This window comes from Arthrobacter sp. GAS37 (assembly GCF_044908325.1).
GTDB classification, from domain to species: Bacteria; Actinomycetota; Actinomycetes; order Actinomycetales; family Micrococcaceae; genus Arthrobacter; species Arthrobacter ramosus.
In genome coordinates, this window is sequence record NZ_JBIYDB010000008.1 from 57,672 (window position 1) to 113,270 (window position 55,599).

Here is a 55,599-nt window from a genome sequence, read left to right on the forward strand (position 1 = left end):
TCTAAGCCCTCTAGAAAATCTTATGGCAACGGATGCGCCAAAGACACTGCGGCGAAGCCGAGCTGGCGAACGAAGGCTGCTGCGACCGGTCGGACCGGGCTAAGGAGATGACTCAGTGGTTCGCGCTCTTAAGTCCCGGCGTGCAGTCAAAGAACCTCGGCTGCTCGATTGGCGCGAACGGAACTATTAGCCACTGATGGCCGTACAGCTCCACATATGAATCGTCGGGGCACCTGGCGTAAGCCTCCTCACGCGTCATCTCCCGGCCCCCCGTTTCCGCGCCGGGGCGGTGCTGCACCCGGCTCGCTCCTGGGTCGAGATCATTGCTGAAAGACCTCCGCCCTTCCGGACGCGGGAAGGGGCTTCTGTCTCACCCCTGTCGACGTTGACAGGCCGTTCCATAGCTACTCCCTTGTATATATTGCCTCGCGCTGACACTGGTGGTGTCTTGTATTCAGTCTGGCTCCGCGGCCGGAGTGGCCCGCAACTACCTCCCCGGGTGAACTTTTCGGGGCACGCTTGACCACCCGGGTAGGGAGGAGTTGGGGCTCTCAGGGCGTGGAGCCCCGATGGCGTCACGACGGAAGCTCATGCCAATCAGCAGTCTGGCGATGACGGCTTGACGGTTCCTATGTTTTGGCCTGACGCTTTTCAAACCCTTGTGATTGACTGAGGCCATGGCCGCACCCATCGAGGACTATGCGCTCCTGTCGAATCTCTCTACAGGGTGTCTAATCTCCCGCCGGGGTAGCGTCGACTGGCTCTGTTTGCCACGCTTCGACTCCGCGTCAATCTTTGCCGCGCTGCTAGGGCGCGAAGAACATGGACTGTGGTCGCTTGCCCCCAGCCATCCGGAGGCTGTCGTCGTAGACCGTCACTACATGGCCTCGACTTTTGTCCTTGAGACAACGTGGCAGACTCTTGGCGGACTGGCCCGTATTACCGACTTCATGCCTATCGGGGAAAGCCGTTCATCTCTTGTGCGTCGAGTCACTGGCCTGAGCGGGACCGTCGCCCTTCTTCAGGAGCTGAGGATTCGCCCACGCTACGGTGCCGTATTGCCATGGGTGAGCCGATATCGCGAGAACACCACGCTCGGTGCTGAAATATTGCTGGCCAGAGCCGGACCGGACGCCTGGGCATTGCGGGGGCGTCATCTGCCCAAAGCCCACGATCGCCGGCACGTGGGTGAATTCGTGGTTGCAGCTGGTGAGACCGCGGATTTCGAGCTGACGTGGTTTCCGTCGCATCGCGAGGTGCCGCCCGCCGTCGATATCGATGCTGCCCTTGACGAAGCGGTGCATTATTGGACCCTGTGGGGAGGCCATTGCCGCCAGGACGGGGCATACGGGGGCGCAGTCAAGCGATCGCTTTTGGTGCTGCGCGCTTTGACGCACTATGAAACGGGAGGCATCGTCGCCGCTCCCACAACCTCTTTACCGGAGGATTTTGGCGGTTCACGCAACTGGGACTACCGCTATTGCTGGCTTCGCGACGCCTCATTGACGCTGGAATCCATGTTGACGCATGGCTATGAATCGGAGGCTTTGAAGTGGCGCAACTGGTTGTTGCGGGCACTCGCGGGTGATCCGGAGGACATCCAGATTATGTACGGAATCGCCGGAGAGAGGGACCTTCCTGAGAAAGAACTAGACCACCTGCCTGGCTATCAGAACGCGAGACCGGTCCGGATCGGCAACGCTGCGGTCTCCCAGTACCAGGCCGATGTAGTGGGAGAAGTCTTGGTTGCTCTGGAAAGACTCCGTCTAGCCGGGGGCAAGGAAGATCACTTCTCCTGGGCATTACAGTGTGCCCTCCTGGGCTTTGTGGAGAATCACCTAAATGACAAAGACTTCGGCCTTTGGGAGATGCGCGGCAAGGCCCGGTACTTTACGCATTCCAGAGTCATGATGTGGGCGGCATTCGACTGCGGGGTCCGTGCGGTTCGGGATCACGGATTGGCGGGCCCGCTGGAGCACTGGCGGGAACTCCGGGGACTCCTGCGGAGGGAGATATTGAATAAGGGCTTCAACCGCGACCTAAGGTCCTTCACACAAACCTATGGGGGGCGACAGGCAGACGCCGCATTGTTAGCTCTACCGCAGGTTGGATTCCTCGCCTACTCTGACCAGCGCATGCTCGGAACGGTTTCCCTGCTAGAGAAGGAGCTCTTGACCGACGAGGGACTGCTTCTTCGGTACCGGACTGAAACCGGGGTTGACGGACTTGAACCGGGTGAGCATCCATTTCTCGCTTGTTCCTTCTGGCTGGTGGAGCAGTACGCTCGCACCGATCGCTGGACTGAAGCCAAGGCCCTGATGGACAAGCTCGTCGGGTTTTCCAATGAACTCGGTCTGCTCAGCGAAGAATACGCAGTGAAGGAAAAACGAATGGCGGGTAACTTTCCACAAGCATTTTCCCATTTAGCCCTTGTACGGGCAGCGGATGCAATGCACGGAGTCGACCGCCTCAGTCTGGCGGTTACGGATACCGCATGACAACTGAGGGTGGGGCCTTGTGAACACAGTTGACGGGTCCTGTCCGCATCCGCTCGGGTAAACAGCGAACCACGAAATAAAGTTAGCCTCGGAACTGCAACCCGCGATGACCCACGGGAGCTTTCGCTTCATGTTCGTCGCTTGGACTGCGGGAACCAGGGGACTCCGGACGTCACGGGCAGAAAGCTGCTCAGGACGCGGACACGTCGATCAGGACCTTTCCGATGGAGCCTTGCTCCACGGCATCGTGCGCTGCCGCGGTTTCATCGAGTTGAAACCGGATTAGAGGGAGCCCGTGTTCATTGCCGACACGCAATACCCCTGCTTTTAGTGCATCGGTGACGGCGGCAACGGCCGCCGTCTTCTGCTGATCAGTAACGGTGTACGTGAGGACGAACTGGTATTGAACGTTTTTGGCCATACTCTCGCGAATGGGAATGGCCAAGGATTCACCGGGTGCAGCAGCATAAATGGAAATGGTTCCCCCAGACTTCAGCACCTTGAGGTCAGTGTCGATGTTCGCCGGAGCGTTGACATCGACGATCGTATCAACGCCTCCGGGGGCTGCTTGATATACGGCCTGTGGGACGTCGGCAGTGCGATAGTTGATCACATAGTGCGCGCCCGCCTGGCGAGCAAGTTCACCCTTCCGCTCCCCGCTCACGGTCGTGATGACGGTTGCCCCCGCCCAGCGGGCGAGCTGAATGGCAGCATGCCCGACCGCCCCCGCGCCTCCGGTGACAAGCACCACCTTCCCTTCCAAAGATCCGGGGGAGAGCCTGTCCGGCCCGTTTTGGTTCGAGGTCAGCGCACGATGCGCGGTCAACACCGGGATCCCCAGGGATGCGCCCGTGTCGAAGGATTCCGTGTCCGGAAGTGGAACGGCCTGCGCGGCCGGCACCACCACATACTCCTGGGCTGTGCCCTCGGTGCTACCCCAGGCAACGTCCCAAAGCCAGACGCGATCTCCGATGGACAGTCCCGTCACGCCGGGTCCGAGCTCGTCGATAACGCCGGCGCCATCTTGGTTGGGCACCTTTGGTGCCTCCAGCTTGCTTCCGGTCCCGCTGCCGGCCCGGGACTTCCAGTCGGTGGGATTGACTCCCGACACCACCACCCGGACTCTGACCTCGCCCGGTCCGGGTGATGTTAGTGGCCTGTCTTGCAGAACCAGCACCGACGACGGACCTGTCCTTTCGTACACGATGGCTTTCACTGTGACTCCTATTCTTTGGACCTTATAGGGGGAGGGCGTGCGTCTAGGGGAAGGGAGTGCATCGCGAGAACCAGAGGCTCTCCTTCCGCCATTATGGCCGAGACGTTCTCCATGATGACAAGTACATCCCCGTGGTGCACTTCTGGCCGTGGATGGAGAGGTGTTGTCGGGAACGGTCGAACACCCGACGGATAGGCAGGACGATCCTTTGCGGACGGTAAGGACGAAAAGTGACAACCAATCCTAGGCCGCTGCCGGTCGGCTGCTTCCGGACGCACGCTCCATGGCGGCGCCGCAGGAAGGCGTCGTCATCGACATCTCCTGCCGATCGGATGACTGGCGCAGCGCCTACGAGGTGATCGATGCGAGGTTCGGGCGACTCGACATTCTCGTCAACAACGCAGGCATCGTCCGTGTGACGAAGCTGGCTGAAGAATCGCTCGAGACGGTGTGAGCATCCCGATCACCGCCTCCCGAACCATCTGCCGGAGAAGGAGGACCTCACCAAATAGTGCAAACGTGGCCTAGCCGGCAAGAGACTTTCCGCTGGTCGTTAGCGATTTTTGTGCCGCTCGAGCGAGGCAGCGTTGCTCGTCTTGGCGCCTGCCGACTTCGGCAAAACTGTCTGCCGCCTCCCGAAACAGGGCGATGGCTTGATTCTCGTGACCCTCCGCGCGGCGCAGGACGGCTCGTGCTTCCCAAAGAGCGGCATGCCATGGTCCGCCCGGCCACATGCCGGCGAGCTGTTCGGCTTTGGCAAGCCGGCGGCGGGCGGCGTCCAGGCTCCCTGCCAGCGCGTAATTCCTCGCTGCGGCGACGTGATAACCCATCGAGCACGGCGGACAGACGCTCCTACCGGCCAGGGCAGCGTCCGCTCGCTCAATAATGTGGACCGCTTGCGCCGGAGAGCTGGCCGCCTCGGCGAGCACCCCGTACAGGCGTACAACCAGGTGTGGCTCAAGCCACGTGGACGCGGCGGCAGGCAAAGCGCGGCTGGCTGCCCGAGTGGCATCCTCGGTCCGATCCTGCGCGAGGTCAACCTCAGCCAGTCGTTGCAGTGTCACGATCTCGCCGGCCCGGGCCCCGGCCCGCCGGTGCAGCTCGAGCGCGGACTGGAGCAGGCTGCGCGCGTCGCCGAGTTCACCGGAGAACAGTGCCGCTTCGCCCAGCAACAGGTCGGCGATGGCCTGGCCGCGCACCGAGCCTGCTCGCTCGGCGATCGTGCGCAGGCGCTTTACTCGCCGCGCAATGTTCCGATGCCCGTCCGGCCCGCACAGGCAGAACTCAGCGAGGCACAACTGAGCGTCGAGAATGTAGCCGGAGCGCTCGGAATCGTGTCGTGTGAATTCCACGAACTCGGCCTCGAACACTTCGAGCCAACGGTTCTGCATGTTCGCCGCGATCGCCAGCACTGCGCTGGCCTCGCCGATCTCCCGGCCCAGGTTCGCTTCCATGGCCAGCTCGCGTGCACGCCGGGCGTATGACGTGGCTTCGATGAGGTCGCCGCTGTTCAGGGCGATGAGTGCTCGCGCCAACGTCGCCCGCGTACGATTCTCCGCACGCCGGCTGTCCTCGGCGATGGCCTTCTCGTAGACCGCGACCGTCGCCGCCCCTGGGCCGACTCCCAAGTCCGCCCGCAACTGCCGGCAGAGTCGCTCGAACTGGCGGATCGCGCCCTGACGATCGCCCGCGTCGAGTGCGCGAACCATGATAGCGCGGTGGGCGTCCTCGTCCGTTGGCTCGGCCTGCACCACGTCGTCCCATCGAGCAGCGGCCTTGAGCAGACTCAGGTACAGCGTGCGCAGCCGATCGCGGGGTTCCTCGGCCCACACGGCGAATCGATCATCAGGAAGCAGGTCGCCTCGATACAGGGCGAGAGCTTCGGTCGTCCCGGCCGATGAGGCGAGCGCGGCGCGCCCGTCCGCTTCGAACCGCTCTGCGTCGATGGAGACCTCGGCGTAGGGCAGTAAAACCAGCAAATCGCCGCGCGCCTGTACGGCGTCCGACGAGCCGAGGGCAGCGCGAGCGAAATGCATTGCCTTGCGTAGGTTCGAAGCAGCAGCTCGAGCGTTGAGATCGGGCCAGAGCAGATCGGCGACGACATCCCTGTGCAGCCGATGCCCTTCCGCGAGGGCGAGGATCTTGACGAGCCCGGCGGCCTTGGTTCGTTTCCACGCGTCGCCTGGAACAGTCCGGCCGTCAACTACGACACGGAACGCGCCTAGCACGACGACGGCGCACGTCTCCATGCCCTCATGGTAGTCGGGGGAACAGTGGGGGAACAGGGTTGCCTTACCGTGAGAAATGACGGCGAGCCAATTGGCTCCGTCATCACATCACAACGCCCAGGAGGACATGATGGGACTGCAACTCGGTGAGATCGCACCCGATTTCTCCGCCAAGACGACCGCTGGCGACATCCGCTTCCATGACTGGCTCGGAGATGCGTGGGGAGTGCTGTTCTCGCACCCGAAAGACTTCACCCCGGTCTGCACGACCGAGCTCGGCTACATGGCCAAGATCAAGCCCGAGTTCGACCGACGCGGAGTCAAGATCATCGGCTTGTCCGTGGACTCGACAGCTGATCACGAGCGGTGGGGCGCCGATATCGAAGAAACGCAGGGAACTCGCCCCAATTACCCCGTGATCGGCGACGAGGACTACACCGTGGCGAGGCTTTACGGCATGCTCCCGGCAGCCACGTCCGGGGATGCCAAGAGCCGCACGCCCGCGGACAACCAGACCGTCCGCAACGTGTTCGTCATCGGGCCGGACAAGAAGATCAAGCTGATCCTCGTCTACCCCATGACGACCGGACGCAACTTCGACGAGGTGCTTCGCGTCGTCGACTCGCTTCAGCTCACGGCGAAGCACCGGGTGGCGACGCCGGTCAACTGGAAGCAAGGCGAGGACGTCATCATCGCCGGCTCCGTCCCGAACAGCGAGGCCCGGGAGATCTTTGGCGATTGGAAGGAGCCCAAGCCGTACATTCGGATCGTTCCGCAGCCCGTGTGATTCGCTTCGCCGGGTGCCCGCTGGTTGAGCGGGCACCCGGCTCTGTCGGGCATGGTGGGCGCGGCTCAGTTGTTGAAGACGTTCCGGACGGCGGTCAGACGGCCCGGCGTGGGGTGTTGCCCTAATTCACCGGCACTACACTGGGATCACCCGGGCCGAGGCAAGGTGACCGGCTGTCGAGGGAGGTCCGTGATGGCAGGTCCATTGCTCGAGACCAAACTGCACGTCCCCGGGCCACGACGCGGTCTCGTGACGCGCCCCAGGCTCAGCGACCGGCTAAGGCAGGCCGACGAGCAAACGCTGATCCTCGTCTCAGCCCCCGCCGGCTTCGGGAAAACGACCGTGCTGACCGAGTGGTTGGCGGAAGCACCTGCCAATGGCCGATCGGTCGCCTGGCTCTCGCTCGACCAGCGGGACAACGATCCCACGCTGTTCTGGACCTACCTTGTAGCTGCGCTGGACAGGGTATCGAACGGTCTCGGCGCCAAAGCACTCGCAACACTCCGATCCCCGCAATCGAGCACTGAAGCGTTCCTGACCACCCTGATCAACGAGTTGCAGGCCGTCCCGAACAGACTTATCTTGGTGCTCGACGATTACCACGTCATCGAGAATCAGGACGTGCAGGAGGGGCTGGCCTTTCTCGTCGAGAACCTGCCCGAGCAGCTACAACTGGTCATCGCGAGCCGTGCCGATCCAGCTTTGCCACTCCCGCGACTCAGATCACGCGGCAGGCTCCTCGAGATCCGTGCCGCCGATCTCCGCTTCACCCCGGAGGAGGCTGGCGCCTACTTCAACGGCGTGATGGGACTGTGTCTCACCGCGCAGGATATCGCCGCCCTCGAAGCCCGGGCCGAGGGCTGGATCGCCGCGTTCCAATTGGCGGCGCTCTCGATGCAGGGAAGGGACGACGTCGCCGGCTTCATCGCTGGCTTCGCAGGTGATGACCGCTACATCGTCGATTACCTCGCGGAAGAGGTACTCCAGCGCCAGCCCGACGACGTCCGGAACTTCCTGCTGCAAACCTCCATCCTGAACCGGCTCAACGGTCCGCTCTGCGACGCCGTGACCGGCCAAAACACCGGAAAAGCAATGCTCGAGTCGATCGATCGAGGGAACCTGTTCGTGGTTCCGCTCGACGACCGCCGCTGGTGGTACCGCTATCACCACCTCTTCGCCGACGTGCTACGGGCGCGACTCATGGACGAGCAGCCGGGCCGCATTAGCGAACTGCATGAGCGCGCAAGCCTCTGGCACGAACATAACGGCGACATCCCGGAAGCTATCCGCCACACCATGGCCGGCAAGGACTTCGCGCGGGCCGCGGACCTGATCGAGCTCGCGATCCCTGCCATGCGTAAGGACCGCCAGGAAGCCACGCTGAGCCGCTGGCTCCAAGCGCTTCCCGGCGAACTGATACAAGCGCGGCCCGGGCTGGGCGTTGCCCACGCCGGGGCGCTCCTCGCAAGCGGCGAACTCACCGGCGTCGACGCCCGCCTCAAGGAGGCAGAGCGGTGGTTAGGTACGACGGCGGAAGGCGGCGACGGCGGGAACCTCACCAGCTCGATCGAGATCTACCGTGCAGCGCAGGCGCTCGCAGTCGGGGACACCGCCGGGGCAATGACGCACGCGACCACCGCACTCGGCCTCGTCGGGAAGAACGATCATCTTGAGCGCGGAGCGGCATCCGGGCTGTTGGCGCTCGGCCATTGGACGAACGGCGAACTGGGGGTAGCGCACGGCCTGTGGTCCGATTCTTTTTCCAACCTCGAACGGGCCGGGCACCACTCGGACATGCTCGGTTGCTCCATCGCCTTGGCCGACATCCGGATTACCCAAGGCCGGCTCCGCGACGCAATGGCGATCTACGAGCGGGGTCTCGAGGTCGCGGGCAGGCACCCGGCGCAAACGCTCCGGGGAACCGCCGACATGCACGTAGGAATGAGCATGCTCCTTCTTGAACGCGGCGAACTTGAAGTCGCAAGGCAGCACCTGCTGACCAGCCAGAAGCTCGGCGAGGATGCCGCGCTGCCCCAAAACCCGTACCGCTCGCGGGTCGCGATGGCCCGGGTCCTCCAAGCAGAAGGGGACGTGGGCGGCGCGCTTGAGCAACTCGACGAGGCGGAGCGCCTCTACGTCGGCGACTTCTTTCCCGAGGTGCATCCAGTCGCGGCCGTGCGGGCGCGGATGTGGATCTCGCACGGAAGGACGTCCGACGCTCTCCGCTGGGCGCGTGAGCGAGGCATTTCCGACGAAGATGAACTCTCCTACCTGAACGAGTTCGAGCACATCACCTTGGCCAGGGCACTCCTCGCCCAGCACGGGGCGGAGCCGTCGGAGGACTCTGTCGGACGGGCGATCGCGCTGCTTGACCGTCTCCTTCGGGCCGCGGAAGAAGGTGGCAGGACGGGGACCGTCGTCGAACTTCTGGTTCTTATGGCACTTGCCCACCAAAAAGAAGCGGACGACGGCGGCGCGCTGGCAGCGCTGCAACGCGCGGTAGCGCTCGCCGAACCAGAGGGCTACGTTCCGGTGTTCGTCGATGAGGGTGAGGCTATGGCCAACTTGCTGGAAGCGCTCGCGAAGCAGGGGAGCGCTTCGGACTACGTGGACCGGCTTTTGGAGTCGTTCGGGACCGAAACGCACGAGACCGAGGCCCGCAGTACCCGAGACCGAAGTACCCGAGACCACATCACCCCAGCACAGCAACGTTTACTCGAGCCCCTGAGCCAACGTGAGCTCCAGGTGCTTCGGCTTCTTTCCTCGGAGCTGGACGGCCCCGACATCGCGCGCGAGTTGCTCGTCTCCCTCAACACCCTCCGGACACACACCAAGAACATCTACGCCAAGCTCGGCGCGAACAACCGCCGCTCGGCCGTCCGCCGGGCCGAAGAGCTGGATCTCTTGTCGCGAAGCCGCGACGAGCGCTAATCCAGGCCGGCGGTCCGCCCGGCACTTCTTCCGAAAAGATCACCACATCAATCACCAGATGTGGTGATCCCTGCTCACCACATCTCCTTCTACCTTCAAAGCTAAAGGAAGTCATCCGCAAAGGCGGCTGACATCCACTAAGGCAGATGGAGGTGCGATGAACGCGAGATCGATAGGCCGGAACGACACGCCGGTCGAGTATGAAGTCCGTGTCAAAGGCCATCTTGATTCCCGCTGGGCCGCTTGGTTCGAAGGACTGAGCCTCACCAACGAACACGACGGAACCACCGTCATCCGCACCCGGAACGTCGACCAGGCCGCGCTCCACGGTCTGCTGCAAAAGCTCGACGACTTGGCAATACCGCTCTTGGCAGTCAACCAAGCCGGAGCCACGCAACCCAGCCAGCCGGCGTCGAACACTCGCATCCTCATCCCTAAGAAGGACCACACCTTGAAAACCACAACCCAAACCCCAACAACTGAGCGTGTCCGGATGGACCCGTTGCGGAAGACCGCGATGGTGGCAGGCATCCTGTACCTGGTCACCTTCGTCAGCTCGATCCCGGCGCTGTTCCTGATTTCCCCCGTCCTGAACGATCCGCACTACATCACGGGGCCTGGTGCCGACTCGACCGTCATCTTCGGCTGCTTCCTTGATCTCGTCAACGCGGTTTCCGCCGTGGGCACCGCCGTCGCACTGTTTCCTGTCGTCAAACGGCAGAACGAGGGCATCGCGCTCGGCTTCGTCACCGCCCGGATGTTTGAAGCCGCGGTCATCGTGATCGGCGTCGTCAGTCTCCTGGCTGTGGTCACTTTGCGCCAGAACGGCGGAGCGGACCCGGCCTTGGTTCCCGTGGGTCAGGCGCTCGTGGCGGTCCGTGACTGGACGTTCATTCTCGGGCCGAGCCTTGTTCCGGGGGTGAGCGGGCTGCTGCTGGGGTACCTGATGTACCGTTCGGGGCTCGTGCCGCGAGTCATCCCTTTGCTTGGACTGATCGGCGGCCCGCTGCTGCTTTCGTCGACGATCTCAACGATGTTCGGTATCAACCAAGGCATCTCGGTGTGGTCGGGACTCGCAACCTTGCCGATCTTCGTTTGGGAGTTGTCGCTGGGCGTGTGGATGGCGGTCAAGGGTTTCAGGCCGTCGCCCATCACCACCGGGCAAGCGCGCACCGCCTGAGGAGCCACCCACAAACCCCCGGCGTATGTCCCGCGGCCAGCCCGACCGCGGGACGCATCGCGTCGAACAGCGCCGGTCGGTCATCCCGGTCGGCCGGGCCGTGACCTCCTGCTCCACCAGCGGGTCCTCCGGTGTTCAGTCGCTGCTGTTGAGGATGTAGTCCACAGCGGCCGGTCCTGTCATGCGCAGGCCTTGGAAGACTCCCTTCTTGCCCTTCCCGTTCTTTTCCGTACGAAGGCCCGCGAGGCGCAGGGCGGTCCGGAAGGCACGGTCGGGGAGGGGGACTTTGCGGTTCAGGGAGCACCAGCTCACGTAGAGCCCGTAGAACACGTCGGCGTCAAGTGCTGAAGCGTTCGTGTCATCCCTGATGATGCTGTCCTGGAGGAACTGGCTGATCTGGGGAGGGGTCATGGCGTAGTCCGGGTGATTGGCCTTGCAGTCCGGGTATTGTCTAGCACGGTATTCAGGGCTGGGTTCCGTAGATGAACTCTTTGGCGTGAGCGACGGCTTTTCGGAATGCGTCGTTGCGCAGAGTGGCTTGCTCGGCATTCCTGATGTCGGTTTCGAGGTAGTTCGTGTAGCCGGGCCGCAGGACCCAGATGTCGCCGGCCGGGGGCAGGTAGAAGACCCCGAACGAGCGGTGCTGGGGGTCCCCGGTCCAGATGGGCACGACCGCTACGGCGGCGCCGGTGTCCGGGTTGATCCATTGGGCCCGGGGCATGGGTTGTTCGTGGGTTTCGGGGTCCAGGAACGGCGCTGTTCCTTTGCCCCATCGTTTTTCGAAGCGTTCGTAGAACGCCGGCATCACTTGGTTGTCGTACGGGCGCCAGGCACTCATGGAGGCTCCTTGCGATTGCGTGGTTTTCGGCTCTCAGCGCCGGATCCAGCGGATCAGCGTGTAGCCGGTTGGAGGATTTGAACCTTGCCGGTCCGGCATTCCAGAGGACTGTCCGCCGGGCGACTCCCAGACGACCGGTCCGATCAGCAGCGAGGCGGCGGGAAACAGCTGCCCCGGTGTCCTCGCGGGGGAGCCGTCCGGTCGCCGGGGCTTGGGGCGTGCGGTCGGACGCGGGTGCTCCCGGTCGTAGGCCGCCCGCTATTCCGGGTTGCCGAGGATGGCGTAGGCGGCCATGATGTCGCGGAGCTCCTGGAGCTCTTCCTGCAGATCCGGTGCCGCCGGGCCGGGGCCGGGGTGGTGTTCGCGGGCAGGCCGGGTGTCCGGGTGCCGGCCGCGGATGAGCGTGCGGTAGGCGTGGGCCACCTCACGCGCGGTGGCGGTGGTGGCGATATGCAGGATGTCGTAAGGATCGGGGCCGTTGCTCTTCATCGTGGCCGTGCCGTGTTCTCGTGGGTGGGGGACGGGGATGGTCCCCGGTCCGTTCAACCGGGGACCATCGTTGCGGGAGTCATCCTCGGGCCCTCGTCATCCCTGCGCTGGCTGCGCTGTGGCGTGGTCTGTGAACTCGACCGCCCTCTCCGCATGACGGGCCGCCGAGGTGCTCCCGGTCCGGGAGGCTGCGCCGATGGTCAGGCGCTGATTTCCTGGCGCTGTTTTCCGGCGGTTTCAATTTCGATGCGGCGCGGCTTTGCTTTTTCCGCCACCGGGATCCGCAGGGTCAGGACTCCGGCGTCGTAGCTTGCCTTGACCCCGTTCGTGTCCAGCGCGTCCCCGAGGATGAGCTGGCGGCTGAAGACACCGCGGGGGCGTTCGGAGGCAATCATTTCCGTGCCCTCGCCGACGGGATCCGGGCGCTCGGCCTTGACGGTCAGCACGTTGCGTTCGACGTCGATGTCCACCGAGTCGACGGTGACTCCGGGGAGGTCGAAGGCGACCACGAAGTCCTCGCCTTCCCGCCAGGCGTCCATCGGCATGGCCGCAGGCCGGGCTGTGGTGCCGAGCACTTGTTCGGCCAGCCGGTCGAATTCACGGAACGGATCGGTTCGCATCAGCATGGTGTGTCACTCCTTGCAGATCGCAGCTTTCTTGTTGTCAACCCAGCCGATCTATGGCAGCTGGTATATATTTCTTATAGCACTGCGAGTAGATCGTGGCAAGCCCTATTTTGGAAAGATTTGGAGGGACTCGATGGGCCAGGCCGAGGACCGGGGGAGGGGTGTATACGCGATTTCCGTTGCGGCCGAGCTGGTGGGGACGGGACAGCAGAACCTGCGCCTGTATGAACGCAAGGGCTTGCTGGAACCGGGCAGGACCCTGGGCGGGACCCGCCAGTACAGCGAGGACGATCTGGTGACATTGCGCCGGATCGGAGAGCTTTTGGACTTGGGATTGAACCTCGCGGGCATCCGGATGGTCCTGCTCCTCGAGGCCGACAACCGGCGTCTCGAAGGCGAGCTCAGGTCCGCGAACGCTCCGCGGGACACCGCGCGGCCCCCGTGAGATGGGGATCTCGAGCCCGAGCCGGGTCCTCTGGCCGGACCAGGGGCCGGGCTGACCGCCTTTATCAAGACGTCCGGCAACAGGGGGCTGCACGTCTACGCCCCGATCAAGCCGAGCCATGAGTTCCTGGACTTCAACCAGGCCAACCGTGACCGCACGATCGCCGGTGCCTACAGTCCGCGCGGGATGCCGGGTGAACCGCCTCGCGTTCAGCCGAGCCGGGCGCGCAAGGACAACGGATCGGTGTAGCGGCGCGGACGATAAATGAAGCTGAGGCGTTTCCGACCCCTTCTTGGCGGTGGCCAAGCCTGGCCCCGACTTCAGCAGAAATCCCGAGCCATAATCGGTGACACGCCAAACAGCCCAGCGGCCGGGTCACGACGACGACGGCGCCGCTCGTCTCGGTGGGGCGCGGCGCCGTCGTTCGTCAGCGGGCCGTGGTGCTAAGGCATCACGTGCTCGTGCGCGGCGATGTCGAGGTTTGCTTCTTCAGCTTCTGCAAGCTCGGTCTCGGCCGCGACATTTGTCTTACGCGCGAGCAGCCAGTAGAGGACGGCCGCGACGGGCAGCCCGATGAACAGGGAGATGTCTGCACCGCTCATCGCCTGGGCCACGGGACCGACGAAGAGCTTTCCTGCGGAGAAGAAGGGAACCATCACCGCGAAGCCGACGAGGTAGGAGATGATGCCGGGCCATCCCCAGCGGCCGTAGATGCCGTTGGGTTTGAAGATCTCGGCGATCGCGTAGTGGCCCTTCCTGACGACGAAGTAATCCATGAGGTTCACTGCGGTCCAGGGGATGAAGAAGTACAGCACCAGCAGCAGGAAGTCGTTGAAGTTGGCCAGGAAGTCGTCGGAGGCGACGTTGGCGAGGACCACGGAGATGGCGGCGGTGATCGCGATGGTGACGATCCGCAGCTTGAGGGTCGGCTTGATCTTCCGGAGGCTGTCGATGGAGGAGATGAGTGTCAGCGAGCCGCCGTACATGTTCAGCGCAGTGACGGAGACGAGGCCGAGGGCAGCGATGAAAAGCGCGATCGAGCCGAAGCCGCCGAAGAGCTTGTCCGCCGTCGCCTGGATAGACCCGATGGTGTCGAAGTCCTTGCCCGCGGAAGAAGCGATGAACGCTCCGAGGAACATCACCCAGATTCCGCCGAGCGCGCTGCCCCAGAAGGTGTAGCTAAAGGTTCGGCGCGCGGCGCTCGGGGGCAGGTACCGCGAGTAGTCTGAAACGTAGATCGCCCAGGAAATCTGGTATCCCGCGGCAACACCCAACTGGGCGAGGAAGGGTACCGGCTGGAAGTCGCCGAGGTTGAGCGCACCGGCAGGTAGGTCGAGCTTGGTGAGTGCCGCTATGGTCAGCAGCGCCAGCATCGCGATCGTGAGGTAGGTCAGGTAGCGCTCGAAGCGGTGGATCAGGTCGTACCCGAAAAGGGCGACGACGACGGCGACGACCGTCACGACCCAGAACCATAGGTTGTCCGAACCGACGTGAACGGAGCCTGCGATGGCCTGCCCGGCCAGCACCGTGTTGAAGATGTTGAAGCCGGCGTACTGGAGGTAGGCGAAAAGCCAGACCAGCAGGGCGCCGACGTATCCGAATTGCGGGCGGGACTGGATCATTTGAGGCAGGCCCAGTTGAGGCCCCTGCGAGGAGTGGGCCGCCATGAAGAGCGTCCCGACGAGCACGCCGACGGCGATCGCGATCAGGGACCAGACCAGGTTCCCGCCCGTGGTGACGCCGATGAGCCCCACTGCCAGCGTGGCGATCTGCGCGTTGCTCATGAACCACAGTGGCCCGATGCTGGAGACTTTCCCGTGGCGCTCGTCCAACGGGACGTAGTCGATAGAGCGGACTTCAAGTCCGCCGCTTTGGGCTGGGCCCGTTGTTGAGGTGGTCAAAATCCATCTTTCCTTGAACTGGAGTCGGCCCCTGTGGGAGCCGACCGCCGCCAGTGATGGCAGCCGCGCACATTGTGAACTGCACAACATTCGAATAGAGACTAGGGGACCATGACCGACCTGAATATGTGCGTTTGCACGGTCGAGCTACCTGCTGTCTAGGCAGGCGCACCGTTTGTAGCCGCAGTGTGCAACCGATGTTTAGCATTTGTAAACTAAGGGGGCGGCGCGATGAATGGCTCTGAGCACTGCCATTATCTCCGGCGGGGAGAATCAGCTCGGTGAAGGTTTCGGAGAGCGACTGCCTGGCGGACCGCGCCTCTGTCGCTATGCGGGCTTGGGGCGGGCGCGTACGTGCATCCGTTCGCCCTGCTGTCCAAACAAACTGATGAATTCGACGGGTTTCCCGTCGGCGCTGGCGAACCAGTGCGGTGTGCGGGTGTCGAATTCCGCGGCTTCGCCGGCACGGAGTTCAAAGTCATTGTCGCCCAGCACCAGTCGCAGCCGTCCGTTGAGGATGTAGAGCCATTCGTAGCCTTCGTGAACTCGCGGATCGGGCTCGGCACCGCGGGCATCACCGGCGAGCACCATCTTGAAGGCCTGCAAACCACCCGGCCGGCGCGTGAGGGGAACAGCCGTCATGCCGCCATGGGTGATCGGACGCAGGTGAATTCTCGGATCCCCGGTGGGCGGGGCGCCCACCAGATCATCGAGAGGAACACCGTACAACCTCGCTAGGGGCAGCAGAATTTCGAGGTTTGGCCTGCGTTGGCCGGATTCCAGGCGGGACAGGGTACTCACCGACACTCCGGATGCAGAGGACACCTCTCCGAGGGTGAGATCCCGCTCCGTCCGGAGTGCACGAAGCCGGGGCCCGACAGCCCCGAGAACATCATCAAGCTCATTTGCCATACCCGCAGTTTGCCATAACAGCAACCTGGTTTGCCATCTTCGCCGCATGGGATGAAAGCTGGTGGTACCACCCAAGGACACTGACGGCGGACTTTCAGGACACGACGAAGGGCAAGTCATTATGGACACCACACGGTATGACGTTGTGATTATCGGGGGCGGCGCTGCGGGGCTCAGCGCGGCCACGACGCTGAGCCGCGCGCTGCGCTCGGTGCTGGTCATCGATTCCGGAGCACCACGAAACGCACCCGCGACTGGGGTGCACGGTTATCTTTCGAGGGACGGTATGAGTCCGCGGGAACTCCTCTCCATCGGACGCAGCGAAGTCCTCTCCTACGGAGCAAAGATCATTGACGGCGAAGCCGTTTCGGCACGGCGGACCACCGATGGATTCGAGGTGATCCTGGGAGACGCCCGCCGATTCTCCGGCAGGCGCCTGCTGGTGACCACTGGTTTGACCGACGGGCTGCCTCCCATCGACGGACTGCAGGAGCAATGGGGAAAGGGTGTTGTGCACTGCCCTTACTGCCATGGCTGGGAGATCCGCGGGATACGGATTGGAGTGCTGGGCACCGGTCCGATGTCTGTCCATCAGGCACTGTTGTTCAGACAGTGGTCCCCGAATATCACCCTTTTCCGCAATGACACCGTGGAACCCACCGAGGAAGAGTGGGACAAGCTCAGTGCCCGGTCCGTAACAGTCGTCGACGGCGCAGTGGCCTCAGTGGACGCTGTCAACGGGGTCCTCACGGGTCTCACGCTCCGCCAGGGCTCCTCGTTCGACATACAGGCCCTGGCTGTCGGTACACGGATGGAGGCCAGGTCCGCGCTGCTGGAATCACTCGGGCTAAGTACCCAGGTGCACCCCATGGGCGTGGGGCGGTTTATCGAGACCGATGCTACGGGTGCGACTGCCGTCCAGGGCGTGTATGCAGCGGGCAATGTCTCAAATTTGATGGCCCAAGTAATCACCGCCGCGGCCGAGGGCGTGATGACCGGCGCACGGATCAACGCCGATTTGATAGAAGAAGAAACCCGGTGGGCCGTTGAGGGGCGGTTCGGCCCCTTCTCGGCGGCCTCTGAAGCAGCCGTTTCTACGATCGTGCAGGGTCATGCACATCACCGTCGTCGTGCCAGTGGTGTCAGTTCGTGGGCTCCATAGCTGTTGTCGTCAGGATTGACGGTCACGCCGGGTGCGATGAGTTGGTCGATGCGGTCCAGCACATCGGTGCTCAGTGTGATGTCAGCGGCAGGCAGGTAGGACTCGAGCTGTTCCATGGTGCGCGGTCCGACAATCGCGGCCGTGACGCCTGGGTGGTTGATCACGAACGCGATGGCCAGCTCGATGAGCGTCATACCGGATTGTTCAGCGAGCTGGGCGAGTTCTTCGACGATGTCGAGTTTTCGCTGGTTCGCCGGGCTGCTCATGTCGAAGCGGGCATTCGGACGCGCGGATGAGGTGGGGGTGGAAGCGGAGTTTTTGCGCCAGCGTCCTGAAAGCCAACCGCCGCTGAGCGGACTGTAGGTCAGGGTGCCCATGCCGTGGCGTTGCGCCGTTGGAAGTATGTCTTCTTCGATCCCGCGGACCAGGATCGAATACGGCGGTTGCTCAGTGACGAACCGCTCCAGGTTCCGTTCCCGGGATGCCCACTGGGCTTCGACGATCTGGGATCCGGAGTAGGAGGAGGAACCGATGTAGCGGACTTTGCCCTGGCGGACGAGGTCGGTGAGCGCGCCGAGGGTTTCCTCGACGTCGGTGTCCGGGCTGGGCCGATGGACCTGGTAGAGGTCGATGTAGTCGGTGTCCAGGCGGCGGAGGGAGTTTTCGACCTCGCGGATGATCCAGCGACGGGAGCCGCCGCGCTGGTTGGGATCCTCGCTCATGGGCATGAAGAACTTCGTAGCAAGGAACACGTCCTCGCGGCGGCCTTCCAGTGCCTGCCCGACGATCTCCTCGGATACCCCGCCGGAGTAGACGTCGGCGGTGTCGATGAAGTTGATGCCGGCGTCGATGGCGCGGTGGATGATGCGGGTGGCGTCCGTGCGGTCGTTGTTGCCCCAGGGGCCAAACATCATCGCGCCAAGGCACAAGGGACTGAGCTGCACGCCTGTGCGGCCAAGGGATCGGTATTCCATGCTGTTCCTTCTCTTTGTCTCAGGTCTTGGGGTCTCAGGCTTCGGGGATGACCATGGCAAAGCGCTCCGGCCGGGCTTGGTCCGGGTCCGGCCCGTTGCGATTGCCGCTGTCGAGCGCGTCGATCGCGGCGAGTTCGTCGGTGCTGAGCTCGAAGTCAAAGACGTCGAAGTTTTCGGCGATGCGGGCCGGGTTGGTCGATTTCGGGATGGCTGATCGGCCCTGCTGGAGGTGCCAGCGGAGCATGACCTGGGCCGGACTCTTGCCCTGGGTCGCTGCGATGGCGCCAATGACCGGGTCTTCCATGACGTTCCGCCTCTCTTCGCCCCAGCCGGGGTAGAAGGTGATCCCTCCGATCGGTGACCAGGCCTGGGTGAGGATCCCGTGTTCGGCGTCGGCAGCCTGGACGTCCGGCTGGGTGAAATAGGGGTGAAGTTCGATCTGGTTCACGGCCGGGACGACGTCGGTCGCGTCGAGCAGTTGCGTCAGGTGGTGCGGCATGAAGTTGCTGACGCCGATCGCCCGCACCCGCCTGTCGGCGAGCAGGGCCTCCAGCGCCTTGTATGCCGCCATGGTTTTTTCGAAGCGGTCCGGGGCTGGCTGGTGCAGGATGAGCAGGTCAAGGTAGTCGACGCCGAGCTTGCCTGTCGCTTTGTCCCAGGCGTGCAGCGTGTGGTCATAGCCGTAGTCGCTCACCCAGACCTTGGTCTCGATGAAGACCTCGGAGCGGTTCAGGCCGGAACGGCGGATGCCGTCGCCGACTTCCCGCTCGTTGCCGTACGCGGCGGCGGTGTCGATGTGCCGGTAGCCGGTGGCAAGCGCGGCCTCGACGGCCGCCGTCGTCTGCTCGGGAGCGCTTTGGAAGACGCCGAGCCCGATGGCGGGCATCGTGACGCCGTTATTGAGAGTAAGTTCCATGTCCATGCCTTTCACGGTATGCAGATGTGTGGAGATGTGGGAGTGCATGTCAGTACCCCTTTCAAGCGGGCGGTCGGGAGGTTCAGCGGGCGGCTTCGAGCTGCGGCGCAGCGGCGGGCTCTCGGGGTGTCCTGGTGCGGCGGGCGGCTAGGTCCGCGGGAAGGATGAGGGCCGCGGTGACGGTCAGGGCCAGGAGCAGGAAAATGCTGCCCGTCGTGAGGGCGGTACTGACCTGCGCGGCCAGGTGCGCGGCGGCGGGCCCCGTGGTCGGGACGGTCGCTGCGGCAGCGACCGCGATGCCGAGCCCGAGGCAGATGCCCACTTGGTGGAAGGTGTTCACCAGGCCTGATGCCGCGCCGGCGTCGGACGCGGGGGCTCCGATGATGCCGAAGGAGGTCAGAGGCGCAAACGCGAGACCCTGTCCCGCGCCGATGAGGACCATCGGCAGGGCCACCCCGGTCAGGTATGCGGAGTCGACGCCGACCCGGCTGAGCCAGAACATCCCGGCAAGAGTGATCAGGATGCCGGCCACGAGCGGAATGGAACCCGGGAACCGGCCGATGAGCCGCGGGATGCTCATCGCGACGGCGGAGTTCACTGCCGTCATCGGCAGGAACCCGAGACCGGCCTGCAGGGGGTCGAAGCCAAGCACTTCCTGCATGAACTGGGTGGTAAAGAAAAAGAACGCGATCATGGCCCCCAGGTAGAGGAAGCGGGCGACGTAGGCGCCGGTGCGGCGGCGGCTCCGGAACAGGCGCAGTGGCATGATGGGCTGGGCCGCCGTGCGTTCGATCAGCACGAACGCGGTGAGGAGTACGACGCCGGCGCTGACGGCGGTGAGCGTGACCGGCGAGTTCCAGCCGGCGTCGGTGGTGTTGATGATGCCGAACACGAGAGCGCCGACACTGAGGGTGGCGCTGAGCGCGCCGAATGCGTCGAAGCGGCCGCGGTCCCGGCCTGATTCCGGGATGAAGCGCGGCGCGAGTGCGATCATCTCGGCGCCGATGGGTACGTTGACGAAGAACCCTGCCCGCCAGGAGATCCAGTGGGCAAGCGCCCCGCCGATGACCAGCCCAAGGCTGGCGCCGATCCCTGCGGTGGCGCCGTACAAGGCCACGGCCCGGGTGCGCTCACGGCCTTCCGGGAAGCTCGCGGTGAGCAGCGAGAGTGAAGCGGGCGCGACGATCGCCGCCCCGATACCCTGCACGGCGCGACCGGCGATCGCCCACCAGCCCGCCGGCGCGACGCCGATCAGCAGCGACGCGATCGAGAACACCACCAGCCCGAACACGAAAACCCGCCGGCGGCCGAGCAGGTCTCCTGCCCGGGCTCCGAGCAGCAGCAGGCCGCCGAAGACCAGCGTGTACGCATCCTGAACCCAGGAGAGCTCACCGGTGCTCAGCCGCAGCTCTGCCTGCAGGCTCGGCAGGGCAGTGAAGATGACCGAGTTGTCCAGGAGGATCATGAAGAAGCTGAGGAGGATGATCGCCAGGATCGCTCCCGGATGGGAGGCTGTTGCGGGTGCAGGTTTCATGCTTTCCATGCAACCTTGATTCCGTACGGGCCGGGAGTCACGGCCGTTCCGGGTAATGCCAGTGCCTCCCTCGTCCAGTCGACCGCGCGTAGCGTGGATGGCATGACACACTGCGAGGACGTGCGGAAGTTCCTGACCTCCCGCCGCGCACGGATCACCCCCGATGAGGCCGGGCTGCCGGCCTACGGCGGCAACCGGCGGGTTGCCGGGCTGCGCCGCGAGGAAGTGGCAATGCTCGCCGGGATGAGCATCGACTATTACATACGCCTTGAGCGGGGGAACCTCTCCGGTGCCTCGGACAGTGTCCTTGAAGCCCTCGGGCGCGCGCTGAAGCTCGACGACGCCGAAACGGCCCACCTCTTTGACCTGGCTCGCGCAGCCACCGCCTCCCCCCGGGTGCGGCGCCGGCACAGCCCGCAGACAGTGCGGCCGAGCGTGCAACGCGTCATCGAGGCGATCACGGCTGCACCGGCCTGGGTCCGCAACGACCGCGGGGATGTCCTCGCCGCCAACGAACTGGGCCGTGCCCTCTATCTGGACATGATGGCAGAGGTGACCGGCCCGCCGAACAGCGCACGCTTCACCTTCCTGAACCCGAAAGCACGGGAATTCTTCGCCGACTGGGAACGCGCAGCGGATGACATCGTCGCGGTCCTGCGCTCCACAGCCGGGAAGAACCCGTACGACAAGGACCTCACGGACCTGATCGGTGAACTCTCCACCCGCAGCGAAGAGTTCCGCACCCGCTGGGCCCGTCACGATGTGAAGTACCACCGCGCCGGCCGCAAGCGCCTCCACCACCCGATCGTCGGCGACCTGGATCTTAGCTTTGAAGCGTTGGAACTCCCCGCAGACCCTGGACTGCGTATCAACGTCTACACGGCGGACCCCGGGACACCCTCCGAGGATGCCCTGAAAGTCCTCGCCAGCTGGGCCGCCACCCAGCGCGACACGACACAGGTAGCGGTCAAGGAGAAGAAATGAACCACCGTCCGTCCACCGTCCTGATCGTCGGTGCTACGGGCAGCATCGGCCGCCACGCCGTGGCCGAAGCACAGCGGCAGGGTTACGCGGTCAGGGCGCTCGTGCGTGACCGGGCACGCGCCGCCCGCCTTCTTCCCGAAGGGGTGGACCTGGTGATCGGGGATCTGACTCGTCCAGATACTCTCGGCCCGGCTGTCGAGGGAGTCGACGCGATCGTGTTCACCCACGGATCCACGACCAGCGAACGGGACGTGCGGGATAACGACTATGCAGGCGTCGCGAACGTCCTCCGCGCATTGGGCGGCCGCCGGGCACGCATCGCCCTCATGACTGCTATCGGCACCACCCGGCCCGGTGTTGCCTACGCCCAATGGAAGCTGCGCAGCGAGCGGCTTGTCCGCGCCAGCGCCAACCCCTACACGATCGTGCGGCCCGGCTGGTTCGACTACCACCAACCCGGCCAGCGGAAGATCGTCATGCTCCAGGGCGACAGGCGACAATCCGGCTCACCCGCCGACGGCGTCATCGCCAGGGACCAGATCGCCCGCGTCCTCATCGAGAGCCTGCACATCGACGCAGCCGACCGCAAAACCTTCGAACTCGTCGCCGACCACGGACCCGCACAAGACGACCTCACCACAGTCTTCGAGTCATTGACGCCGGACTCAGTCGGGTCTCTCGACGCGGCCGAAGACACTGTTGACCTGCCTGTCACCCATGAACCCGAAACGTTCCGTCATGACCTCGCCGCAATCTTGGTAGGAATCCCCAGGGCCGCGGAGTAAGTCCCGGCTGCTACTCCGCAAGGCGACGTGTTGGCGGTAAGGCGCTTGTGGGTGGGTGGCGTGACCGCGTGGGTGAAGGGGTGTGCCGTTTAACGGTCTCAGCCCCGACGCCAGAGGTTGAGCACCTCGCTCACTTTTTCACGGACCCCCTCGCGGGCCCTGTCCCGCGGCACGCCCGCCATGAGAAGTGCGTCGTAGTCGGTGTCTTGGTGGCGAATGGAGGCCACGACCGCCAAGTCCAGAGTCTGTTGGTCAAGGCGCTGTCCCTCGGCGGTGCGTCCGACCCGGCCGCTGCCCCGTGCCGCGGTGTGTGCGGCGATCGCGGCGGCACGCTGAGGGGGACATCCAGGTAGCAGTCGGCTGATCTCGGCAGCCATCCGGTCCGCGAGCTGGCTGTCAGCCTCGCGGCGCCGCTCCTCATCGCGAGCTCGACGGCGGATGCGCGCCTCCGCGTCCGCCAGGCACGATGCCTCGGCATCCACCAGCGCCTGCTCCTCGACGAGGGCGCCTTGTCGCTCGTAGCGCCGTCGGGACCGGCTGAAGCGCACTACTATGGCCGACAGGCCGCTGGCCTTGCGTGCCCGGCGCGTGAGAGTGGTATTACCGGCGGGCAGGTAAGTGAGGTGGTCGAGATCGGCGCACGTCATGCACAGCGGCGCTTCGTCTTCCATTAGCAGCAAGTCCCCGTGCCCGCCGCACCCCGTGCATGTCCAGTCCTTCAGCGGAGAGACGACGACGAGGTCCGGCGGCCGGCTGGCCTGCTCCTGGACGCGCGCGCGTTCGGCCGCTGACAGTGTCGGGGAGAGCCAGTGCGTACGGTATCCGCGTTCGATGGACGGGCTGCCGCTGGCGGAGAACTGCAGGGTCTTGCGGTCGCGGGTCCGGGCGACGTAGCTGGTCTCGCTGGGCTGCAATCGCTGTCCATCGGCCCAGCGATGCGATGCCCGCATCGCTGTTGAGACCTTGCCCAAGTCGACCGGCACCACCTGTTCGAGATAGGGTATGCGTCCCTGGCGCCAGTGGTCTCGGTGCACCGGCTGCAGCCAGCCCATTCCCACGAGCACGTCGACCGGCGCGACGTAACCGTGGACCTGCAATGCCTCCTGAGCCGCCCGGGCGACCCGCTGCTCGATTGATTGCGCCATGCTCCCTCCTGTCACCGCTTCGCGCGCACCCGTGCCACCTGCTTGCGGCGCGGTCAGCAGCCGGCGGGTGGCGACTTGTGCCTCGAGGTGGGATTGGACCACCGCGCCGTAGCAGGGCTAAATTTTACTCCTGGTTCCACTGGGCCGCCGATGCGGACGTGGAACCGTGATGGAAAATATCCGGGGGAGTTGCCACTTTCCTCCGCCGGGCTGACACACGGCTGGCCTGGGTGGCGGGGCGAATCACCGAATCAGGGTTTGTGGATGTAAGGATCGGTTATGCCTCAGCGCCTGATGCTCCTCGATACGGCCTCGCTCTACTTTCGCGCCTTCTTCGGCGTGCCCGATTCGATCCGCCGCGCCGACGGCACCCCGGTGAACGCCGTTCGCGGCCTGCTGGACATGATCGCGCGGCTCGCCACCGACTACGGGGCCACGCATCTGGTGGCGTGCTGGGACGAGGACTGGCGTCCGCAGTGGCGGGTGGACCTCATCCCGACTTACAAGTCGCATCGGGTCGCGGAGGCGGTAGAGGGTGCGCCCGACGTCGAAGTGGTGCCGGACGCGCTGCAGGTGCAGGTCCCCATGATCCGGCGGGTGCTCGGCCTCGCGGGTATCGCCGTCGTCGGGGCTGCCTCGCATGAAGCCGACGATGTCATCGGAACCTACGCCAGTCACGCGGAGCTTCCTGTCGACGTCGTGACGGGCGACCGCGATCTGTTCCAGGTGGTCAACGACGCCCGCCAGGTGCGGGTCATCTACACGGCGAGAGGCATGAAGAACCTCGAGATCGTGACCGATGCCGTCGTCGTCAGCAAGTATCGTGTGTTGCCCGTGCAGTACGCCGACTTCGCGACGCTGCGCGGCGACGCCTCCGACGGGCTGCCGGGCGTCGCAGGGATCGGCGAAAAGACGGCGGCGTCGTTGCTCGCGACGTTCGGCACGCTCGACGCGTTGCTCGCGGCCGCGATCGATCCAGACAGCGGGCTGTCCGCGCCCGTGAGGTCGAAACTGGCCGCCTCCGAGGATTATCTGACGGTTGCGCCCGTTGTTGTGAAAGTCGTGCGCGACCTCGCACTGCCCACTCTCGAAGAGGCCGGAGCGCGCTTGCATCCCGTCGTCGGAGACTCGCGCACTGAGCTCGAGCGTCTCGCTACCGAGTGGAACCTCGGCGGCTCGGTGAAGCGACTGCTTGACGCTCTCGAATTCCGTCAGTGAGGGGACATCAGCCCTGCAACATGGTTGGCGCTGCTGACAAGTCAGCGGGCTGGTGAAACTGGGCTGGTGCCTGTTGTGGCTCGCACCCTGACCGTGAGCGCGGCGAAGGCGAGCATTTCGAGTCCGGTCCATGCGAGCGTCCCGCCCCAAAGTTCAGGGGAGAAGCTAAGTGCGCCGTCGTGGAGCGCCACACCGGCGAAGTACGGGGCCCAGAACACGACGGGGGAGAGGCCTATCGCGGTCATGAGCCTTGCGTGACGGTCCGGCTTGGGTCGCACCACCGCCCACACCACTCCAACAAGGACAGCACCAACGAGGGCCACCGGCACGAGCCAGGCGTCCCGCAGCGCGACCATGATCTGCAGTGCTACGGAGGGGAGCAGTGCCATGGCCGCGGGTACCACGGCGTGCAGGCGCCAGCGCAGCGACAGCAAGAGGACGGGCACGAAGAGCACGGCCGTTGAGACGAAGAACGATGCCAAAGAGACCATGATGCTCGACGACGTCGGAATCGTCACCGCGGGCGGCGTCCCGGCAGTGCCCGTGTATGTCTGGATGAGCCCATGGCGTGCGAAGACCGCGAACTCCTGCAGGATGAACGCCGCAACCATCCCGGAGAGCATGGCGCTCACGACGGCGGGCATCAGCCGCGGCCATGACCGCTGGGGTGAGTGCCATGCTGAGGAGAACGGCGCGCTGAGAATGAGGAAGCCGCCGGTGGCGAGCCCCAGATGGGAGGGGCTGAATAGCGCCTTGAGGCCCTGCTCAATGCCGAACACCGAATGCCAGGCGAAGTCGGCCGCCCCGGAGATGAGGAAGAGGACGACCCCGGCTGCCGCGGCTCCATAGCCGGCGGGGATCGCTTCCCTCCACCGCGCGCCGGGCGCGCGCCGGCGCCAGGTCAGGGCGGCGATCCAGAGGGCGCACGCCGCGAAGCCAGAGTAGAGGATCGCGTGCCACGGAGTGAAGAACGTCTCGAGGTCACGGAGGTTGTTATGCGCCCAGCCGTCAACATAGGTTCCGGTGAGAAGCCAGACGCCGGTCACGAGAGTGACGACGTCTTCAACGGCAGTCGTGGGGCGGTGAACTGATACCGGCGGAATCGCAAAGGCGTGAGCTCCTGTGGCGTCCATAGCTCCACAGTAGGTCTCGCCTCCTTCCGCGGCGAGAGGCAAGCATCGTGGTCTTCCTGACGGCTCTGTGTCAGGTCATCGGAAGACTGGTGCCTGAGTGGCAACGTGACGCTTTCCTTGAGGATGATCCGGTCCGCGTGTGCGCCGGTTATCGCCGGAATTGGTCCGCGAGGGGACAGGTGAACGGGTTCGCTGCCGTGAGTCCGACCTTGTTGAGGTAGCGGATCACTATTGCGTACGAGTGCAGCAGCCCCGTTTCGGTGTAGGCGATCCCCTCGGCATCGCAGTGGGCCTTGACCAGTTGGCGGACCTCTCGCAGGTGCGGGCGGGGCATATCCGGGAACAAGTGGTGTTCTATCTGGTGGTTAAGGCCGCCCATGAGCAAGGTGACGAATCGTCCCCCGGCGATGTTGCGGGACGTGACCACCTGGCGCGTCAGGAAGTCCACCCGGCTGTTTTCGGGCAGGATCGGCATCCCCTTGTGATTCGGCGCGAAACTTCCGCCCATGTACAGTCCGAACACGGCGATCTGCACGACGATGAATGCAACGGCGATGGCGGGGGAGAGGACGAGGAAAAGCAGGCCGGCGTAGGCTCCGAAGCGCAGACCCAGCAGGGCCATTTCAAGCCACCGGTACTTCACCGGCCCCCGTCGGAGCAAGTACTTCAACGAGTCAATATGCAGCGTCCATCCGAGGAACAAGAGCAGAGGGAAGAGCACGTAGCCTTGGTGCTTGCCGAGGGCCCGGCCGAGTCTTCCGCGTCTGCTTGGCAGTTCGTTGTGGAAGATGACGGCACCCTGTGCAATGTCCGGGTCTTGATTGACCATGTTCGGCCGGGCGTGGTGCCGTGAGTGCTTGTCGGTCCAGTACGCGTAACTCATGCCTACAACCAGGGTGGCAATGAGCCGTGCAGTCCACTTGTTCGCGGGCCGGGACGCAAACACTTGCTGATGGGCAGCTTCATGGCCGAGGAAGGCGAATTGTGTGAAGACGACGCCGAGGGCGCCTGCTACGGCCAGCTGAAGCCAGGAGTTGCCCAGGAGGAAGAACGCCGCCCAGATCCCTGTCCCCACCACTACCAGGATCGCCAGCAGGAGGAGGTAGTAGCGTCGGCACCGCCGGAGCATCCCGGCGTCCCGGACGGTTTTCAGGAGGCCCGCATAGCTGCTGGTGACCTTGTTGATCCGGGTCCTGGGCGGGGCCGGTCGGGGCGGGATCGTGACCGCGGGCACGGACGGTGAAGGCTGGTTGGTCAAGGGCAAGTGGCTGCCTCCTCGGTGCGCTGATGACGCGCTGCCGGGGTCCGGGGCAACACCACCAGCCTAGGCGCGACTGGCCCTACCCGTCCAGAGGAATGGGATCCCGGGCGGGAACATCTCTTTCCGGACCAAGCAGTCCGACGGCGGCCGGCACCACTGCCGGTCCTCCCGGCACCGCAGCCACGGGAGGTCAGGCGGTGACAGTGAATGTTTCCACTGCGCGTTGGGTGGTCCTGCCGGAGCTGAGCCGGTATTCGGCACGGACTTCGACCTCAACCGCCGCGGGAACCACGTCCCCGAACTCACCGGACGCACTTCGTTCACGTGCATACGCCACGGCCTGGTCTCTGGTGCTGAATTCCGGAGATGAAACGAACGGCCCGGCATTGATGATGTAGAACACCCGCTGCACCCGGGCACCGGCAAGCTCGTGGGAGGGATCATGGGCCTGATCCAACGGCTGGTCTTCTGCCACCCTTATCCTCAATTCATCCGGAATCCACTTTACCTCTGCGTCCGACCCTGATGGTGGCGAGCACCACGGAATCGGGGGAGCGCGGGGGATCCGCGGATGAGGACGCGGCCAGCGGGCGGCCTGCAAGGACGATATATAGCGCCGGCCGCGAGGGCTGAAAGCCCTTTCCGTCTCCAGAAGCGGTGACCTGAGGACCCTCTCCGGCCTCCGGCTTTCCTGCATCTGATCGTGCGCCGGGACTCAGGCTGAATTCGACTTGTGCTGTGTTCTTCGTATTTTGCGGGCGTCGGACCGGAGCTGAATGATCCTTGCTGCACCAGCTGCGGCTACCAGAACGCCTCCGGCGACTGCCGCAATGAACAACGCCATGCCCAAGGAGACCGTGCCCGCTAGCCCGAGGAAAAAGACGTTGACTGGCTGCTGGTTCTGCAGGATGAAGATGATCAGCAATATCAGCGCGAGCAAGGCAACGACGACTGCGGCCCAAACAACTCCGGCACGGGTGGTTCTAGGTTTTGGGGCAGCGGAAGCGCCCTGCGGTGCGCCGGTTGGCGGGGAGGCGGTTGCAGGGGGCGGGGGGCCGTCGGGCTGCGGATCGGGTATTTCGGGTGTCGCGTGGTTCGAGGTCATGATGGTCATCCCTTTGTCGACTTGTTGCTCAGGTCCTGCTTATCAAGCATCGCCTGGCCGGATCCAGGAGACCTTGCTTGCGATTGAATTCGTGTCCGGTCCCAGGCCGGCGGGGCCCGGTCCGGGTGAGTTTCTCGACCGGCTTGGTTCGACGGCTCGTGCCTTGAAAAACTCTGCTGCGCTGACTCCCCGCAGGTGAGGCCGGGAGTTTCGGGCGCAGTAGAATATGGTAAGTATACTTACTGAAATGGGCGCGCGTCGTCGTTCCATCTGGCCCATCCAAGGAATTCCCGACCTTACCTGGCATGCAGTCAGGACTATCTGAACGGTACTGAAAGGAACAGGCTATGGATATAACCGATGTGATTCTCAACGATCATCACGAGCAGCGTCGTATGTTTGCGGTCCTGGAAGAGATGCATGACGCGTCGGCTTCGGACCTCGATGCGGTCTGGTCTCGGCTACGCATCCTCCTCGAGGTCCATGCGAGGGCTGAAGAGCTGTTGTTCTATCCGGAGTTGCTTTCGTTGGGCGAGGGAGCCGGCGGCAAGGACTCGCCGGAGGACGAGACGAGCGACGCGATTCATGACCACAACGAGATCCGGGACGCGATCACAACCGTAGGCGCCCACGAAACCGGCTCTGCGGAATGGTGGCACGCAGTGGCGCAGGTGAATGAAGTGAATGGTGACCACATGGCGGAGGAAGAGCGCGAGGGACTGAGCGATTTTCGTCTCCATGCCAGCTTGGACCTCCGGCACGCGATCGGATTGGCCTTCTGCGCCTTCGAAGCGGGCCACGCGGGAGGGATCACTGGCCACGACCTGGATCCGGAATCCTACATCCGACGGCATCAATAGCAAGCTTTACGGGCCCCCGGCCCTTCGGTCCGCGCCGCCCTCGCCACCCTGGGACAGAGACAGCGCCACCCGGGAAACCCATAGCCGCTCGAAGCGATAGGCGCCGGTCCCGTCGTCGTGGTCGGGCATTCGATGGGGACGCAATTCGCCACAGAACTGGCCGTCCGGCGCCCTGAGCTCGTCTCCCATGTTGTGCTCATCGGTCCGGTGGTGGATTCGGAGCGCCGGACCGTCTTCCGGCAGTCCCTCGCATTGGGACTTGATTCCCTGCTGGAAAGCTCCTCGGGCAATGCCATCGTGTTCACCGATTACGCGCACGTCGTCCAGCACGGTGCGCCCGTGCGGATGGCAGCTGGACTCGCACTCGCCGGCGTACGAGGGAGCCACTAAAGCGACAAAGTGGTCTTTGGGGTGCCGGCAGACGTTGTGGCTGGATTGCCGGAATCGGTGAAGCCCAGGCTTCGGTAAGGAGCAGCAGCATATACGCCGAGGACCCTGACCTCATCGGTGAAGAACTCCAGCTCCTCGAGCGCAAGGCGCACGGGCGTGTCGGATGGGTGCCCTTCAACGTCTGCCATGAACGTAGTCGCAGCAAACTCGTTGCCCACCATGTAGCTTTCCAGGCGCGTCATGTTCACGCCGTTCGTTGCAAAACCACCCAGAGCTTTGTACAGGGCCGAGGGTACGTTCCTCACCCGGAAGACGAAGCTGGTAATCACAGGCCCGGGCAACTCGTCGCGTGTTTGCTGCCGTCGCTCCCGGGACAGGGCGACAAACCGGGTCGTGTTGGTGGCGTCGTCCTCGACGTCTTCTGCCAAGACATCCAGCCCGTACATCTGGGCCGCGAGCGGAGGCGCCAGCGAGACCTTGGAAGCGTCATTCCAGTCGCGGACCTCCCGTGCGGACCCAGCCGTGTCGCCGGCAACAACTGGTTTCAGCCCCATTGACCGGATCAGCTTCCTGCATTGGCCGAGGGCATGAACGTGGCTGTGCACTTCTTGCGCCTGTTCGAGCGTGCTTCCGGGTATGCCCAGCAAGTGGAATCGGATCCTGAGAAAATGTTCGCCGACAATCTGCAATCCGGATTCAGGCAGGAGGACATGGATATCCGCAACCCGCCCGGCGATGGAGTTCTCAATCGGAATCATGGCGAGGTCCGCTTCGCCGGATTTCACTACTTCGAAAGCATCTTCGAAGCTGGGGCACGGTACTGGCTCCATGTCGGGGAACATCTGTAGGCAGGCGATGTTGGAGTTAGCGCCGGGCTCTCCTTGGTATGCAACTTTACGAACCATGGAGCAAATGGTGTCACATTTTGCCGGATGGGAAGTGCCGCACGAGGCAAAGGACGGGACAAGCCAATTCACCGCGGAGGCAGATTCCCCTCGACGACGTCCAGGAACTCCGGACCGGACGGGCGGACCCGTGGCCGAATGCGCTTCACAATTTCACCACCAGGGGCGATGAGGAACTTCTCGAAATTCCATTCGATGTCCCCGGCCTTGCCGTCGTCCTCGTGTTTGGCAGTCAACCGCCCGTAAAGCGGGTGGCGCAGGGGACCGCAATGTGGATCCCCGGAAAGCCTTCCTTCCGGTGCGAAACGGCGGCACCATGAAGGAGAGCAGAACCCGTCCAACGATGGAAGGGAGAGAGCAGCGTGGATGAGCAGAGATCCCGTCGGCGTCCGAGATTCCCGGGGTGGGAATTCGGACCGGCGGCAGTCGGACTCGGCCTGGTCGCCCACCTGGTCTCGGGTGGCGTGTCTCCCGGGGTTCCGGTGCTGATCGCGCTGACGGCTCTGATGAGTATGTGCGCTTCGCTGCTCGCCCGGATAAACCTACCGAATTGGCTATTGCTCGTTCTCTGCGGCCTGGCCCAGCAGGTTCTGCATCTCGCCTTCGACCGGCTCTCCGGGACCTTCTCGGTTGTCGCGCCTGCCCAACATCAGCATGCAGCGACGGGATGGCAGCTTGGGCAACTCACCGCGACGCCGTCCGTTGCGTCCGGGCACTCCCCGGATTTGATGCTGGACACGCACGTTGCCGCAGCCTTGCTGACAGCGCTGCTCGTCACCCGGGTGGACATATCGCTTACGCAGGCGTTGGCTCTGCTCCGGCACGCCGGCCAGAGCGATAGGGGACATCAAGACTAGCTCGTGGCGCTGCTTGCCGCTGCGTCCGGAGGCATGGCCAAAGCGTCGCCAAAGCCGCGGAGGTTACTGGCGGACCCGTGAGGTGCCCTGCCTTGCAGGCGGCTGGAGGTGATGACCCTCAAGGTGTCCGTCGCCACCACCACGCTGCCGGCACGCCGGAGGCGTTCCGCCACAATGCGGTCCTCCTGGATGCGCACGGGCTCCTTGAACAGGAGCAGCGAACCCAGGTGGTTCTGGCGGTAAAGGTGGCAGAATTGTCGCCACGGAGACTATGGATGAGGCGCCGTTGACGGCGGCACGCGACGGACCGGTCCGCGACGGCGGAAGGGCCCGCGATGGACCAGTTTGGAGGCCGGATGGCTCACCCTGGATGGCCCCAGCTTCGGGTCGATGATTGGACCCCGACCCGGGAGACCGTGCACATGTGGACCCAGATCATCGGAAAAATCCGCATGGCGCACGCCCCGATGCTGAACCACTGGTGGCAGGTGACGCTATACGTCACGCCGCGCGGACTGACGACATCAATGATCCCGTACGGCCGCGGCGCCTACGACATCGAATTCGATTTCCTTGAACACCGGCTGCACGTACGCTCCAGCAACGGAGCTTCAGCATTCGTCGTCCTCGAAGCCAAGCCGGTGGCCGAATTCCATTCCGAGGTATTCGAAGCCTTGGGCCGGCTCGGTATCGAGGCGTCTATCCGCGGCATCCCGAACGAAGTGGACCCGGCCATACCCTTCGCCGAGGACCATCAGCATGCCTCCTACGACCCGGAGGCTATCCAGTTGTTCTGGCGGCAATTGGTCCAGTCGGACCGGGTCCTGAATGAATTGAGGTCCCGGTTCAGGGGCAAGGCCAGTCCCGTCCACTTCTTCTGGGGAGGCATGGACCTGGCGTACGCGCGCTTCTCCGGGCGGGACGCGCCCACCCATCCCGGAGGAGTCCCGAACTGCGCCGACTGGGTCATGGTGGAGGGTTACTCCCACGAGCTAACCAGCTGCGGGTTTTGGCCCGGGGGAGGGGACGAAGGAGCCTTCTATGCGTACTCTTATCCCGAGCCCGCCGGCTACGCCGAATATGTGAACGACGCCGACGGTGCCGCCTACAACAATGACGGCAGGCTGTACCTCCTCCCGTATGAGAACGTCCGCACGGCGTCGGACCCCGACAAGATGCTGTTGCGGTTCCTGCAATCCACCTACGAAGCGGCCGCGGAGACGGGACACTGGGCCCGCGCCGCGCTGGAGGCGGATCCGGCCCGTTGGCGGCGCTGACGACGAGGCCAACAGCCAGGGCCACGGGACCGTCGCCGCTCGGCCACCATTCCTTCCTTCGGCGCGGAATGGCCGGGGCGTAAAGTAGTGGGTGGTCTAAAGGCACTCCAATTCGAGGGAAAGCCACAATGAATGCAAAACAAGGAATCGACGTTTCGATTCCACCCAGCGGACCTGGTTGTGTTGAATGCGAGGCCAACGGAGGCTGGTGGCTGCATTTGCGCCGGTGCGCCCAGTGTGGGCACATCGGCTGCTGCGACAACTCTCCGGGGCAACACGCCACAGCCCATGCGAATTCCAGCGGCCACCCGGTCATCCGCAGCTTCGAACCGGGCGAGGACTGGTTCTTCAACTATCCCGACTCCGCATTTTTCGCCGGACCGGAACTTGAACCGCCGGCGCATCACCCGCTCGATCAAAGCGTTCCGGGCCCAGCCTCACGCGTCCCCGCTGGCTGGCAGCAGCAGCTGCACTGACGGAGTGCAAGGCCGAAACGCACCCGCATCAGGCCGCCTAGCGGGCCATCAGGCCCATGAAAACCAAGCTGTAGAGCGTGCTTGCCCGCGCTTCCCAGTCTGTGCGCGGATCTATCTCCCACAAACCAGCGAGCGCGAGGATCACATCGTCCGGATTGAGTCCCGCACGCACCGCGCCTGCAGCCTCCGCCGCGGACAGCAGCCGCCCGAGAGCTGCGACGATGGGCTGGTAGGTCTCGACGAACAGCGAGTCGTCTGATATCTCGGAAGCAGTCACAGCCCTTAACGCCTCGGTGAGACCGTGCTTCGTCATGGCGTAGCGAGCTAGACCTGCCACCCAGCGTTCCAACGCCTCGCCAGCTTCGTAGCCGCGCAGCAAATCATCGGCTGCCTCACCCAGCAGGCGTAGTTCCCGCCGATAGACTTCCAGGATCAGCGTCTCGCGGTTCGGGAAGTGTCGGTAGAGCGTCGCGTTCCCCACGCCCGCTAGCTTCGCGATCGCATTTAGTGAGACCTGGCCGTCGTTTGCCAAGGCTTGTGCTGCGGCCTCAACAATCGCTACGACGCAAGAACAGAGCAGATAATAGTGCTAACCGAACCTTGGCAGGGCTCGCCCCGGGAGGCGATGAAATGATTGCGGAGATCATTGCCCAAGTGGTGGCAGAGCTGATCCAGGGATGGTTCGAAGGGTGGACGACGCCTCGCCAGCATGTCTTAAGGGCTCTGGATCTTTCAAGGGAGCCCGTCCTGTCGCCGAAGCAGAGAGAATTCGGGCGGAAGTGGCTCACCTACGGCTTGGGACACCTTGCGGATCTCGGACTTGAATCGCGAGCCAAGGATATTCAGAAAGCGCTGAAGCGTGTTGAATCCTTCCCCTGGGAGAACAGGTAACGTGCAGGCTTTCGCTCGCGAAGGCATTGACGGAGTAAGCACCCGCCGGATCGCAGAGCTGGCGGGAACCAATGCCAGGACCGAACTAGCTTTGAGCGTCCCTACTCACAGCGAGGGCCGGCTCTGCCGGACTTTCGTTGTCCGTAGTCACAGTCGATGCCAGGAAAATTCCCACGACGCAGAAGAGGAACGGCACCAAGAAGGCAATGGTCAGGCCGAGCATCCCGCCGAGCCATCCAATGATCGCGGGGCCCGCTAGAAGCCCGACATAACCGGAGCTCACAACGCGCGAGAGTGTCTTGCCGGCATCTGATCGGCCGATACTCCCGGCCGCAGTGTAAACCTGCGGAATGATCCCTGAGAGTCCCAATCCGAAGAGCAGCCAACCGAAGAGGGACAGGGGATAAAAGGGAGACGCCACCACTACGAGCATTCCGGCTGCCGCAATGAGAGATCCGAATCTCACGACCTTGACGGGTCCGATCGCATGTGAAATACGGTCAGCAAGGAGTCGGCCAATGGTCATCGCGGCAGCGAAAGCCCCGTATGCCAACGCAGCTGCCGCTTCCGGTTCGCCCAAACGCTCAACGGTCTGAAGTGCACTCCAATCATTAGCAGCACCTTCGGAGAGCAGCACCAAAAACGCGAGTAGTGCCAGTGCCAGCATTCGGCCGCGCTTGGGCGCCACCGGATGGTCTGAAGAGGCCGTCTTGCCCGAGGTCGCGGGGTTTTGGTCCAAATCGAGCAACTCTTCACTGGCCTTCGGAAGCATCGAAAACGCCGACCAAGCTGTACCAACCAGACCCAGCAGGGCGGCGCCCAGTAGAATCCATGACACGTGAAGGTGGATCGATTGGCCAGCAGCCCCGGCTACAGCGCCCAGGGCACCGCCGAGTGAGAAGAACGCGTGGAAGGCGGACATGATGGGCCGTCGGTACCCACGCTCGACCACCACGGCGTGCTGGTTCATCGCCACGTCCGTCAGGCCGTGACCGAGTCCAAAAATGAAGAGTGCGATGCCCAAGCTCAGGGCGTCTGAAGCCATGCCGGGAAGGTTCACTGAAACCAGCAGAAGGCCAAGGCCCATCAGCGTCGGAGTTCTGCTGCCGAAGCGCCTGATCAGCAGCCCTGCAAATTGCATGGAGATGAGCGCACCGAGACCAAGCAAAAGGATCAGTCCGCCGAGAACAGCGTGGGAAGTTCCTGTTCGTTGCTGGATGTCGGGGATGTTTACTAACCAAATCGCCGTGAGGAAGCCGACGATGGTGAATGCTCCGAAGACACCCAATCGTGCCCGCAGCAGTTGGGGGGAAGCGTTGCTGAGAGATGCAGCCATTAGAAGTCCTTCAAATAGGGTCGGCGACTCGCGGTGTGGAGACCCAGGTTGCTAATATACGCCATAAGCTTTCATATGATCATAGCGGGGTTATCATTTGATCATGAATGGAACCAAGCGGCACGAGCGCATTTTGGAGCGACTGAACAGGGATGGGAAGGTCGACGTGGCCGGGCTGTCCGAGCAGCTCGGCATTTCTGGAGTGACCATTCGCCGGGACTTGGAACAGCTTGCCAGGGCCGGTGTCCTACGGCGAACACGTGGCGGTGCGGTGAGCATGATGATGCTCGGAGAGGGGCTTCCGTACGCCATGAGGGAAATCGAAATGGCGGAAACCAAACAACTTCTGGCGGCCGCGGTTGCCAAACTGGTCCGAAGCGGTGAGGCCGTGGCCCTCGATAGCGGCACGACCTGCGTTGAGATAGCCCGTGTCCTCGTCGGCACCAGGCTCACTGTGATGCCGTTTTCAGTCCAGGCGATCGGCGCCTTGTTTGGAAAATCCAACATCAATCTCATTACACCCGGCGGGTCGGTTCGCCATGATGAGGGATCGATTACAGGGCCGCTGGCGGAGGCATCACTCCGCTCGGTTCGGTTCGACACAGCCATCATTTCGCCGTGCGGGGCATCCCTGGAGGACGGTGTGACGGCGCACGATCTCCAGGATGCTGCCGTTAAGCGAGCCATCATTGATGCCTCCAAAAGGACCATTCTGGTTGCTGACAGCAGCAAGTTTTCCCGGTCGGCCATGGCCGCAGTTTGTCCGTTGGAGTCAATCGACATTTTAGTGACTGACGCGGCAGTGCCTGCGCAAGTGGTTGAACGACTGAGCGCCGGTGGGGTGGAAGTAGTTGTGGTTTGACTTGTGAAGCTCCACTGCTCATTCAGGAAAACCATCAATGCACGCGGGCAAGCTGTCGGTCTTCCATGACGGGCTAGTCCTGGTTGAAGGCGGCGTCGAAGCTGGTTTGTGAGGGCGGGTAGTCGTATTTTTTGAGGTTGGCGAGGGCTTCGGTGACGCCTACCTGGCCCCGGCGGGTGTACGGCGTGGACTGATGCGTTGCGGCGCTCATGCTTCGGGGCCGGTTTCCAGGTACCGCAATGAGGCCTCCATCGCTTCGAAGATGTCTCCGGCGTAATCGTCGAACTCAACGACGCCCACCTCCAAACCGGGGACTGCATTGATAGCTCCCCAGATGTCCATTTGCCCCTACCCAGCGGCCACTTGGGCAAGGAGGTCCATATTCACGGGACCGTCTTTGATGTGAACGGCCACAACCCGGGTGCCCAGCCGTTTCAGGAGCTCCACGGGATCCTGGCCTCCAACGGCGGCCCAGTAGGTGTCGACTTCCAGGACCAGTTCCGGATCCAGCAGTCCCTCGAAGTACTCCAGGGCGGTTTGGCCCTCGATGATGGACTCCACCTCCCATTGATGGTTGTGGTAACCGACGCGGATGCCGTATTCGGCACCCTTCTTCGCTGCTGCGTTGAGCTTGGCCGCGGTGGCCTGGATGTCCTCGGCGTTCTGCCAGTGCTCGGCAGGCAAGTACGGATCAATGACCGTGCTGATGCCCAGTTCCTTCGCAGCGGCGAAGATCTCATCCTGGTCCTGGCTCAGCAGCGGTGCATGCCCCGTCGGAGCAGAAACGCCGTTGTCGGCAAAGGCACGGGCGAACTCATCAGCGCGGGCAACAAAGTCATAGGGCTCAATCTGGTCATAGCCGATCTCTGCAAGGCGCCGGATGGTGCCGGGGAGATCGTCTTTGACGGCGGTGCGTACGTTGTAGAGCTGGACAGAATATTTCATTGCGACGGATTCCTTTGATTTGGAGGGCGTGCAGAGATGCTGCTGGCGCGCTGGTGTTTGACGGGACGTTGGAGAGGCGGACCCGACAGCACACAAGGATTACTTATGAAGTCTGAGTAAAGACTAAGGGAACCTTTTGGTTATTGGCAAGCAAAAGATGGCCGCTCCTCGATGAATCGGCGATTTATGTGTACGAGCGTCCACATCCCCGTTGGGAGTGAGGATCCCCTCTGATCTTCGATCTCTTCGGAGTGATCGCCAAAGATCAAAATCAAGAAGGTAGGGATGCACTATTGGCCACCGGAGGCGTCCCGGAGGAAGACTTTTGGGCGGCGTACTGGAACCAGCGTCCGCGATATGACCGCGAAGAGGTCACCGGCACCCAGTACTGGACCGCCGTTTCTGGCCAATTGGCTACGAGTTTCGATCCGGACCGCATTAGGCAACTCATAGAGCACGACATCGCCAGCTGGTCCGTCGTCGATGACCAGATGATCGCTCTGCTGGAGGACCTGTTCAGAACCCGACGTCTCGCGTTGCTCTCCAACATTCCCCAGGAGCTGGGGGAACACTTTCTGCGAAGACACCGATGGCCCGACCTTTTGAAGTCCGAGGACACTCATATCAGATTGGGCATGCAAAACCTGAACGGGAAACGTTCGAATGGTGTATCCGCGAGCTGGGGATTGAACCCTGCCGAGCCCTCTTTATCGACGACAGAGAGGAAAATATCCGATCTGCCCAGGAATCAGGACTCCGGGGCCACCTGTTTACATCGCGCGAAGCGCTCAGCCGGATATTCGAAGCGAACGGAACCTGACGGAGACGATCTCTCCGATAATGGCGGGTCCCGCAGCGTCAGCCGAGCTGTGGGGCCGAGCAGGTCATTCTTTAGTACAGTTGTACACATGGCGGCCGAGTATTTCCGAGACGACCCCCGGAGCAACCACGAACGGATGCTCGCGGGAGATCTCTACATCTCCGATGATCCGCAGATCCTCGCTCGACAGCAACGCGCTATTCGCCTGGCCGGGGCATATGCTTCTGCCTACGTTGAGGACATAGATGCGGCTCAGCCGTTCATACATGAGCTCATCGGGTGCCTGGCCGAAAGTGCCCATATCAGGCCACCGATATTCGTCGACTACGGATCCAACATCAGCATCGGTGAAGGTACGTTTATCAACTACAACCTCACTGCTCTTGACGTGGCCACGATTTCAATTGGAAGCCATTGCCAAATTGGCCCGAACGTCCAACTGCTGACGCCGACCCATCCCGTGGCGGCTCAACCCCGAAGAGACAAGTTGGAATCGGCCAAGCCGATTGTCATCGGAGACAACGTGTGGTTGGGCGGGGGAGTCATCGTGCTCCCCGGCGTAACGATTGGCGAAAACACCGTCGTCGGTGCCGGGGCAGTCGTCAGCCGCGACCTGCCTTCCAACGTCGTGGCGATGGGGATACCGGCTAAAATCATCAGGTCCATTGAAAGCTGAGGAAAATGGCGAAACGGCGGGTTGATCCGGATCGGCGCGACCGAATCATTGAAGCGACATTGGATCTGATTGCGGCCGAGGGCGTGGCCGGCACTTCACATCGGAAAGTGGCCGCCCTTGCAGATGTGCCTTTGGGGTCCATGACCTATCACTTCGCAGGAATGGACGAACTTCTGCACGAAGCCTTCACGCGTTTTGCCACCCGCATTAGCGACCGGTTCGAGCGGCGTATGAACGAGGCCTCGACCATTGAAGCGGCCAAAGAAGCTGTCGTCGAGATGATCATGGAAGATACCTATGGCGATCGGGACGCTCTCGTTCTGACGTTGGAGCTCTACACGCTGGCGGCCCGTCAAGCGAAGTTCCGGCACCTCACTCACGATTGGATGATGCGCAGCCGCCGTGCCTTTGAAAGGCACTTCGAGCCGGATGTGGCTCGACAACTGGACGCGCTCGTCGAAGGACTTTCAATTCATCGCGCCTTTGAACCGCGCGACGATGACCGGGAGTTGGTTTCGAACGCCGTCGACAAGCTCTTAACGGAAGCGCCGTCGCAGACGGTAGCACCCTCGCCGGTTGACGTCTCGATCACCTTTTCCGACGAACTTCATGAGACGGTCTCCAAGATCCATCGATAACGCTTGCCACCGGGTCGGCCGCAAGCGGCTCTCCCTTCGTAGGGGCAACGCCCCTACGAAGAGTCAGGCCGTCCATGAGAATCTCCAGAATCACTGCCGTAATTGGGTCGAAGTACCGTTTCAGGATTCTGGCGCTACCCTCTACCCACTCATTCGCGATGTTGCGCAGGGCAGGGTCACGAATGACCAGGGCCTGAAGTTCGCGAGACAGCGCCAGGTGTCGAGGGGGATCAGCGGTGGCATCTTCGTGAATTATCGCCAAGATGATCTTGCCTGCGTCACGATGATCTCGTGCTGGTTCAAGCCGATCCTCGAGCCGGGCGAGGGACTGGCTCACAAAACGCTCGAACCCTGTCTCCAAGAGCTCCTGCATTCCGCTGAAGTGGTACGTCATTGACCCGAGGGGAACGTCAGCCTGGGTTGCGATCCTCCGGAAACTAGTGCCGGCCACACCGTTCTCAGCAATGACCGCGAGCACTGCGTCGATAATCCGATTCCGACGATCCGGATCAAAACGTCGGATTCGGAAGCTGCTGGCGACGTCCGGGGCCGGACTTGGTGACAGCAGTTCCTTTCGCCCTGAATCTTGGTGCCGGGGGACATCCGAACGGGCGGACCACTCCACATCAGGGGGAAAACGGTCCGGCGGATCCTGTGCATCCATCAACTCTCCACCTTCCGCACGTGTACGAACGTACATTGCTTCCGATGCGTACGATCGTGCACTAGATTTCTTATGCGTACGATCGTACACTAAAGGAACCGAATGTGAGCAAGGCCACTTGAGGAGCGTCCGAATTTGCAGAAAACCGTCTATTGGGAGACTCCAACCAAACTTCATGCTTGAGTAAATCCATAATCCGTGTACTCTTGCTTATAGGTGATGTGACTCTCACTAGTGACGTACGCAAAAGTTCGTAGTCCACTGGCAGGTTCGGACTCACGCACCCGGCCCCAGCAATGGCCAGAACCGAGAGGTAAATTCCAAAATGACTGTTGAGACTTCTTTGCAGATCGATGGTCCTGCAAAGTCCAGCTACGACGTCGTAATCGTCGGAAGCGGCATGGGCGGCGGTACGCTGGCCTACGCATTGAAGGACGCAGGCGTCAGCGTATTGCTCATCGAGCGCGGTGGGTTCGTTCCCCAGGAGAAACAGAACTGGGACCCGGATGCCGTGTTTGAGCACGGCCGATACAAAAATGCTGAAAAATGGTACTCCGACACGGGAGAAGCTTTCAGCCCTGGTACTTATTACTACGTCGGTGGCAACACCAAGTTCTACGGGTCATCCTTGGTGAGGTTTCGACGCGAAGATTTTGTCGCGACCGAACACGAGGACGGTACTTCACCAGCCTGGCCGTTCACGTATGACGACATAGCCCCCTATTACTCGCGGGCCGAGAGGGTGTACAAGGTCCATGGGGACCAACACGATGATCCCACGTTGCCCCGCGAAGAGCCCTTTCCTTATCCTGCGATCGGTCATGAACCTGAGGTGCAGGCAGTTGCGGATGGGCTGGCCAAACAGGGACTGACTCCGTCCAGCATTCCCTTGGGAATCGACTGGCGCCAGGGCGGGGCCTGTATCCGCTGCCGCACTTGCGACGGTTTTCCATGCCGCGTCCTGGCCAAAATGGATGCCGACGTCGCGTGTGTACGACCGGCTCTTCAAACGGGCAACGTGGAACTGCTGACCAAGGCGTATGCCGAGAAGGTGCTCACCGACGAATCAGGCCAGACTGCCACGGGCGTACAGCTCGTCCACAACGGGAAGACCATCGTCGTCGGGGCCGGAAAGGTCGTCGTTTCTTGCGGCGCCGTCAACTCTGCGGCGCTATTGCTCCGGTCCGCCACGGACAAACACTCCAACGGCCTCGCCAACTCCTCGGGAATGGTTGGCAGGAACTACATGGTGCACAACAACAGCATCATGATCGCCTTGCACCCCAAGAGGAACAAAGTTGAGTTCCAAAAGACGCTCTACTTCAATGACTATTACCTCAAGGGCAACGCGGATTTTCCGTTCCCGCTCGGTCACGTCCAGTTGATCGGCAAGCTCCAAGGCGCCATGCTGGTCGGGCAGAAGCCGCTCATCCCCAAATGGGCCCTGGAAATTGCTGCCGGCCACAGCATGGATTGGTGGCTCTTCACGGAAGATCTTCCCGATCCGGAAAACAAGGTGACCCTAAGGAACGACGAAGCTATCCGGATCAGTTGGAAACCCAACAATGTTCGGGCACACCAGCACCTCGTCAAGGAGATGAAACGCATTCTCCACAAGATGGGCTATCCACTGATCTTCAGTGAAACCACTGGTATTGCTGTCAACTCCCACCAGGCCGGAACGATCCGGGCCGGAGACGACCCTCGGTCGTCCGTCCTCGACCCGAGCTGCCGGACCCATGATGTCAAGAACCTCTTCGTCGTCGACTCGTCCTTCTTCCCCTCACTTCCAGTGATGAACCCGGCGCTGACCATTGCCGCAAATGCCTTCCGTGTCGCGGAACATATCGTGCCCGGCGCATCCCAGCGCCAATCCGAGACGCGCGCCCCCGAATTCCTACCGCTAACCCCCGTATTTACAGGAAGTAAGAACAAATGACTGATCAGCAGCTGACCGGTGGACAGATGATTGTCGACTGCCTCATCCGCGAAGGCGTCGAGCGCGTCTTCGCAGTCCCCGGACACGGCAACACAGCACTCCTGGACGCCTTCGTTGACCGCGCCGACGAGATCGAAGTAATCCCGGCCATGCACGAACAGGGCGCCGCGCACATGGCAGACGGCTACTACCGGGCATCAGGCAAGATCGCCGCAGTCTGTACGTCGATCGGCCCCGGCGCAACCAACACGTTGACAGGACTTGTCACCGCCTTCGCGGACTCGCAGCCCTTCATCCTGATCACCGGCGCCGTCCACACCTACATGGAAAACCGCGGAGTCCTTCAGGAAATCGACAGGCCGCACGGCAACAACTTCCCGCGCATGGCCGAACCGGCAGTCAAGCGCTGGTGGCAGCCCAGCCGCCTCGAACAGATCCCGATGGTCATGGACCAGGCATTCAACACGATGTACGAAGGACGCCGGGGCCCGGTGCTTGTGGATGTGCCGCAGGACCTGCAGGCCGAATACGGCTACTATAAGCGTGTCCCAGGCTCCCGCCGGGCCCAGACCCGCGCAACGGGTGACGCCACGGCAATCGCCGCGGCCGTCGAAGTGCTCAGGACTGCCAAGCGGCCCGTCATCCTCGCCGGCGGCGGTGTCATTGCTGCCGAGGCCAGTGAGGAACTCCTTGCCATCGCCGAACGACTCGGCGCTCCGGTCACCCACTCATTCATGGGCAAGGGCTCCTTCCCAGCAGATCACGACCTGTACGCCTGGCCATGTGGCGACATGGGCTCGATCCCCGGAAACGGTGTCACCCGCACGGCCGATGTAATTCTCGCCGTCGGTTGCCGTTTCAGCGACCGCATCACGTCCTCCTACAAGGAAGGCGTTACCTTCAACATTCCGTCCATCACCAAGCTCGTCCAGATCGACATCGACGGATTCGAAATCGGCCGCAACTACCCGGTTGAGGTCGGAATCGTCGGCGACGCCAAGACCTCCCTGGCCGCCATCCGGGATGCTCTGGGCGACGGACCTGACTACCACGGCACCGAGTACTTCGCCGAGCTCCAGGAGCTCAAGGCCAAGTGGGAAGAGCACCTGCGGCCGATGCGTGAGACCGGCTATCTCCCCATGACGAATTCACGGGCGATGGTCGAAATCCGCAAGGCACTGCCCCGCGAAGGCATTCTGGTTACCGATTCCAGCAATCCCGCAAACCAGGCGTTCAACGAGTTCCCCGTCTACGGGCCCAAGACAAACATCGTGGCCGGCGGTATGTCAGGAATCGGCTTCGGCCTCCCCGCTGCCATCGGCGCGCAAATCGCAGTTCCAGGGACGCCGGTCCTAGCGATGGTCGGAGACGGCAGCTTCCTCCAAACAGGGACAGAGCTGTCAACGGCAGTCATGCTCGGCACGCCGCTGGTCGTCGTCGTTCTGAACAACGGCGGCTGGGAAGCCATCAAGGATCTCCAGATCAGCTTGTTCGGCGCTGAGCGCCGACTGGTCACGAATTGGAGCACTCCTGACGGGAAACCCTACTTCGCCAACATTGCCGAGTTCGCACGCTCCCTGGGCTGCACCGCCGAGCGGATCGAAGACCCCGCGAAGCTGGCGCAGGCGATCGAACGTGCCTTCGCCACCGAGGGGCCTGTCGTCATTGAGGCCATGAGCGCTACTGAGCTGCCGTGGACCGAGATGCACCCCACTGGCTGGTGGGACATCACAGTTCCGGCGTACCACGGTGACACCCGTGATGAATACGTCGCTCAGCGCGGGTTCTAACCAGGAGAAACATCATGGGTGACATCAAGCTCGGACTCAACCTCGAATTTGCACGATACGAAAACGGCTCATTTGACTGGGCGATGGACCGTGCCGCAGAAATTGGCTACCGCTATGTCGAACCGATGGTCCACTGGGGCCGGGAGTTGCTCAGCGAGGCCGGCTATTTCCACAGCCGCTCAATGCTGGACGACCCGCTCAAGCTCAAGCAAGCAGCCGAGAGCCGGGGCCTTCAGATTTCATCGCTCTCAAGTCATGCCCCGTTAGCCAAACCCGACGTCGCCGTGGACTACCTCAAACAGTCCATCCGGTACGCGGCCGAATGCGGGGCGCCGATGATCATGGTCGACGACGGACCCTTGCCGACCTGGACCACGGAGGAGGAGAACTTCACGTTGATGAAGTACACCCTGCAGGAGGCAGCCCTCGTGGCTGAACCGCGCGGGATCGCGATTGCGATCGAAACCCATGGTCCCTACACCGCCACACCTGCCGGGTTGGACCGCCTCATGAAGCTGATCGACTCGCCGGTCCTGACGATCAATCTAGACACGGGGAACAGCTACCTGAGCGAAAATGATCCCCATGCGTGGCTGGAAGACATCGTCTCAAACGTCACGCACATGCACGCCAAAGACATCTCAGTCGAGGATGCCAAGAAATACCGCGGCAAAGTACGCGGGATGCTCGGCTGCGCCTGCGGAGAAGGGGTCATCGACTGGGAACGGATCGTCCGGACCCTCACGGACGCTGACCACGATGTTGTCCTCTCGGTCGAGTGCGGCTCGCTGGATGCCGCAGTAAAGAGCTACAGCTACCTCAGCGAGCTGATCTCAAGAGTGCGCACCTAGCAGAGATCCGTCACGGATCCGGTCCGCCCGAATCCGCGCATCCGGCGGTCATCGAAGCCGGACACCAGATGTCAACGCGAGGGCGGGAAAACCAAGGACAACGATGACCACTCCCGCCCCCGTCCACACCAGCAAGAAGGAAGAAGCCATGAAGAATCTACTCCCCCCCACCGCCATGTCTCGTCGCGGTTTCCTCGCCCTCACGGGGGCCGTTACCCTCACCGCTTCCGTCAGCGCCTGCGCCGTCGGCGGCGGAAACGCTTCGGCGAGCGGCGGCAGTACGGTCAAGTTCTGGGACATGCCGTGGGGCGACAAAAACTACAGCGATGCCGCCCAAAGCTTGGCGCAGGCGTACAAGCCCGGTGACGGCATGCCGGGCGTGTCGTACCAGCAGGTCAACTGGGACGGGTTCAACCAGACGTTCTCCTCCGCAATCGCCTCCAACACCGGACCGGCTGTTTCCACCGGTGGCGGCTTCCAGGCGTTTCAGTTCGCGAAGCAGGGTGCCATCGCCTACGCCGACAATCTCATCGATTCCTTCAAGAAGGACGGCACCTACGACGACTTTCTCCCGCACACACTGGATGCGATGAAGACCTCCGACGGTTACGTCGGCATCCCGTGGAACCTCGACGTCCAAGTCTTCTGGTACCGCAAGTCGATCCTGGACCAGATCGGAGCAACGCCGCCGCAGTCCTGGGATGACGTATTGGACGTGGCAAAGAAGGCTTCTGCCAAGGGTTATGTCGGTTTCGGCATCAGCGGCGGCAGCGGCAACTACGGACCCATGGCCGTCCTGAGCCTGATGATCAACAATGGCGGTGGCCTCTTCAACTCCAATGGCGACCTCGACATCGTCAATGACCGCAACGCGGAGGCAGTTGATTTCCTCACCGAGCTAGTCAGGCAGGGTGTCGTCGACCCGGGCTCCGTGAGCATGAAGGATGACGATCTCACCACCCTCTGGACGAACAAGAAGGTAGCCCTCGGATTCCAAAGCCCGGCATTCAACAACGTCGTCGGCGACGAGAAGGACGTCCTCGTGACGAACCCGCTCAAGTCCCACCGCGGCGAGGTCGGGGGACTGTACTACGTGAACAACATCATGATGTACAAGAACACACCATCCCAGGCTGGGTCTGAAGCGTTCACCTCGTACTACATCAAGAACATGAAGACCCTCTGGCAGAAAGGCGTCATGCAGGGGCTGCCCGCCCTGAAGTCCATCACCGAGCTCCCGGAATTCAAAGCAAACGCACAGAACACGGAGGTCGTCGAGAAATGGCAGCCGATTTGCAAGACGACCGCCGCCCAATCGAGCGCCCTCACCGCCAAGCTCGCAACCATCGACGGTGGTCAGGCGATGACGGACTTCTGCCAGACCGTCCTCGCCGGAAAAACCCCGTCCCAGACCATCCTGACCAAGCTTGAGAGCGACATCAAGGCCGCCATCTCCTAGCGAAGCAATAGCGAAAGCCGTCACACACCATGAGCACCTCCGTTCGCCGCACTGAACTACCCTTGACGGTGAGGACGCCGACCCACGAACCGCGGAACCGCCGCCGGAGGAGCAGTCCCGGCCGCGCGCCTGCAACCAAGCTCTTCCTGATCTTGCCGTCAGTCGTCATTCTCATCCTCACGAACGCGTACCCGATCGCCTACGCAGCCTTTCAGGCCCTGCACAACGGGAGCCTGATCTCACCAGGGGAATTTGTCGGCGTCGACAACTTCGCAAAAGTCCTGGCCGATCCTGCCTTCTGGCGAGCAGCTGGATTTACCGCTGTCTTCGCGGTCGCAGGCGTCTTCGGAAGCTGGATCATCGGGATTGCAATCGCGCTCCTGCTCCGGACCCGGATTCCGGCCAAAGGGCTCCTTAAGACGATTCTCCTGCTTCCGTGGGTTGTGCCGATTGTCGTCTCGGCCATGTCCTGGAATTGGCTCATAGGAACGAGTTCCAGCCCTGTCCCCACGATCATCCACGCGCTAGGCTTCGGGGACGCCATCTTCCTCGCCGATCCGCTTGGCGCCCAGATCACGGTCTGCCTGTTCGAGATCTGGGTGAACTTCCCGTTCATGATGCTCATGATGAGCGCGGCTCTGAGCTCCGTAGATGAAAGTATCTACGAGGCCGCCAAGATCGACGGCGCCAGCGCCCGGCAACAGTTCCGTTACATGACGCTTCCTATCATCGCGAAGCCCACGTACATCTCCTGGGTCTTGATGGCGATCTTCTGCGCCAACGACTTCCCGACCGTGTATCTCCTCACCCATGGCGGCCCGGTCGGCGCGACGAACACCCTGGTTGTTCTGGCCTACAAGACCGTATTCCAGAACTTCCAGACAGGCCCGGGCGTTGCGATCGCCTTCCTCATGACCCTTGCATTGGCCATCGTGGCCGTGCTGCTCTTCCGACAGATCCGAAAGTCGACCTCACAATGACCACTGCAACACTCAGAACCAAGATCGCAACACCACGGCGGTCCGTCGAAGCAGGAAGTCGCGGGCAATGGCTGCGCTTTGCGATCCTTGTCGCACTAGCGGCATTCGCCCTCATCCCCATTGCGGGAACCGTTGGCCTCTCCCTTAGGGCGAACAATGGGACGGGCTCCCTCACTCTGGATAACTTCGCCCACGTGCTGAGTAGCAGCGGCACGGTCGCCTGGCTGGTCAACAGTCTCCAGGTTGCATTGGCGACAGTCGTGGTGTCGGTAGCAGTCGCGGCACCGGCCGGCTATGTCCTATCGCGAGGGAGGGGCCGGCTCGTCGGAGGCTATTCCCTCCTGCTCTTCGTCGTACAGGCCTTGCCTGTGATCACGTCTGTGATTCCGTTGTTCATCCTCTTCTCCCACATCGGTCTTGCTGACAACCTCGTCGGGATCACGATTCTGTATGTCGCGAGTTCCATGTCCGTGGCAACCTGGATGATGGCCTCCTACATGGACGGGATCCCTGGGAGCCTCGAAGAGGCGGCATGGATCGATGGAGCATCGGTGTTCAAAGGGTTCCTTCACATCGTGCTCCGGAACTCACTGCCAGGTGTACTCTCGACCGCCATCTTTACTTTCCTGATGGCCTGGAACGACTACCTTGTCGCATCGATCTTCCTCCGCTCAGCAGGAACCTTCACGCTCCCGATCGGCGTCCAGACCTTCTTTCAGCAGCACTCGACCGATTGGGGATCAGTTATGGCGGTTGCCGTCATCATGCTGCTGCCACCCACGATCATCTTCGCGACGCTGAACAAGTTCTTCAGCGTCGGAGGTGTCGCGGGATCATTGGCAGGTCAGTAGAAGTTCCCGGCACTTTTCGCGGAGGCCGGCCGGGTGACACCCGGCCCGCGCCACGTTCCTACAAAATTTGCCTTGGTCCGAAGGCGAAGTGGTCGGCATCTGGGAGATGCCGGCCACTTCTATTCCTGAAAGAAACGATATCGGCGGGGGAGAAGCAAGACCTTGACCCGACGGACTTTGTCGTCAGTGACTTTCGGTCAGAAACGCTTCGATGTCGTGCGCGCCGTTGAGTATTTCGGCAGTGCCATGGTCCGAGGTCTGGTGGTCAATAAGCGCTGAATGTGCCAAACGGGCCATCTCCTTGGTCGGGGGGGAGAGAAGCTGCCCGTGTCGCTTGATGAGTGCCAGAGTGTCGAACATTGGCTCAGCCAAGGAGACAGCTTGCAGCCCGCGCGGGAAGACCTCGGACTCAAGCGAAGCCCTGCAGGCGATGGTGTCACCGAATCCGTCGGCAGCCAGTGAAAGTGCGGCTGACAGATATTCGACTTCAATGCCTGCATTAAGCGATAAACCACGCAGCCGAGCCCGGGCAGAGAGTTGCTTTCGGGCCGGATCTGTCTGGGCATAGTGGGCGTCGTAGAGGATCAGGGGAGCGCTGCAGATCGCCGCGATATCCGGGGGTGTCTGGACACGTTCCGGAACGGCGCTGACGTAAACCACCTCATCCCGGGCAAGGGGGAGTACGTCCAGCCGGTCGTCATCAATCGGCAAAGTGACCAGGCCCGCTTCAAGATGTCCCGAAACTACATCACTGACAGTTTCGGCGCTATTCTGCCCCACGAGACGGATACGCACATTCGGGTGTTTCTCGCGAAAGCGCTTGGCCAGATCCTGACGGATGTAGAACTCTGCATTTCGCAGGAGCCCGAACGTTGCGGTGCCACCGCCCAGAGAAAGCAGGGCGTTCACTGCTTCGGTGCCCTGCTTGGCGGAGAAAACGGTCTGCTCCGCGTAAGGTAGCAGTTCCTCCCCTGCCGCCGTGAGCACGAGCGCCCGGCCACTGCGGTTGAACAGTGGCACGCCAAACTCTGATTCCAGCCGGCGGATGAGGTCCGACACCGCCGGTTGGCTCATGCCCAATTCGGCAGCGGCAGCCGTGAAAGTCTGTCCGCTGGCTGCTGCCACAAATGCTTCAAGTTGGGCCAAGGTCATAAGTCAATCCTATAGCTCACGGGTAGATGATGCTCTATCGCTCCTTGGGGAGATGCCACCGCCGGCGATTGCCTGTGGATGAAGTAGCCGGCCCAGGAGTTCCGGGTCGAGGAGTTCCCTGTCCAACACGAGATCAACAACGGCCCTGCCAGTGCGCAGCGCTTCAGCGGCAATCTCCCCGGACATGTGGTAGCCCAGATAGGGGCTTAGGGCCGTGACGATGCCGATGCTCCGTGCGACATGGTCTTGAAGTGTTTGTTCGTTGGCTGTGATTCCGTCGATGCAGGCGTCCGCGAGCGTGTTTGCCGCTATCCGGAGGTGGTTGATGCTTCGAAACAGGCTCGAGGCTATGATCGGCTCAAAGGCGTTCAGTTGCAGCTGTCCTGCTTCCGCTGCGAGGGATATCGTTACGTCGGCGCCGATGATCTCAAATGCCACTTGGTTGACCAGTTCAGGGATGACCGGGTTCACTTTCCCGGGCATGATGCTGGAACCGGCTTGTCGAGCGGGAAGGTTGATCTCGCCGAACCCGGCGCGAGGTCCGGAAGACAGGAGGCGAAGGTCGTTGCTGATCTTGGACAACTTCACGGCTGCCCTCTTCACGGCGGCGGAAATCAGAACGAAGACGCCGCAGTCCTGAGTAGCTTCTACAAGGTCGGGGCTGGTTGTCACGGGCAATCCTGTGACCGCCATAAGCTGTTCTCGAACTATCGACGCGTAGCGGGGATGTGTGTTCAATCCGGTACCGATCGCCGTCGCCCCGAGGTTGATTTCGTGCAGATGCACCACCGCCTCTGTCAGCCGCGCAACGTCCTCTCTGATGGTGACGGCATAGCTTCTGAACTCCTGGCCCAATGTCATGGGTACCGCGTCCTGCAGTTGCGTTCGCCCCATCTTCACAATGTGGTCAAACTCCCGCGCCTTTCGTTCACACGCTGCCTGAAACTTCTCGAGTGCACCGACGAGGCCCTGGCAGCCGTGGATAGCGGCAAGTTTCAACGCGGTTGGATAGACGTCGTTCGTCGACTGGCCCATGTTGACGTGTTCGTTGGGGCTGACGAGACCGTAAGAGCCTCTTGGTTCGTTAAGGTGCTCCAACGCGCGATTGGCGATGACCTCGTTGGCGTTCATGTTCGTTGAGGTTCCGGCGCCTCCCTGGATCAGGGGAACGGGAAACTGGTCGTGTAACCCGCCCGATCGCAAGTCCCGGCAAGCGGCAACGATGGCGCCGCCCACGTCCGGGTCCAGCAATCCGAGTTCCATATTGGCTTTTGCCGCCGATTCCTTGACTGCTGCGATGGCGCTGACGAGACCGGGCGTACTGCCTACCGTTTCCCCGCCCAGTTGGAAGTTCTCCATCGCCCTGAGCGTGTGGATTCCCCAATACGCCTCGGCGGGGACCTCGCGGACACCCAACAAATCTCGCTCCACGCGCGTTCGCTGTTCCTGATCCATGATCCGTCACCTAACTCCGAGAGTGGCTGTTACTGGCCGTCACGAGTCCAGGGCCGAATGCCAAGCCCGGAACAGACCCGCAGCATTTCATAAGTAAACCTTTTGATATATCAAAAAAGACTAGCATTTCATTTGCCATGATGCTACTGTCGAGCTTCGAAAGATAAGTAAATACGTTCCTATATGTCCTCAACCAAAGCGTAATGCTATGGTTGAGTGGTTTCCAAGTAACGAGGAGCACACGCACTACCTGCGCTCTGGCTCCAGCAACGAAAGAGAAAACCATTGCGCACTTCCCTCAAGAATGCTGACGTCACCATCTCGGACCCCACCTCGTCTTCAGGCGTGAGGGAAACAGTCGAAACGGTCATCGCGGACGTTCGCGAACGCGGCGACGAAGCCGTTCGGTCCTACTCCGAGAAGTTTGACAAGTGGTCCCCCAAATCGTTCCTGCTCTCCCAGGATGAGATTGATGCCGCTATCGCCCGGCTCCCGGAGCAGACGGTTGAAGACATCAAGACTGTCCAGCGCAACGTCGAAAGGTTCGCCCGCCTGCAGCTCGAGTCACTGACAGAGTTCGAAGCGGAAGTCGAACCCGGCGTCATCCTCGGCCAGAAGAACATTCCGATCGACGCCGTAGGTGCCTACGTTCCCGGTGGTCGTTACCCGCTTCTGGCCTCAGCCCATATGACGATCGTGACCGCAAAGGTTGCCGGCGTCCGCAGGGTCGCCGCCGCCACTCCAGCGGCCGGGGGAGTAGTGCCCGATGCCTCGATTGCAGCCATGCACTTCGCAGGAGCAGACGAAATCTACTTGCTCGGCGGGGTCCAGGCCGTCGCAGCCCTGGCCGTCGGCACCGAGACAATCGCACCAGTGGATTTTCTTGCCGGCCCCGGCAACGCCTACGTCGCGGAGGCCAAGCGACAGCTGTTTGGTGAAGTTGGCATCGATCTCTTCGCAGGCCCCACCGAAGTTCTCATCGTCGCCGACGAGACGGCCGATCCTTTCTTGATCGCCGTTGACTTGCTGAGCCAGGCCGAACACGGTCCCGACTCTCCTGCGATTCTTGTCACGACCTCGCAAGCGGTCGGACAACAGGTGCTCGAAGAAGTCGACCGTCAACTGCTTGGCTTGTCGACCCGCGCAGTCGCAGAAGTGGCTTGGCGCGACCACGGCCAGGTGATTCTGGTCGATGACCTCAAAGAGGCCTACGCCGTCGCCGACGAATTTGCCAGCGAGCATGTGCAGATCCTGACGGCCAACCCCCGCGAAGCACTGGACAGCATGATCAACTATGGAGCGCTGTTCCTGGGCGAAAATACCTGTGTTTCTTTCGGTGACAAGGTCATTGGCACCAACCACGTCCTTCCGACCCGCCACGCAGCCCGATACACCGGTGGACTGTGGGTCGGGAAATACATCAAGACCGTGACCTACCAGGAGATAACTTCGGCCGCAGCCAGTGCCGAACTTGGCGAGCTACTCGGTAGGGCGGCCCGGGCAGAGAACTTCGAAGGCCATGCACGCTCCGGTGACATCAGGGCCGCGCGCCTTGCAGGAGAACGGCCGGCCTGGGCTTCCTAGTCATAAGGCGGTGGAGCGCTAACCGCGCGCGCTCCACCGCGCGGTTCGTCGAGGCGATGGTCTAGTGCGGACACTTCGCCTAGGCTAACGGCCACAGCAAAGTCTGGAAGGGACGAGGACACCTGCAAATGAACACTCCGGAATCCATAAACCGTGAATCAGCGGAAGAACCGAGCGACGACCAGGCCGTGACTGCAGCCTTGTCTGAGATTACCTACGATGAGCAGTTCTATCCTGCCCGCCCCCGTCAGCTTCGTCCCAAGGCCCGCCGTCGCCAAATGCTGGATGAAGGCCGACCGCCGTTTGACCCGGATGCGCGGAACGCCGTCTATGTTGAGTGGCTGAGAAACCAATCCATGCTCGGCGACGCAGACGCCATGTCAAGGCAGTTGTCAGGTCAGGCGAGCATGTGGCAAAAACCGTTCGCACATCCAAGTCCCCGCTCAGCCCTGGACAGGGCGTCCGTATGGTTCACCGCTTATCCCTTGTCCTTTATTACAGCTCCTGGGCAATCGTTCTTGGGTGCACTGGCGCAACCCAGTCTTTGGGATGCGTTCCAGGAAATCGGCATACATGCGCTGCACACGGGTCCCGTGAAGCGCGCCGGGGGAATCACCGGCTGGGACTACACGGCCAGCGTGGACGGACACTTCGACCGAATCAGCATGGCCATCGATCCGTCCTTCGGGACCGAAGAAGAATTCCGAGCAATGTGCCGGGCCGCCACTGATCACGGCGCAACGATCGTTGACGATATCGTTCCCGGGCATACGGGCAAGGGCCCGGACTTTCGCCTGGCGGAAATGAACTACAAAGACTATCCCGGGATCTACCATATGATCCATATCCCGGAGTCAGACTGGCATCTGCTCCCGGACGTCCCCGAAGGCAAAGACTCGGTCAACATCAGCATCGACGCGGAAAGGGCACTCCAAGAGGCCGGCTATATCATCGGCCAACTGCAGCGCGTGATCTTTTACGAACCCGACATCAAAGAGACGAACTGGAGCGCCACGCGGGCGGTTTCCGGCACGGACGGCACGATGCGCCGGTGGGTCTACTTGCACTATTTCAAAGCCGGACAGCCGTCCATCAACTGGTTGGACCCGACTTTTGCAGGCATGCGCCTTGTGATCGGCGACGCGCTCCACTCGCTGGTGGATCTTGGAACGGGCGCCTTAAGGCTGGATGCGAACGGATTCCTCGGCGTAGAGAAGAGCGCGGAGGAACTTCCCGGCTGGTCAGAGGGGCATCCCCTGTCCCAGGCCGCGAACCAGCTCATCGCGAGCATGGTGCGAAAGGTCGGAGGCTTCACTTTCCAGGAGCTCAACCTCACCATCGACGATATAAAGGAAACGTCCGTAAACGGACCCGATCTCTCCTACGACTTCGTGACCAGACCGGCCTACCACCACGCACTTGTTACCGGAAATACAGAGTTCCTTCGCCTAACACTCCGGTTGGCAATGGAGGCCGGCGTCGATCAGGCCTCCTTGGTCCATGGGCTGCAGAACCACGACGAACTGACCTATGAACTCGTCCATTTCACTACCCGGCATAAGGATGAGACCTTCAACCTCTTCGGCCAGAACCTGACCGGCGCCGGCGTCGCTGAACGGATCCAGAATGATCTCCGGGACGGCCTCACGGGAGAAGCCGCGCCGTACAACCTCCTGTTCACCACGAACGGCATCGCCTGCACCACCGCGAGCGTCATCACGGCCGCACTGGGCATACGGGACCTCGAAACCATGACTGCCGAGCAGGTGGATCAGGTCCGCGACGTGCACCTGCTCCTATCGATGTACAACGCTCTCCAGCCCGGGGTTTTTGCTCTCTCAGGCTGGGATCTCTGCGGCGTTGTTTCCGTGGACGTCGACAAAGTGGCTCAACTAGTGTCCGCGGGCGACACCAGGTGGATCAACCGCGGTGCCCACGACCTGATGGGGGTCAACCCCGGCGCCGCCGAGTCGTCCTCCGGCCTGCCCAAGGGGAGGAGCTTGTATGGAACGCTTCCGGAGCAGCTGAAGGACGAGACGTCTTTTGCTCGAAAGTTGTCCGCCGTCCTCGCTAAACGCGAGGAGCTCCAGCTTGCAAAAGGCGAACTCATCGACGTCCCTGACGTATCGCACCCAGGGATGCTCGTCATGGTCCAGCGGCTTCCCTCAGATGCCATCGCTGTCACGGTCCTGAACTTCACCGGCGAAGACATTTCCGGGACAGTTAACTCGGCACTTCTGACCCCCGGCGCCGAGGTAACGGATGCTTTCACCGGGGAGACTCTCAATTCAGTGGATGACCTACACAGTTTCTACTTCGACGTTCCCGCCTTCGCGGGAAGTCTGCTTGTGCTTCGGGAACCGGCAGCAAAGGGCGGGGAAGAAGCGCCCTGAGGGCAGCTGAATGAGAAAAACCGGCACTGCGGCCAGTCGGCGCAAGGCGTGAAGGCGGGGTACGGGAGAACGAAAAGGGGCCACATGGGCACAAAGACTCTACGGCACCGCCGTCGTGATAAGGCATCACCTCCGCACTGGATTGAGACTGCCAGACTCTGGTTGTCACGCAGCGGCACCGGGAACCAGATCGGCGAGCCTGCACTTCGCGCTCCGTCAACGATGCTTCCAAGCGGCAGCCTATTCAGCACCATCTGCGCGGGACGCCATACCCGATTTTCAGGCTCCAAATCGGAATGACCGGCAGGGGCTTGCCTGTGCACGACCTCCATCCCGGCTGCATTCGCCGGACTACCGTATCGGCTCCAGGTAGGGGTGGGAGGCTGCAAGGTCGAAGAGCGCGTTCTGGACGGCTTTTGTTCGCGCCAGACGCTGAAGTTCGCGCGGAACCGCGAGCCAGTACTTCCTGCGGAGGTGAACGGTGTCGGCAAGAATCCGCACGAGGCGCCGATCGGATTCGCCAATGAACAACGGAAGAACTGCCACTCCAAGGCCCGCAACCGTGGCCATCCACTGCCCCGTGATGTTGTTCGTCTGTATGGCGGGGCGGACTCCGGGCAGAGCCGTGTCCAGGAAGCGCAAGTCAGGAATGTCCAGAAGTGAATCCACGTAGCCGATGACCGAATGGTCTTGCAAGTCATCCACGGCTGCAATGGTTGCGTTGGTTTCCAAGTACTGCGGGGCGGCATAGAGGCCCAGCGGGTAGGCTGCCAGCGCCGTGGCCGAGACACCGCGAATGGTGGGCTCGGCCAATGAAATCCCAACGTCGAACTCCTTCGTGGCAAGCAGGTTCAAACGGGTCGCCGTCACGATCTCGATGGCAAGATCCGGATGTTTTCTTCGCAAGCCTCCAAGCCCGGGACTTAGCACGAAGGCTCCGAATCCATCAGGGGTCGCGATACGAACGGTTCCCGACAAGCGGCCTGGCTCGGATCCCAGCTCTTCTGCCGCCGCCAAGAGCGACGATTCCACAGCCTCGGCGTGAATAGCTAGCCGCTGACCGGCCTCTGTGAGCGTCCAGCCACCGGTCGATCGTACGAAGAGCCGGGAAGCCGTGGCTCGCTCAAGGTGGGAAATCCGCCGTCCTACGGTGGTGTGATCCACCCCGAGGCCTCGAGCGGCGGCTACCAGCTTCCCGGTCCGTGCAACTTCAAGAAAGAAACGTAGATCATCCGCGGAAATCACCCTCCCAGCCTATCGTGCAAATATGCACATCGAAG

General features: G+C 62.4%; 55 protein-coding genes and 2 pseudogenes. 29 read left to right on the forward strand and 28 right to left on the reverse strand.

The genetic code is table 11. The features are described from left to right. Positions 1-677: 677 nt before the first annotated feature. Positions 678-2,498, forward strand: coding sequence for a glycoside hydrolase family 15 protein (locus tag ABH924_RS09165; RefSeq protein WP_404498187.1), 1,821 nt, complete (start codon positions 678-680; stop codon positions 2,496-2,498). Positions 2,499-2,688: 190 nt separating this feature from the next. On the opposite strand, the gene ABH924_RS09170 is transcribed toward ABH924_RS09165, so the two are convergent. Then, positions 2,689-3,714 carry an NADPH:quinone reductase gene (locus ABH924_RS09170; protein ID WP_404498189.1) on the reverse strand — a complete coding sequence of 342 codons (1,026 nt, stop codon included), beginning with the start codon at positions 3,712-3,714 and terminating at the stop codon, positions 2,689-2,691. A 283-nt stretch (positions 3,715-3,997) separates the two neighbouring features. Between ABH924_RS09170 and ABH924_RS09175 the strand changes: the two genes are divergently transcribed. Continuing rightward, complete coding sequence (locus tag ABH924_RS09175) at positions 3,998-4,168, forward strand: SDR family NAD(P)-dependent oxidoreductase (RefSeq protein ID WP_404498191.1); 171 nt, start codon at positions 3,998-4,000, stop codon at positions 4,166-4,168. Positions 4,169-4,238: 70 nt separating this feature from the next. Here the strand turns inward: ABH924_RS09175 and ABH924_RS09180 are convergent, their stop codons facing one another. After that, complete coding sequence (locus tag ABH924_RS09180; protein WP_404498193.1) at positions 4,239-5,963, reverse strand: BTAD domain-containing putative transcriptional regulator; 1,725 nt, start codon at positions 5,961-5,963, stop codon at positions 4,239-4,241. A gap of 109 nt (positions 5,964-6,072) precedes the next feature. Between ABH924_RS09180 and ABH924_RS09185 the strand changes: the two genes are divergently transcribed. From ABH924_RS09185 to ABH924_RS09195, 3 genes are all read left to right on the forward strand, one after another. After that, entirely contained in the window at positions 6,073-6,729 is a 657-nt protein-coding gene (locus ABH924_RS09185; protein WP_404498195.1) for a peroxiredoxin, read from the forward strand. A 192-nt stretch (positions 6,730-6,921) separates the two neighbouring features. Next, a complete protein-coding gene (locus tag ABH924_RS09190) occupies positions 6,922-9,660 on the forward strand; it encodes a LuxR C-terminal-related transcriptional regulator (RefSeq protein WP_404498197.1) in 2,739 nt (912 codons plus the stop codon). Positions 9,661-9,817: 157 nt separating this feature from the next. Next, positions 9,818-10,840, forward strand: a complete 1,023-nt coding sequence (locus ABH924_RS09195; protein ID WP_404498199.1) for a DUF4386 domain-containing protein — start codon at positions 9,818-9,820, stop codon at positions 10,838-10,840. 135 nt (positions 10,841-10,975) lie between these two features. On the opposite strand, the gene ABH924_RS09200 is transcribed toward ABH924_RS09195, so the two are convergent. The 4 genes from ABH924_RS09200 to ABH924_RS09215 all read right to left on the reverse strand — a co-directional run bounded on the left by ABH924_RS09200 (position 10,976) and on the right by ABH924_RS09215 (position 12,793). Further along, the gene (locus tag ABH924_RS09200; RefSeq protein WP_404498201.1) at positions 10,976-11,251 is read right to left on the reverse strand and encodes a hypothetical protein; all 276 of its coding nucleotides are present in this window, start codon (positions 11,249-11,251) and stop codon (positions 10,976-10,978) included. A gap of 52 nt (positions 11,252-11,303) precedes the next feature. Next, the gene (locus tag ABH924_RS09205) at positions 11,304-11,678 is read right to left on the reverse strand and encodes a hypothetical protein (protein WP_404498203.1); all 375 of its coding nucleotides are present in this window, start codon (positions 11,676-11,678) and stop codon (positions 11,304-11,306) included. Positions 11,679-11,936: 258 nt separating this feature from the next. Then, positions 11,937-12,167 carry a DnaJ domain-containing protein gene (locus tag ABH924_RS09210; protein WP_404498205.1) on the reverse strand — a complete coding sequence of 77 codons (231 nt, stop codon included), beginning with the start codon at positions 12,165-12,167 and terminating at the stop codon, positions 11,937-11,939. A 200-nt stretch (positions 12,168-12,367) separates the two neighbouring features. Further along, a complete protein-coding gene (locus tag ABH924_RS09215; RefSeq protein ID WP_028266917.1) occupies positions 12,368-12,793 on the reverse strand; it encodes an Hsp20/alpha crystallin family protein in 426 nt (141 codons plus the stop codon). 133 nt (positions 12,794-12,926) lie between these two features. On the opposite strand from ABH924_RS09215, the gene ABH924_RS09220 reads away from it, so the two are divergent. Then, positions 12,927-13,238 carry a MerR family transcriptional regulator gene (locus ABH924_RS09220; protein WP_404498208.1) on the forward strand — a complete coding sequence of 104 codons (312 nt, stop codon included), beginning with the start codon at positions 12,927-12,929 and terminating at the stop codon, positions 13,236-13,238. Between the two features lie 6 nt (positions 13,239-13,244). Then, positions 13,245-13,430: pseudogene (locus ABH924_RS09225) on the forward strand (ATP-dependent DNA ligase); the annotation flags it as partial. Between the two features lie 251 nt (positions 13,431-13,681). Here the strand turns inward: ABH924_RS09225 and ABH924_RS09230 are convergent. Beyond that, positions 13,682-15,139 (reverse strand): purine-cytosine permease family protein, encoded by a 1,458-nt coding sequence (locus ABH924_RS09230; protein WP_404498210.1) that lies wholly within the window; start codon positions 15,137-15,139, stop codon positions 13,682-13,684. Positions 15,140-15,466: 327 nt separating this feature from the next. Beyond that, positions 15,467-16,051 carry a helix-turn-helix domain-containing protein gene (locus ABH924_RS09235; protein WP_234753589.1) on the reverse strand — a complete coding sequence of 195 codons (585 nt, stop codon included), beginning with the start codon at positions 16,049-16,051 and terminating at the stop codon, positions 15,467-15,469. A 121-nt stretch (positions 16,052-16,172) separates the two neighbouring features. Here ABH924_RS09235 and ABH924_RS09240 point away from each other — a divergent pair, with 121 nt between their 5' ends. Beyond that, positions 16,173-17,213: an NAD(P)/FAD-dependent oxidoreductase gene (locus ABH924_RS09240; protein ID WP_404498213.1), complete on the forward strand. Its 1,041-nt coding sequence runs from the start codon at positions 16,173-16,175 to the stop codon at positions 17,211-17,213. Here the strand turns inward: ABH924_RS09240 and ABH924_RS09245 are convergent. From ABH924_RS09245 to ABH924_RS09255, 3 genes are all read right to left on the reverse strand, one after another. After that, on the reverse strand, positions 17,171-18,187 hold the full coding sequence (locus ABH924_RS09245; RefSeq protein ID WP_404498215.1) for an aldo/keto reductase: 1,017 nt from the start codon (positions 18,185-18,187) through the stop codon (positions 17,171-17,173). The genes ABH924_RS09240 and ABH924_RS09245 overlap by 43 nt on opposite strands. A gap of 34 nt (positions 18,188-18,221) precedes the next feature. Continuing rightward, positions 18,222-19,103 carry an aldo/keto reductase gene (locus ABH924_RS09250; protein ID WP_404498375.1) on the reverse strand — a complete coding sequence of 294 codons (882 nt, stop codon included), beginning with the start codon at positions 19,101-19,103 and terminating at the stop codon, positions 18,222-18,224. Positions 19,104-19,185: 82 nt separating this feature from the next. After that, the gene (locus tag ABH924_RS09255; protein ID WP_404498217.1) at positions 19,186-20,637 is read right to left on the reverse strand and encodes an MFS transporter; all 1,452 of its coding nucleotides are present in this window, start codon (positions 20,635-20,637) and stop codon (positions 19,186-19,188) included. Between the two features lie 102 nt (positions 20,638-20,739). Between ABH924_RS09255 and ABH924_RS09260 the strand changes: the two genes are divergently transcribed. Further along, positions 20,740-21,621, forward strand: a complete 882-nt coding sequence (locus tag ABH924_RS09260) for a helix-turn-helix transcriptional regulator (protein ID WP_404498219.1) — start codon at positions 20,740-20,742, stop codon at positions 21,619-21,621. After that, positions 21,618-22,406, forward strand: coding sequence for an SDR family oxidoreductase (locus ABH924_RS09265; protein ID WP_404498221.1), 789 nt, complete (start codon positions 21,618-21,620; stop codon positions 22,404-22,406). The genes ABH924_RS09260 and ABH924_RS09265 overlap by 4 nt, the downstream gene beginning before the upstream one ends. A gap of 98 nt (positions 22,407-22,504) precedes the next feature. Here the strand turns inward: ABH924_RS09265 and ABH924_RS09270 are convergent, their stop codons facing one another. Continuing rightward, complete coding sequence (locus ABH924_RS09270) at positions 22,505-23,356, reverse strand: DUF2293 domain-containing protein (protein ID WP_404498223.1); 852 nt, start codon at positions 23,354-23,356, stop codon at positions 22,505-22,507. A gap of 474 nt (positions 23,357-23,830) precedes the next feature. On the opposite strand from ABH924_RS09270, the gene ABH924_RS09275 reads away from it, so the two are divergent. Continuing rightward, positions 23,831-24,769 (forward strand): 5'-3' exonuclease H3TH domain-containing protein, encoded by a 939-nt coding sequence (locus ABH924_RS09275; RefSeq protein ID WP_404498225.1) that lies wholly within the window; start codon positions 23,831-23,833, stop codon positions 24,767-24,769. 41 nt (positions 24,770-24,810) lie between these two features. Here the strand turns inward: ABH924_RS09275 and ABH924_RS09280 are convergent, their stop codons facing one another. The 4 genes from ABH924_RS09280 to ABH924_RS09295 form a co-directional block, all read right to left on the reverse strand. Then, on the reverse strand, positions 24,811-25,902 hold the full coding sequence (locus ABH924_RS09280; RefSeq protein WP_404498227.1) for a hypothetical protein: 1,092 nt from the start codon (positions 25,900-25,902) through the stop codon (positions 24,811-24,813). Positions 25,903-26,050: 148 nt separating this feature from the next. Further along, complete coding sequence (locus ABH924_RS09285) at positions 26,051-27,160, reverse strand: fatty acid desaturase family protein (protein WP_404498229.1); 1,110 nt, start codon at positions 27,158-27,160, stop codon at positions 26,051-26,053. Positions 27,161-27,353: 193 nt separating this feature from the next. After that, positions 27,354-27,638 carry a hypothetical protein gene (locus ABH924_RS09290; protein WP_404498231.1) on the reverse strand — a complete coding sequence of 95 codons (285 nt, stop codon included), beginning with the start codon at positions 27,636-27,638 and terminating at the stop codon, positions 27,354-27,356. Between the two features lie 240 nt (positions 27,639-27,878). Further along, positions 27,879-28,268: a lipopolysaccharide assembly protein LapA domain-containing protein gene (locus ABH924_RS09295; RefSeq protein WP_404498233.1), complete on the reverse strand. Its 390-nt coding sequence runs from the start codon at positions 28,266-28,268 to the stop codon at positions 27,879-27,881. Between the two features lie 347 nt (positions 28,269-28,615). Between ABH924_RS09295 and ABH924_RS09300 the strand changes: the two genes are divergently transcribed. Both ABH924_RS09300 and ABH924_RS09305 read left to right on the forward strand, forming a co-directional pair. After that, positions 28,616-29,128 (forward strand): hemerythrin domain-containing protein, encoded by a 513-nt coding sequence (locus tag ABH924_RS09300; protein WP_404498235.1) that lies wholly within the window; start codon positions 28,616-28,618, stop codon positions 29,126-29,128. A 96-nt stretch (positions 29,129-29,224) separates the two neighbouring features. Next, complete coding sequence (locus ABH924_RS09305) at positions 29,225-29,518, forward strand: alpha/beta fold hydrolase (RefSeq protein WP_404498377.1); 294 nt, start codon at positions 29,225-29,227, stop codon at positions 29,516-29,518. On the opposite strand, the gene ABH924_RS09310 is transcribed toward ABH924_RS09305, so the two are convergent. Both ABH924_RS09310 and ABH924_RS09315 read right to left on the reverse strand, forming a co-directional pair. Further along, on the reverse strand, positions 29,515-30,423 hold the full coding sequence (locus ABH924_RS09310) for a prephenate dehydratase (RefSeq protein WP_404498237.1): 909 nt from the start codon (positions 30,421-30,423) through the stop codon (positions 29,515-29,517). The two genes, ABH924_RS09305 and ABH924_RS09310, sit on opposite strands and share 4 nt — an antisense overlap. Before the next feature lie 68 nt (positions 30,424-30,491). Beyond that, a complete protein-coding gene (locus ABH924_RS09315) occupies positions 30,492-30,659 on the reverse strand; it encodes a hypothetical protein (RefSeq protein WP_404498239.1) in 168 nt (55 codons plus the stop codon). Positions 30,660-30,785: 126 nt separating this feature from the next. Between ABH924_RS09315 and ABH924_RS09320 the strand changes: the two genes are divergently transcribed. Continuing rightward, positions 30,786-31,280 carry a hypothetical protein gene (locus tag ABH924_RS09320; RefSeq protein WP_404498241.1) on the forward strand — a complete coding sequence of 165 codons (495 nt, stop codon included), beginning with the start codon at positions 30,786-30,788 and terminating at the stop codon, positions 31,278-31,280. On the opposite strand, the gene ABH924_RS09325 is transcribed toward ABH924_RS09320, so the two are convergent. Continuing rightward, entirely contained in the window at positions 31,277-31,477 is a 201-nt protein-coding gene (locus tag ABH924_RS09325; RefSeq protein ID WP_404498243.1) for a hypothetical protein, read from the reverse strand. The genes ABH924_RS09320 and ABH924_RS09325 overlap by 4 nt on opposite strands. 159 nt (positions 31,478-31,636) lie before the next feature. On the opposite strand from ABH924_RS09325, the gene ABH924_RS09330 reads away from it, so the two are divergent. Both ABH924_RS09330 and ABH924_RS09335 read left to right on the forward strand, forming a co-directional pair. Continuing rightward, positions 31,637-32,557 carry a DUF5996 family protein gene (locus tag ABH924_RS09330; RefSeq protein WP_404498245.1) on the forward strand — a complete coding sequence of 307 codons (921 nt, stop codon included), beginning with the start codon at positions 31,637-31,639 and terminating at the stop codon, positions 32,555-32,557. Positions 32,558-32,685: 128 nt separating this feature from the next. After that, the gene (locus tag ABH924_RS09335) at positions 32,686-33,033 is read left to right on the forward strand and encodes a UBP-type zinc finger domain-containing protein (RefSeq protein WP_234753613.1); all 348 of its coding nucleotides are present in this window, start codon (positions 32,686-32,688) and stop codon (positions 33,031-33,033) included. 37 nt (positions 33,034-33,070) lie between these two features. Here ABH924_RS09335 and ABH924_RS09340 read toward each other — a convergent pair whose 3' ends face one another. After that, positions 33,071-33,613 (reverse strand): TetR/AcrR family transcriptional regulator, encoded by a 543-nt coding sequence (locus tag ABH924_RS09340; RefSeq protein ID WP_404498379.1) that lies wholly within the window; start codon positions 33,611-33,613, stop codon positions 33,071-33,073. 50 nt (positions 33,614-33,663) lie between these two features. On the opposite strand from ABH924_RS09340, the gene ABH924_RS09345 reads away from it, so the two are divergent. Beyond that, complete coding sequence (locus ABH924_RS09345) at positions 33,664-33,924, forward strand: hypothetical protein (protein ID WP_234753617.1); 261 nt, start codon at positions 33,664-33,666, stop codon at positions 33,922-33,924. An 85-nt stretch (positions 33,925-34,009) separates the two neighbouring features. On the opposite strand, the gene ABH924_RS09350 is transcribed toward ABH924_RS09345, so the two are convergent. Then, on the reverse strand, positions 34,010-35,260 hold the full coding sequence (locus ABH924_RS09350) for an MFS transporter (RefSeq protein WP_404498248.1): 1,251 nt from the start codon (positions 35,258-35,260) through the stop codon (positions 34,010-34,012). 103 nt (positions 35,261-35,363) lie between these two features. On the opposite strand from ABH924_RS09350, the gene ABH924_RS09355 reads away from it, so the two are divergent. Beyond that, complete coding sequence (locus ABH924_RS09355) at positions 35,364-36,122, forward strand: DeoR/GlpR family DNA-binding transcription regulator (RefSeq protein WP_404498250.1); 759 nt, start codon at positions 35,364-35,366, stop codon at positions 36,120-36,122. Between the two features lie 73 nt (positions 36,123-36,195). Here the strand turns inward: ABH924_RS09355 and ABH924_RS09360 are convergent, their stop codons facing one another. From ABH924_RS09360 to ABH924_RS09370, 3 genes and pseudogenes are all read right to left on the reverse strand, one after another. Next, on the reverse strand, positions 36,196-36,333 hold the full coding sequence (locus tag ABH924_RS09360) for a hypothetical protein (RefSeq protein ID WP_404498252.1): 138 nt from the start codon (positions 36,331-36,333) through the stop codon (positions 36,196-36,198). After that, a pseudogene (locus tag ABH924_RS09365) lies at positions 36,330-37,067 on the reverse strand (sugar phosphate isomerase/epimerase family protein). Before ABH924_RS09365 ends, ABH924_RS09360 begins: the two are co-directional and overlap by 4 nt. A gap of 290 nt (positions 37,068-37,357) precedes the next feature. Next, positions 37,358-37,654 carry a hypothetical protein gene (locus tag ABH924_RS09370; protein ID WP_404498254.1) on the reverse strand — a complete coding sequence of 99 codons (297 nt, stop codon included), beginning with the start codon at positions 37,652-37,654 and terminating at the stop codon, positions 37,358-37,360. 2 nt (positions 37,655-37,656) lie between these two features. Between ABH924_RS09370 and ABH924_RS09375 the strand changes: the two genes are divergently transcribed. The 3 genes from ABH924_RS09375 (at position 37,657) to ABH924_RS09385 (ending at position 39,201) form a co-directional block, all read left to right on the forward strand. Continuing rightward, positions 37,657-37,887, forward strand: coding sequence for an HAD-IA family hydrolase (locus tag ABH924_RS09375; protein ID WP_404498256.1), 231 nt, complete (start codon positions 37,657-37,659; stop codon positions 37,885-37,887). 136 nt (positions 37,888-38,023) lie between these two features. Continuing rightward, a complete protein-coding gene (locus tag ABH924_RS09380; RefSeq protein ID WP_404498380.1) occupies positions 38,024-38,563 on the forward strand; it encodes a sugar O-acetyltransferase in 540 nt (179 codons plus the stop codon). A gap of 5 nt (positions 38,564-38,568) precedes the next feature. Next, the gene (locus tag ABH924_RS09385; RefSeq protein ID WP_404498258.1) at positions 38,569-39,201 is read left to right on the forward strand and encodes a TetR/AcrR family transcriptional regulator; all 633 of its coding nucleotides are present in this window, start codon (positions 38,569-38,571) and stop codon (positions 39,199-39,201) included. On the opposite strand, the gene ABH924_RS09390 is transcribed toward ABH924_RS09385, so the two are convergent. After that, a complete protein-coding gene (locus ABH924_RS09390; RefSeq protein ID WP_404498259.1) occupies positions 39,152-40,042 on the reverse strand; it encodes a TetR/AcrR family transcriptional regulator in 891 nt (296 codons plus the stop codon). The genes ABH924_RS09385 and ABH924_RS09390 overlap by 50 nt on opposite strands. 148 nt (positions 40,043-40,190) lie before the next feature. Here ABH924_RS09390 and ABH924_RS09395 point away from each other — a divergent pair, with 148 nt between their 5' ends. From ABH924_RS09395 to ABH924_RS09420, 6 genes are all read left to right on the forward strand, one after another. Next, positions 40,191-41,804 (forward strand): GMC family oxidoreductase, encoded by a 1,614-nt coding sequence (locus ABH924_RS09395; protein WP_404498261.1) that lies wholly within the window; start codon positions 40,191-40,193, stop codon positions 41,802-41,804. Continuing rightward, entirely contained in the window at positions 41,801-43,594 is a 1,794-nt protein-coding gene (locus ABH924_RS09400; protein WP_404498263.1) for a thiamine pyrophosphate-binding protein, read from the forward strand. Before ABH924_RS09395 ends, ABH924_RS09400 begins: the two co-directional genes overlap by 4 nt. Before the next feature lie 14 nt (positions 43,595-43,608). Then, positions 43,609-44,445, forward strand: a complete 837-nt coding sequence (locus ABH924_RS09405; protein ID WP_404498265.1) for a sugar phosphate isomerase/epimerase family protein — start codon at positions 43,609-43,611, stop codon at positions 44,443-44,445. A gap of 103 nt (positions 44,446-44,548) precedes the next feature. Beyond that, entirely contained in the window at positions 44,549-45,904 is a 1,356-nt protein-coding gene (locus tag ABH924_RS09410) for an ABC transporter substrate-binding protein (protein WP_404498267.1), read from the forward strand. 29 nt (positions 45,905-45,933) lie between these two features. Continuing rightward, positions 45,934-46,884: a carbohydrate ABC transporter permease gene (locus tag ABH924_RS09415; RefSeq protein ID WP_404498269.1), complete on the forward strand. Its 951-nt coding sequence runs from the start codon at positions 45,934-45,936 to the stop codon at positions 46,882-46,884. Further along, positions 46,881-47,735, forward strand: coding sequence for a carbohydrate ABC transporter permease (locus ABH924_RS09420; protein ID WP_234753628.1), 855 nt, complete (start codon positions 46,881-46,883; stop codon positions 47,733-47,735). The genes ABH924_RS09415 and ABH924_RS09420 overlap by 4 nt, the downstream gene beginning before the upstream one ends. Before the next feature lie 183 nt (positions 47,736-47,918). Here the strand turns inward: ABH924_RS09420 and ABH924_RS09425 are convergent, their stop codons facing one another. Both ABH924_RS09425 and ABH924_RS09430 read right to left on the reverse strand, forming a co-directional pair. Further along, positions 47,919-48,887: a LysR family transcriptional regulator gene (locus ABH924_RS09425; RefSeq protein ID WP_234753629.1), complete on the reverse strand. Its 969-nt coding sequence runs from the start codon at positions 48,885-48,887 to the stop codon at positions 47,919-47,921. Positions 48,888-48,896: 9 nt separating this feature from the next. Beyond that, positions 48,897-50,342 carry an aspartate ammonia-lyase gene (locus tag ABH924_RS09430; RefSeq protein ID WP_404498272.1) on the reverse strand — a complete coding sequence of 482 codons (1,446 nt, stop codon included), beginning with the start codon at positions 50,340-50,342 and terminating at the stop codon, positions 48,897-48,899. Between the two features lie 285 nt (positions 50,343-50,627). On the opposite strand from ABH924_RS09430, the gene hisD reads away from it, so the two are divergent. Further along, the gene (hisD, locus tag ABH924_RS09435) at positions 50,628-51,926 is read left to right on the forward strand and encodes a histidinol dehydrogenase (RefSeq protein ID WP_404498274.1); all 1,299 of its coding nucleotides are present in this window, start codon (positions 50,628-50,630) and stop codon (positions 51,924-51,926) included. A gap of 128 nt (positions 51,927-52,054) precedes the next feature. Next, positions 52,055-54,319: a maltose alpha-D-glucosyltransferase gene (gene treS, locus ABH924_RS09440; RefSeq protein WP_404498276.1), complete on the forward strand. Its 2,265-nt coding sequence runs from the start codon at positions 52,055-52,057 to the stop codon at positions 54,317-54,319. Positions 54,320-54,670: 351 nt separating this feature from the next. Here treS and ABH924_RS09445 read toward each other — a convergent pair whose 3' ends face one another. Continuing rightward, the gene (locus ABH924_RS09445) at positions 54,671-55,564 is read right to left on the reverse strand and encodes a LysR family transcriptional regulator (protein WP_234753632.1); all 894 of its coding nucleotides are present in this window, start codon (positions 55,562-55,564) and stop codon (positions 54,671-54,673) included. Between the last annotated feature and the right edge of the window lie 35 nt (positions 55,565-55,599).

What these genes read in the sequence shown, in the direction of transcription:
- ABH924_RS09345 (WP_234753617.1), top strand. Translation starts at nt 33,664, where the DNA reads ATGATTGCGGAGATCATTGCCCAAGTGGTGGCAGAGCTGATCCAGGGA.
- ABH924_RS09280 (WP_404498227.1), bottom strand. Translation starts at nt 25,902, where the DNA reads ATGGACGCCACAGGAGCTCACGCCTTTGCGATTCCGCCGGTATCAGTT.
- ABH924_RS09180 (WP_404498193.1), bottom strand. Translation starts at nt 5,963, where the DNA reads ATGGAGACGTGCGCCGTCGTCGTGCTAGGCGCGTTCCGTGTCGTAGTT.
- ABH924_RS09240 (WP_404498213.1), top strand. Translation starts at nt 16,173, where the DNA reads ATGGACACCACACGGTATGACGTTGTGATTATCGGGGGCGGCGCTGCG.
- ABH924_RS09265 (WP_404498221.1), top strand. Translation starts at nt 21,618, where the DNA reads ATGAACCACCGTCCGTCCACCGTCCTGATCGTCGGTGCTACGGGCAGC.
- ABH924_RS09185 (WP_404498195.1), top strand. Translation starts at nt 6,073, where the DNA reads ATGGGACTGCAACTCGGTGAGATCGCACCCGATTTCTCCGCCAAGACG.
- ABH924_RS09175 (WP_404498191.1), top strand. Translation starts at nt 3,998, where the DNA reads ATGGCGGCGCCGCAGGAAGGCGTCGTCATCGACATCTCCTGCCGATCG.
- ABH924_RS09310 (WP_404498237.1), bottom strand. Translation starts at nt 30,423, where the DNA reads ATGGTTCGTAAAGTTGCATACCAAGGAGAGCCCGGCGCTAACTCCAAC.
- ABH924_RS09270 (WP_404498223.1), bottom strand. Translation starts at nt 23,356, where the DNA reads ATGCGGGCATCGCATCGCTGGGCCGATGGACAGCGATTGCAGCCCAGC.
- ABH924_RS09420 (WP_234753628.1), top strand. Translation starts at nt 46,881, where the DNA reads ATGACCACTGCAACACTCAGAACCAAGATCGCAACACCACGGCGGTCC.
- ABH924_RS09395 (WP_404498261.1), top strand. Translation starts at nt 40,191, where the DNA reads ATGACTGTTGAGACTTCTTTGCAGATCGATGGTCCTGCAAAGTCCAGC.
- ABH924_RS09165 (WP_404498187.1), top strand. Translation starts at nt 678, where the DNA reads ATGGCCGCACCCATCGAGGACTATGCGCTCCTGTCGAATCTCTCTACA.
- ABH924_RS09360 (WP_404498252.1), bottom strand. Translation starts at nt 36,333, where the DNA reads ATGAGCGCCGCAACGCATCAGTCCACGCCGTACACCCGCCGGGGCCAG.
- ABH924_RS09380 (WP_404498380.1), top strand. Translation starts at nt 38,024, where the DNA reads ATGCTCGCGGGAGATCTCTACATCTCCGATGATCCGCAGATCCTCGCT.
- ABH924_RS09385 (WP_404498258.1), top strand. Translation starts at nt 38,569, where the DNA reads ATGGCGAAACGGCGGGTTGATCCGGATCGGCGCGACCGAATCATTGAA.
- ABH924_RS09255 (WP_404498217.1), bottom strand. Translation starts at nt 20,637, where the DNA reads ATGAAACCTGCACCCGCAACAGCCTCCCATCCGGGAGCGATCCTGGCG.
- ABH924_RS09205 (WP_404498203.1), bottom strand. Translation starts at nt 11,678, where the DNA reads ATGAGTGCCTGGCGCCCGTACGACAACCAAGTGATGCCGGCGTTCTAC.
- ABH924_RS09415 (WP_404498269.1), top strand. Translation starts at nt 45,934, where the DNA reads ATGAGCACCTCCGTTCGCCGCACTGAACTACCCTTGACGGTGAGGACG.
- ABH924_RS09355 (WP_404498250.1), top strand. Translation starts at nt 35,364, where the DNA reads ATGAATGGAACCAAGCGGCACGAGCGCATTTTGGAGCGACTGAACAGG.
- ABH924_RS09425 (WP_234753629.1), bottom strand. Translation starts at nt 48,887, where the DNA reads ATGACCTTGGCCCAACTTGAAGCATTTGTGGCAGCAGCCAGCGGACAG.
- ABH924_RS09430 (WP_404498272.1), bottom strand. Translation starts at nt 50,342, where the DNA reads ATGGATCAGGAACAGCGAACGCGCGTGGAGCGAGATTTGTTGGGTGTC.
- ABH924_RS09260 (WP_404498219.1), top strand. Translation starts at nt 20,740, where the DNA reads ATGACACACTGCGAGGACGTGCGGAAGTTCCTGACCTCCCGCCGCGCA.
- ABH924_RS09220 (WP_404498208.1), top strand. Translation starts at nt 12,927, where the DNA reads ATGGGCCAGGCCGAGGACCGGGGGAGGGGTGTATACGCGATTTCCGTT.
- ABH924_RS09275 (WP_404498225.1), top strand. Translation starts at nt 23,831, where the DNA reads ATGCCTCAGCGCCTGATGCTCCTCGATACGGCCTCGCTCTACTTTCGC.
- ABH924_RS09190 (WP_404498197.1), top strand. Translation starts at nt 6,922, where the DNA reads ATGGCAGGTCCATTGCTCGAGACCAAACTGCACGTCCCCGGGCCACGA.
- ABH924_RS09210 (WP_404498205.1), bottom strand. Translation starts at nt 12,167, where the DNA reads ATGAAGAGCAACGGCCCCGATCCTTACGACATCCTGCATATCGCCACC.
- ABH924_RS09295 (WP_404498233.1), bottom strand. Translation starts at nt 28,268, where the DNA reads ATGACCTCGAACCACGCGACACCCGAAATACCCGATCCGCAGCCCGAC.
- ABH924_RS09330 (WP_404498245.1), top strand. Translation starts at nt 31,637, where the DNA reads ATGGCTCACCCTGGATGGCCCCAGCTTCGGGTCGATGATTGGACCCCG.
- ABH924_RS09410 (WP_404498267.1), top strand. Translation starts at nt 44,549, where the DNA reads ATGACCACTCCCGCCCCCGTCCACACCAGCAAGAAGGAAGAAGCCATG.
- ABH924_RS09390 (WP_404498259.1), bottom strand. Translation starts at nt 40,042, where the DNA reads ATGAAGTTTGGTTGGAGTCTCCCAATAGACGGTTTTCTGCAAATTCGG.
- ABH924_RS09250 (WP_404498375.1), bottom strand. Translation starts at nt 19,103, where the DNA reads ATGGAACTTACTCTCAATAACGGCGTCACGATGCCCGCCATCGGGCTC.
- ABH924_RS09300 (WP_404498235.1), top strand. Translation starts at nt 28,616, where the DNA reads ATGGATATAACCGATGTGATTCTCAACGATCATCACGAGCAGCGTCGT.
- ABH924_RS09335 (WP_234753613.1), top strand. Translation starts at nt 32,686, where the DNA reads ATGAATGCAAAACAAGGAATCGACGTTTCGATTCCACCCAGCGGACCT.
- ABH924_RS09245 (WP_404498215.1), bottom strand. Translation starts at nt 18,187, where the DNA reads ATGGAATACCGATCCCTTGGCCGCACAGGCGTGCAGCTCAGTCCCTTG.
- ABH924_RS09375 (WP_404498256.1), top strand. Translation starts at nt 37,657, where the DNA reads ATGGCCCGACCTTTTGAAGTCCGAGGACACTCATATCAGATTGGGCAT.
- ABH924_RS09405 (WP_404498265.1), top strand. Translation starts at nt 43,609, where the DNA reads ATGGGTGACATCAAGCTCGGACTCAACCTCGAATTTGCACGATACGAA.
- ABH924_RS09235 (WP_234753589.1), bottom strand. Translation starts at nt 16,051, where the DNA reads ATGGCAAATGAGCTTGATGATGTTCTCGGGGCTGTCGGGCCCCGGCTT.
- ABH924_RS09350 (WP_404498248.1), bottom strand. Translation starts at nt 35,260, where the DNA reads ATGGCTGCATCTCTCAGCAACGCTTCCCCCCAACTGCTGCGGGCACGA.
- treS (WP_404498276.1), top strand. Translation starts at nt 52,055, where the DNA reads ATGAACACTCCGGAATCCATAAACCGTGAATCAGCGGAAGAACCGAGC.
- ABH924_RS09200 (WP_404498201.1), bottom strand. Translation starts at nt 11,251, where the DNA reads ATGACCCCTCCCCAGATCAGCCAGTTCCTCCAGGACAGCATCATCAGG.
- ABH924_RS09195 (WP_404498199.1), top strand. Translation starts at nt 9,818, where the DNA reads ATGAACGCGAGATCGATAGGCCGGAACGACACGCCGGTCGAGTATGAA.
- ABH924_RS09400 (WP_404498263.1), top strand. Translation starts at nt 41,801, where the DNA reads ATGACTGATCAGCAGCTGACCGGTGGACAGATGATTGTCGACTGCCTC.
- ABH924_RS09215 (WP_028266917.1), bottom strand. Translation starts at nt 12,793, where the DNA reads ATGCTGATGCGAACCGATCCGTTCCGTGAATTCGACCGGCTGGCCGAA.